The organism is Paenibacillus lutrae, assembly GCF_009757775.1.
Lineage (GTDB): Bacteria > Bacillota > Bacilli > Paenibacillales > NBRC-103111 > Paenibacillus_F > Paenibacillus_F lutrae.
The window spans coordinates 690,555-748,225 of sequence record NZ_RHLK01000002.1; the positions used below are offsets into that span (position 1 = coordinate 690,555).

Annotated in this window: 51 protein-coding genes and 1 riboswitch (2 of these 52 cut by a window edge); of the genes, 44 read left to right on the plus strand and 7 right to left on the minus strand. The window is 52.2% G+C overall.

Translation table 11 applies throughout. From position 1 onward, the window contains the following. The 23 genes from EDM21_RS05365 to EDM21_RS05475 all read left to right on the plus strand — a co-directional run. Nucleotides 1-341 carry the end of a FecCD family ABC transporter permease gene (locus EDM21_RS05365; protein WP_157333540.1) on the plus strand. Its footprint begins 697 nt before the window's first position, so the window shows 341 of its 1,038 coding nt (coding positions 698-1,038); the start codon falls outside the window, past its left edge; the stop codon is at nt 339-341. After that, nucleotides 341-1,126: an ABC transporter ATP-binding protein gene (locus EDM21_RS05370; RefSeq protein WP_157333542.1), complete on the plus strand. Its 786-nt coding sequence runs from the start codon at nt 341-343 to the stop codon at nt 1,124-1,126. The genes EDM21_RS05365 and EDM21_RS05370 overlap by 1 nt, the downstream gene beginning before the upstream one ends. 183 nt (nt 1,127-1,309) lie before the next feature. Beyond that, nucleotides 1,310-2,368: a nicotinate-nucleotide--dimethylbenzimidazole phosphoribosyltransferase gene (gene cobT, locus EDM21_RS05375; RefSeq protein ID WP_157333544.1), complete on the plus strand. Its 1,059-nt coding sequence runs from the start codon at nt 1,310-1,312 to the stop codon at nt 2,366-2,368. A 27-nt stretch (nt 2,369-2,395) separates the two neighbouring features. Beyond that, complete coding sequence (gene cobU / locus EDM21_RS05380; protein WP_157333546.1) at nt 2,396-2,980, plus strand: bifunctional adenosylcobinamide kinase/adenosylcobinamide-phosphate guanylyltransferase; 585 nt, start codon at nt 2,396-2,398, stop codon at nt 2,978-2,980. A 10-nt stretch (nt 2,981-2,990) separates the two neighbouring features. Further along, nucleotides 2,991-3,968: an adenosylcobinamide-phosphate synthase CbiB gene (gene cbiB / locus EDM21_RS05385; RefSeq protein ID WP_157333547.1), complete on the plus strand. Its 978-nt coding sequence runs from the start codon at nt 2,991-2,993 to the stop codon at nt 3,966-3,968. After that, on the plus strand, nt 3,944-4,810 hold the full coding sequence (gene cobS, locus EDM21_RS05390; protein ID WP_157333549.1) for an adenosylcobinamide-GDP ribazoletransferase: 867 nt from the start codon (nt 3,944-3,946) through the stop codon (nt 4,808-4,810). The genes cbiB and cobS overlap by 25 nt, the downstream gene beginning before the upstream one ends. 106 nt (nt 4,811-4,916) lie before the next feature. Further along, the gene (cobD, locus tag EDM21_RS05395; protein ID WP_235918037.1) at nt 4,917-6,029 is read left to right on the plus strand and encodes a threonine-phosphate decarboxylase CobD; all 1,113 of its coding nucleotides are present in this window, start codon (nt 4,917-4,919) and stop codon (nt 6,027-6,029) included. Between the two features lie 233 nt (nt 6,030-6,262). Beyond that, on the plus strand, nt 6,263-7,942 hold the full coding sequence (locus tag EDM21_RS05400; protein ID WP_157333551.1) for a cobyric acid synthase: 1,680 nt from the start codon (nt 6,263-6,265) through the stop codon (nt 7,940-7,942). Nucleotides 7,943-8,238: 296 nt separating this feature from the next. Next, complete coding sequence (locus EDM21_RS05405; RefSeq protein WP_157333553.1) at nt 8,239-8,808, plus strand: cob(I)yrinic acid a,c-diamide adenosyltransferase; 570 nt, start codon at nt 8,239-8,241, stop codon at nt 8,806-8,808. Beyond that, nucleotides 8,805-9,791, plus strand: coding sequence for an RluA family pseudouridine synthase (locus EDM21_RS05410; RefSeq protein WP_157333555.1), 987 nt, complete (start codon nt 8,805-8,807; stop codon nt 9,789-9,791). Before EDM21_RS05405 ends, EDM21_RS05410 begins: the two co-directional genes overlap by 4 nt. A gap of 254 nt (nt 9,792-10,045) precedes the next feature. Continuing rightward, a complete protein-coding gene (locus tag EDM21_RS05415; RefSeq protein WP_201280757.1) occupies nt 10,046-10,405 on the plus strand; it encodes an arsenate reductase family protein in 360 nt (119 codons plus the stop codon). A gap of 48 nt (nt 10,406-10,453) precedes the next feature. Beyond that, the gene (locus tag EDM21_RS05420; protein WP_420850639.1) at nt 10,454-11,542 is read left to right on the plus strand and encodes a site-2 protease family protein; all 1,089 of its coding nucleotides are present in this window, start codon (nt 10,454-10,456) and stop codon (nt 11,540-11,542) included. 192 nt (nt 11,543-11,734) lie between these two features. Continuing rightward, on the plus strand, nt 11,735-12,928 hold the full coding sequence (locus EDM21_RS05425) for an aminotransferase class I/II-fold pyridoxal phosphate-dependent enzyme (protein WP_157333561.1): 1,194 nt from the start codon (nt 11,735-11,737) through the stop codon (nt 12,926-12,928). A 220-nt stretch (nt 12,929-13,148) separates the two neighbouring features. After that, nucleotides 13,149-14,285, plus strand: a complete 1,137-nt coding sequence (locus EDM21_RS05430) for a DNA sulfur modification protein DndB (protein WP_157333563.1) — start codon at nt 13,149-13,151, stop codon at nt 14,283-14,285. After that, nucleotides 14,285-15,460: a DNA sulfur modification protein DndB gene (locus tag EDM21_RS05435; protein ID WP_157333565.1), complete on the plus strand. Its 1,176-nt coding sequence runs from the start codon at nt 14,285-14,287 to the stop codon at nt 15,458-15,460. Before EDM21_RS05430 ends, EDM21_RS05435 begins: the two co-directional genes overlap by 1 nt. A 335-nt stretch (nt 15,461-15,795) precedes the next feature. After that, entirely contained in the window at nt 15,796-19,125 is a 3,330-nt protein-coding gene (locus EDM21_RS05440) for a phospholipid carrier-dependent glycosyltransferase (RefSeq protein ID WP_157333573.1), read from the plus strand. A gap of 232 nt (nt 19,126-19,357) precedes the next feature. After that, the gene (locus EDM21_RS05445; protein ID WP_235918075.1) at nt 19,358-20,224 is read left to right on the plus strand and encodes a 5'-3' exonuclease; all 867 of its coding nucleotides are present in this window, start codon (nt 19,358-19,360) and stop codon (nt 20,222-20,224) included. Between the two features lie 212 nt (nt 20,225-20,436). Further along, nucleotides 20,437-21,318 (plus strand): alpha/beta fold hydrolase, encoded by an 882-nt coding sequence (locus tag EDM21_RS05450; protein WP_157333578.1) that lies wholly within the window; start codon nt 20,437-20,439, stop codon nt 21,316-21,318. A 349-nt stretch (nt 21,319-21,667) separates the two neighbouring features. Continuing rightward, nucleotides 21,668-21,883: a hypothetical protein gene (locus tag EDM21_RS05455; RefSeq protein ID WP_157333580.1), complete on the plus strand. Its 216-nt coding sequence runs from the start codon at nt 21,668-21,670 to the stop codon at nt 21,881-21,883. A gap of 38 nt (nt 21,884-21,921) precedes the next feature. Next, nucleotides 21,922-22,902, plus strand: a complete 981-nt coding sequence (locus EDM21_RS05460; RefSeq protein WP_235918038.1) for a hypothetical protein — start codon at nt 21,922-21,924, stop codon at nt 22,900-22,902. Then, nucleotides 22,902-24,110 (plus strand): glutathionylspermidine synthase family protein, encoded by a 1,209-nt coding sequence (locus EDM21_RS05465; RefSeq protein ID WP_157333582.1) that lies wholly within the window; start codon nt 22,902-22,904, stop codon nt 24,108-24,110. Before EDM21_RS05460 ends, EDM21_RS05465 begins: the two co-directional genes overlap by 1 nt. Continuing rightward, nucleotides 24,103-24,771 (plus strand): signal peptide protein, encoded by a 669-nt coding sequence (locus EDM21_RS05470; RefSeq protein ID WP_338043932.1) that lies wholly within the window; start codon nt 24,103-24,105, stop codon nt 24,769-24,771. Before EDM21_RS05465 ends, EDM21_RS05470 begins: the two co-directional genes overlap by 8 nt. Then, on the plus strand, nt 24,768-25,157 hold the full coding sequence (locus tag EDM21_RS05475) for a DUF350 domain-containing protein (protein WP_157333584.1): 390 nt from the start codon (nt 24,768-24,770) through the stop codon (nt 25,155-25,157). The genes EDM21_RS05470 and EDM21_RS05475 overlap by 4 nt, the downstream gene beginning before the upstream one ends. 158 nt (nt 25,158-25,315) lie before the next feature. Here EDM21_RS05475 and EDM21_RS05480 read toward each other — a convergent pair whose 3' ends face one another. Continuing rightward, nucleotides 25,316-25,570 (minus strand): hypothetical protein, encoded by a 255-nt coding sequence (locus tag EDM21_RS05480; RefSeq protein WP_157333586.1) that lies wholly within the window; start codon nt 25,568-25,570, stop codon nt 25,316-25,318. 72 nt (nt 25,571-25,642) lie between these two features. Then, nucleotides 25,643-25,936 (minus strand): DUF3055 domain-containing protein, encoded by a 294-nt coding sequence (locus EDM21_RS05485; RefSeq protein ID WP_157333872.1) that lies wholly within the window; start codon nt 25,934-25,936, stop codon nt 25,643-25,645. A 299-nt stretch (nt 25,937-26,235) separates the two neighbouring features. On the opposite strand from EDM21_RS05485, the gene nagA reads away from it, so the two are divergent. From nagA to EDM21_RS05505, 4 genes are all read left to right on the plus strand, one after another. Continuing rightward, on the plus strand, nt 26,236-27,399 hold the full coding sequence (gene nagA / locus EDM21_RS05490; RefSeq protein WP_157333874.1) for an N-acetylglucosamine-6-phosphate deacetylase: 1,164 nt from the start codon (nt 26,236-26,238) through the stop codon (nt 27,397-27,399). 130 nt (nt 27,400-27,529) lie between these two features. After that, nucleotides 27,530-28,378, plus strand: a complete 849-nt coding sequence (locus EDM21_RS05495) for a protein phosphatase 2C domain-containing protein (RefSeq protein WP_338043933.1) — start codon at nt 27,530-27,532, stop codon at nt 28,376-28,378. A 238-nt stretch (nt 28,379-28,616) separates the two neighbouring features. Further along, nucleotides 28,617-29,630: an HRDC domain-containing protein gene (locus EDM21_RS05500; RefSeq protein ID WP_157333589.1), complete on the plus strand. Its 1,014-nt coding sequence runs from the start codon at nt 28,617-28,619 to the stop codon at nt 29,628-29,630. Between the two features lie 323 nt (nt 29,631-29,953). Continuing rightward, nucleotides 29,954-31,969: a peptidoglycan D,D-transpeptidase FtsI family protein gene (locus EDM21_RS05505; protein WP_157333591.1), complete on the plus strand. Its 2,016-nt coding sequence runs from the start codon at nt 29,954-29,956 to the stop codon at nt 31,967-31,969. A 157-nt stretch (nt 31,970-32,126) separates the two neighbouring features. Here EDM21_RS05505 and corA read toward each other — a convergent pair whose 3' ends face one another. After that, the gene (gene corA, locus EDM21_RS05510; protein WP_157333593.1) at nt 32,127-33,065 is read right to left on the minus strand and encodes a magnesium/cobalt transporter CorA; all 939 of its coding nucleotides are present in this window, start codon (nt 33,063-33,065) and stop codon (nt 32,127-32,129) included. 439 nt (nt 33,066-33,504) lie between these two features. Next, nucleotides 33,505-33,630, plus strand: a riboswitch (SAM riboswitch). A gap of 85 nt (nt 33,631-33,715) precedes the next feature. Between corA and metA the strand changes: the two genes are divergently transcribed. Genes metA through EDM21_RS05525 form a run of 3 tightly spaced genes read left to right on the plus strand, consistent with a single transcriptional unit; the run spans nt 33,716 to nt 37,007 of the window. Next, nucleotides 33,716-34,660, plus strand: coding sequence for a homoserine O-acetyltransferase MetA (metA, locus tag EDM21_RS05515; protein ID WP_157333595.1), 945 nt, complete (start codon nt 33,716-33,718; stop codon nt 34,658-34,660). A 29-nt stretch (nt 34,661-34,689) separates the two neighbouring features. After that, complete coding sequence (locus tag EDM21_RS05520; RefSeq protein WP_166541837.1) at nt 34,690-35,859, plus strand: aminotransferase class I/II-fold pyridoxal phosphate-dependent enzyme; 1,170 nt, start codon at nt 34,690-34,692, stop codon at nt 35,857-35,859. Beyond that, nucleotides 35,856-37,007: a trans-sulfuration enzyme family protein gene (locus EDM21_RS05525; protein WP_157333597.1), complete on the plus strand. Its 1,152-nt coding sequence runs from the start codon at nt 35,856-35,858 to the stop codon at nt 37,005-37,007. Before EDM21_RS05520 ends, EDM21_RS05525 begins: the two co-directional genes overlap by 4 nt. Nucleotides 37,008-37,100: 93 nt before the next feature. Here the strand turns inward: EDM21_RS05525 and EDM21_RS05530 are convergent, their stop codons facing one another. Then, nucleotides 37,101-38,117, minus strand: coding sequence for a hypothetical protein (locus tag EDM21_RS05530; protein WP_157333599.1), 1,017 nt, complete (start codon nt 38,115-38,117; stop codon nt 37,101-37,103). A gap of 387 nt (nt 38,118-38,504) precedes the next feature. Between EDM21_RS05530 and mqnC the strand changes: the two genes are divergently transcribed. Continuing rightward, on the plus strand, nt 38,505-39,641 hold the full coding sequence (mqnC, locus tag EDM21_RS05535) for a cyclic dehypoxanthinyl futalosine synthase (protein ID WP_157333601.1): 1,137 nt from the start codon (nt 38,505-38,507) through the stop codon (nt 39,639-39,641). 121 nt (nt 39,642-39,762) lie between these two features. On the opposite strand, the gene EDM21_RS05540 is transcribed toward mqnC, so the two are convergent. Then, entirely contained in the window at nt 39,763-41,346 is a 1,584-nt protein-coding gene (locus EDM21_RS05540; protein ID WP_235918039.1) for a sensor histidine kinase, read from the minus strand. Beyond that, nucleotides 41,336-42,037: a response regulator transcription factor gene (locus EDM21_RS05545; RefSeq protein ID WP_068773337.1), complete on the minus strand. Its 702-nt coding sequence runs from the start codon at nt 42,035-42,037 to the stop codon at nt 41,336-41,338. Before EDM21_RS05545 ends, EDM21_RS05540 begins: the two co-directional genes overlap by 11 nt. A gap of 336 nt (nt 42,038-42,373) precedes the next feature. On the opposite strand from EDM21_RS05545, the gene ytxC reads away from it, so the two are divergent. From ytxC to EDM21_RS05560, 3 genes are all read left to right on the plus strand, one after another. Beyond that, on the plus strand, nt 42,374-43,345 hold the full coding sequence (ytxC, locus tag EDM21_RS05550) for a putative sporulation protein YtxC (protein ID WP_157333603.1): 972 nt from the start codon (nt 42,374-42,376) through the stop codon (nt 43,343-43,345). 403 nt (nt 43,346-43,748) lie between these two features. After that, nucleotides 43,749-45,701, plus strand: a complete 1,953-nt coding sequence (gene thrS, locus EDM21_RS05555; RefSeq protein ID WP_157333605.1) for a threonine--tRNA ligase — start codon at nt 43,749-43,751, stop codon at nt 45,699-45,701. Between the two features lie 185 nt (nt 45,702-45,886). Further along, complete coding sequence (locus tag EDM21_RS05560; protein ID WP_157333607.1) at nt 45,887-46,738, plus strand: VOC family protein; 852 nt, start codon at nt 45,887-45,889, stop codon at nt 46,736-46,738. Between the two features lie 135 nt (nt 46,739-46,873). Here the strand turns inward: EDM21_RS05560 and EDM21_RS05565 are convergent, their stop codons facing one another. Continuing rightward, on the minus strand, nt 46,874-48,364 hold the full coding sequence (locus EDM21_RS05565) for a mechanosensitive ion channel (RefSeq protein ID WP_157333609.1): 1,491 nt from the start codon (nt 48,362-48,364) through the stop codon (nt 46,874-46,876). Nucleotides 48,365-48,589: 225 nt separating this feature from the next. Between EDM21_RS05565 and EDM21_RS05570 the strand changes: the two genes are divergently transcribed. The 10 genes from EDM21_RS05570 to EDM21_RS05610 form a co-directional block, all read left to right on the plus strand. After that, nucleotides 48,590-49,306 (plus strand): 3D domain-containing protein, encoded by a 717-nt coding sequence (locus EDM21_RS05570; RefSeq protein ID WP_157333611.1) that lies wholly within the window; start codon nt 48,590-48,592, stop codon nt 49,304-49,306. A 260-nt stretch (nt 49,307-49,566) separates the two neighbouring features. After that, the gene (locus EDM21_RS25195) at nt 49,567-49,692 is read left to right on the plus strand and encodes a hypothetical protein (RefSeq protein WP_268893053.1); all 126 of its coding nucleotides are present in this window, start codon (nt 49,567-49,569) and stop codon (nt 49,690-49,692) included. Between the two features lie 197 nt (nt 49,693-49,889). Further along, the gene (gene liaF, locus EDM21_RS05575; RefSeq protein ID WP_157333613.1) at nt 49,890-50,915 is read left to right on the plus strand and encodes a cell wall-active antibiotics response protein LiaF; all 1,026 of its coding nucleotides are present in this window, start codon (nt 49,890-49,892) and stop codon (nt 50,913-50,915) included. 16 nt (nt 50,916-50,931) lie between these two features. Next, the gene (locus EDM21_RS05580) at nt 50,932-51,969 is read left to right on the plus strand and encodes a HAMP domain-containing sensor histidine kinase (RefSeq protein ID WP_157333615.1); all 1,038 of its coding nucleotides are present in this window, start codon (nt 50,932-50,934) and stop codon (nt 51,967-51,969) included. Then, entirely contained in the window at nt 51,966-52,628 is a 663-nt protein-coding gene (locus tag EDM21_RS05585) for a response regulator (protein ID WP_166541838.1), read from the plus strand. The genes EDM21_RS05580 and EDM21_RS05585 overlap by 4 nt, the downstream gene beginning before the upstream one ends. Before the next feature lie 157 nt (nt 52,629-52,785). Continuing rightward, nucleotides 52,786-53,199 (plus strand): YugN family protein, encoded by a 414-nt coding sequence (locus tag EDM21_RS05590; protein ID WP_157333617.1) that lies wholly within the window; start codon nt 52,786-52,788, stop codon nt 53,197-53,199. A gap of 236 nt (nt 53,200-53,435) precedes the next feature. Then, nucleotides 53,436-55,028 (plus strand): S1C family serine protease, encoded by a 1,593-nt coding sequence (locus EDM21_RS05595; protein ID WP_157333619.1) that lies wholly within the window; start codon nt 53,436-53,438, stop codon nt 55,026-55,028. A 204-nt stretch (nt 55,029-55,232) separates the two neighbouring features. Continuing rightward, nucleotides 55,233-55,922 (plus strand): response regulator transcription factor, encoded by a 690-nt coding sequence (locus EDM21_RS05600; protein ID WP_157333621.1) that lies wholly within the window; start codon nt 55,233-55,235, stop codon nt 55,920-55,922. Further along, nucleotides 55,923-57,437: a sensor histidine kinase gene (locus EDM21_RS05605; RefSeq protein WP_157333623.1), complete on the plus strand. Its 1,515-nt coding sequence runs from the start codon at nt 55,923-55,925 to the stop codon at nt 57,435-57,437. It begins immediately after the preceding gene. Nucleotides 57,438-57,480: 43 nt separating this feature from the next. Beyond that, nucleotides 57,481-57,671 carry the 5' end (the start) of a 4-hydroxy-3-methylbut-2-enyl diphosphate reductase gene (locus EDM21_RS05610; RefSeq protein WP_157333625.1) on the plus strand. The gene runs 772 nt beyond the window's last position, so 191 of the gene's 963 nt are visible here — the first part of the coding sequence; its start codon is at nt 57,481-57,483; the stop codon falls past the right edge of the window.

Consider the following 57,671-nt stretch of genomic DNA (forward strand, 5'->3'; position numbering starts at 1 on the left):
AGCGTCAGGCAGCGCATCTGGGCATCCATGTTGAACGAACCAAGCTGGTCGTGCTCATTACGGCCACGCTTGTAACGGCCGCAGCCGTTTCCGTATCGGGCGTAATCGGCTTCGTCGGCCTGATCGTTCCCCATCTGGTCCGTCTGCTGGCAGGGCCGGATTATAGGCTGATCGTACCCTTATCTGCGCTCGGCGGCGCGATTTATGTGCTGTGGGCGGATACGCTGGCCCGTACGGTGCTCAGTCCGACCGAAATTCCGCTCGGCGTGATTACCGCATTCCTGGGTGCGCCTTTTTTTGCCTATTTGCTGCGCAAACAGAAGAAATGGGGAAGAGGCTGATGGAACCGATCATTCAGGTAAAACATGCCGCCAAGGCATTTGACGGCACAAAGGTGCTGAGGGACATTAATATAGAGGTGGCTGCCGGTGAATTCTTCGGAATCATCGGCCCCAATGGCAGCGGGAAATCCACGCTGCTGCGCCTCATCTCCGGTGTGGAGCCGGCGACAGAGGGTCAGATCCTGCTGAAAGGCAAAGATGCAAGGGGCTACCCGCGCAGGGAGCTGGCGAGGTGGCTGGCCGTTCTCCAGCAGGATGCTCTGCCGCCACTGGGCTACACGGTACGGGAAGTCGTGGAGATGGGGAGATTCCCTTTCCAGAGCTGGCTGGGTACAGACCGGCCGGATGCGGGAAAGCTGATTGATTCGATCATGCTGCGGCTCGATCTCGAATCGCTGGCGGATCGTACCGTCGAGAACTTAAGCGGCGGACAGCGCCAGCGGGTCGCGCTGGCCAAGGTGATGGCTCAGGAGCCTCGTCTGCTGCTTCTAGACGAGCCCACAACCTTCCTCGACATCGGCTATCAGGTACAGCTTATGGACTATGTGAGCGCTTGGCAGCGTGAGGAAGGGCTGACAGTTGTGGCCGTCCTTCACGACCTGAATCTGGCGTCGCAGTATTGTGACCGGCTGCTTGTCGTCAGTGAAGGACAGGAGGTATCGACCGGGACTCCGGATCGAGTCATGAACATCGAGATGATCCGGAGTGTATATGGAACGGAACCGGTCGTTCTTAAGCATCCAGCCAACGGAAAGCCGCAAATCCTGCTGAAGCGGGGAGAATAGCTATTAGAATCATAAGGCTGGAACATGTATGCTAGTATGTAGATGTTCCGGCTTTTTTTATGGCACAATGGAGTTTCATGTTAAGAATAGAGACCGGATACCGTGAAAGACCGGATACAGTGAAATACAGTAAATACAGGCAGCAAGAGCATTAACGAAGTTCCAACACTAGGAGAGATTACAATGAGTGAGTTAAAAAGAATCGAAGATTTGATCGGGGATATTCATTCCCTGAATCAAGATGCGATAGATGCGGCATCCGCCCACTTGGACAGTCTGACTAAACCGCCCGGGAGCCTGGGGAAACTTGAGGACATTTCGAAGCAGCTGGCCGGTATTATGGGAGAGGTTATTCCGGATGTATCGCATAAAGCGATCGTTGTCATGGCTGCCGACCACGGGGTATGCGAAGAAGGAGTCAGTGCGTTTCCGCAGGAAGTGACGCCTCAGATGGTGCTGAATTTCCTGGAAGGCGGAGCAGCGGTAAATGTTCTGGCCCGCCATGCAGGCGCAGAGGTCGTCTGTGTGGATATCGGCGTGAATGCAGATCTGGAGCATGAGGCTCTTGTAGCCCGCAAAGTGCGGTACGGCACGGCCAATATGGCGCAAGGCCCTGCTATGACCAGAGAGGAGGCAATCCGCGCGATTCTTGTCGGCACAGAGGTCGTGGATGAGCTCGTCGCACGCGGTGTGCGAATTCTGGCAACCGGCGAGATGGGAATCGGCAACACCACCGCCAGTTCTGCTCTGCTCCATGTTCTGGGCGGTGTGGATCTTGAAGCCGGTGTCGGAAGAGGAACCGGCATTGACGATGCAAGGTGGCGCCACAAGCAGGAAGTCATCCGCAGGTCGATTCAAATGAACCGGCCGGATGATCAGGACCCGATTGATGTGCTTGCCAAGGTCGGAGGACTTGAGATTGCAGGCTTGACCGGCGTAATACTGGGAGCGGCCAAGCACTCTTGCGCCGTCGTGATTGACGGCTTCATCTCCTCGGCAGCGGCTCTGATCGCCGCAAGGCTGGCTCCGGTGTCGGTCCAGTATATGATCGGCTCCCATCAGTCCCATGAACAGGGACACGCCAGGATGCTGGAAGCCGTCGGCTTGAAGCCGATGCTGCATATGGACATGAGGCTGGGCGAAGGAACGGGAGCCGCACTCTGCTTTACGCTTATCGATGCGGCCGGTAAAATCATGCGGGAAATGGCTTCGTTCGAAAGTGCCGGTGTCTCACGCGGTTAGATGAAGCCAAGAAGGAGAACAACTCTAATGACCGATCCTATCGTACAAAGCCCCATTCTGGTGACAGGGGGAGCCCGCAGCGGCAAAAGTTCATTCGCGGAACAGCTGTCCGCCAGACTGGCGGATGGGGGCACGTACATCGCGACCGCCCAGATCTGGGACGAGGAGATGAGGGAGCGCGTCGGTCTGCACCGGCGGCAGCGTGAGGTGTCCGGGTTCGCCTGGACGACTCTCGAAGAGCCGCTGGAGCTGCCCGCACTGCTGCGGACCTGCAGCGCCAAAGAAGCGCACTCAGGCGTCGTACTTGTCGACTGCCTGACGCTGTGGCTCTCCAACTGCCTTCTGCGGGTGGAGGGGCAGGCGGATGCTGCGTCTTTGACCAGCGCAGCAGTAGATGAGCTTGTGCGGGCGGTACAAGCTCATGAGGGTCCCCTCGTTCTCGTGACGAACGAGGTCGGCAGCGGTATTGTGCCGGAGTATCCTCTCGGGCGGCTGTACCGGGATCTCGCCGGACGGATGAACCAGCGTCTGGCCTCCGTCTGCGGGCAGGTCTTCCTCGTAACGGCCGGCATTCCGGTTGAATTGAAGAGCCGGGCATTCCGGTTCGAATAGGAGCGGCTTAATGCTTATATACACATGGAATGAAATCATATGCATGGTGCTTGCGGCTATTGCCATTGATCTTGTGATCGGCGATCCCAAATGGCCGACGCATCCTGTTATTCGGATCGGTCGCTGGATCAGTTGGATGGAAAAGCGGCTCCGCCGCCGCACATCCATCACGCCGCACGCCCTCAAATGGAGGGGCGTGGTGCTGGCCTTGTCCACGATGCTGGCCGCCTGCGGCATCATGCTTGCCCTGACATGGGCAGCGGGCGAGATTCACCCCTGGCTCGGCTATGCCGTCACCACGTGGTTCATCTCGACCACGATTGCGGTCAAAGGGCTAAAGGATGCGGCGATGCTGGTAGCGGTGCCGCTGGCTGCCGGGAATCTGGCGGATGCCCGCAAGTACACCGGCTACATTGTAGGCCGGGATACGGCGCAGCTGGACGAAGGGGAGCTGACCCGGGCCGTCGTGGAGACTGTAGCCGAAAATACGGTCGACGGGGTCATCTCGCCGTTAATCTTCGCTCTGATCGGCGGGGCTCCTCTGGCGATGCTGTATCGCGCGGCGAACACCCTGGATTCCATGGTGGGCTATAAGAACGAGCGATACCTGCACTTCGGCTGGGCTTCTGCCCGCTGGGACGATGTGATGAACTGGATTCCGGCCAGGCTGACGGGTCTGCTGCTTGTGCTGTCTGCCGCTGTGCAGCCTCGTATGGACGCGCTCCGGGCCGCACGGTCCATCAGCCGGTTCGCCAGGCTGCATCCGAGCCCTAACAGCGGCATTCCCGAGTCCGCCGTAGCGGGTGCGCTGGGCATTGAGCTGGGCGGCCGCAATGTTTACGGCACGGTCATAAGCGAGCGTGCCCGCATGGGCTGGCCGCTGCGTCCGCTTAGCCGCAAAGATATTAACGCAGCGGTGCGCCTCTTGTACGGGGCTACCGGCTGGATGGCGGGAGGGCTTCTATGCGCACTCTGGGTACTGAATTAAAAAGCTGGCTGCTGGGCTTAACCGCCGCGCTGCAGTTTCTCACTCGTCTGCCGGTTCCCGTGCAGATTGAGTGGACGCCGGCTGTCCTGCGCAGAAGTCTGGCCTTCTACCCGCTCGTCGGCGCTCTGCTGGGCTATGTGCTGCTGGGTTCTGCCTGGCTGCTGGGCATCGTCCTGCCGGAGCTGCCTGCCTCGGTCCTGCTTCTGTGCATCTGGATCGGCCTTACGGGGGCTCTGCATCTGGACGGCCTGATGGATACGGCCGATGGAGTCTTGAGCCACCGCCCGCGGGAGCGTATGCTGGAGATCATGAAAGACAGCCGGGTCGGAGCCATGGGCGTCATTGTATGTGTGCTCGTCATTCTGCTGAAATGGAGCGCACTGTACACGATTCTTCACTCATCCGGGAAGGCCGCTTGCGCCTTACTCGTTCTGGTACCCGTCTGGAGCCGGGCGTTTATGACGGCCGCCGTCGCTTTCTGGCCGTATGCAAGGCGTGAGGGGGGCATGGGCGGCTTCTTTTCAGGAGGGAAAAAGCCGTTTGCTGCCGCTGCCGCGGCTTTCGCATTCGGAATCAGTCTGGCAGTTCTAGGCATCTTTCAACTGCTGGGCCGCCAGATACCGTACGATGTGCTATGGGGAACCTCGCTCGGAATCGTATGGCAGGTTATCCTGACTGCGGTGGTTTTGTTGTCCCTCACATTTGCTGCGGGGTGGGTACTGGCTTCGATGATCGCACGCAAACTTGGCGGTTTGACCGGCGACACGTACGGGGCTTTGAATGAACTGCTGGAGACCGTGCTGCTCCTTGCCATAGCGGCCCTGGTTCAATTTGGCTTCTAGCTTGGCAGCAGTCAGGTGAAGCTGCATTGCTTAGTTTTCGGTGAGGCGGGTTGAGTCCGAATGGAGGACTCCCAGCCTTTTTTCCTATAAATGGGATCGGTATCTATTGAAAAAATGGACAAGGGAAGAGGGATGGACGTTGCTTGAGCGTTACGGACACGGTGGAGATTTGCTGACAGCGGAGGAGAAATTCGGGAGAAGCAGGGGAGAGTTTCTGGATTTCTCATCGAATATGAATCCGCTGGGACCGCCGGAAGCGGTGGAGAATATTCTGCACAATCAGTGGCGGGATATTGTGAAATATCCGGACCCGGCTGTCAGAGAGCTGCGCGGGAAAATCGCAGTCAAGTACGGCGTGCCTATGGAATCCATTCTGGTGGGGAACGGAGCTGCTGAGCTGATCGATCTGATCGTTCGCGTGCTTAAACCAGGCGTAACGGCGCTGGCGAGGCCGTCTTTTAGCGAATATGAGGATGCGGTACATAAAGCTGGCGGACGTGTTCACAATATTCCGCTTCATGCACGCCATAATTTTGTGCTTCAAAGGGAAGATGTGCAGGAAGCGTTCAAGCAATCGGACGCGCTGTTCCTGGGTCAGCCGAACAATCCGACGGGCCGTATTCTGCCCCGTGCACTGCTGCATGAAATAGCGGACACTGGGCATCCGCTCATTCTGGATGAGGCCTTCCTTGATTTTGTGCCTCAAGAGTCGGAGTTGACCATGCTGCGGAGGGCGGCAGCCAGCCCGCATCTGTATGTGATTCGCTCCATGACCAAGTTCTATGCCGTCCCGGGTATCCGCCTCGGTTTTGTCGTGGCGCATCCGGATGTTATCCGCCAGATGGGTCAGCTGCAGGTACCGTGGAGCGTGAATTTCCTGGCGCAATTGATCGGGAGTGCCGTTCTGAATGATGAGGTTTTCGCAGAGCGGACGATTGCGTGGCTCCGGGAGGAGAATCCCTGGCTTCGCGGGAAGCTTGCCTCTCTGGGGCTCACCGTTACGCCCAGTGACATCAATTATGTTCTCTGCAGTCTTCCGCAGGAATCTGCCCTTACGGCACGGGACCTTCAGCAAAAAATGGGCGAGCACGGCATTCTGATCCGCGACGCTTCGCTTTTCGAAGGATTAACCGATTCTTACTTCCGTGTTGCCGTGAAGCTCCGCGAAGATAATGAGCGCCTGATTTCAGTGCTGGCAGAAGTATTGGCGCCGAAATAACGGGGAGATGGCTGCATGATAGGAAAGCAGCTTGACGGCTGTGTGAAAGGCGTATGAAAGCCCCATGAAGGCCCCATGAAGGCTGCGTGAAAGCCGTATGAAAGTCGCATGAAAGTTGCATGGAAGCTGCATGAAAGCCGCATGAAAGCTGCATGGATGCCCCATGAAAACCGCATGGCAGTTTTTAATGAGGCTGTGAGGATGGTTCGGACACCGGAGGGAGGGAAGAGCAGATGAGTAATAACGAAGCGGCAGAAAGCAGGATGGGTTCGGTCAATTCTTCTATGTCGGAGGGCGGTCTGAATTCAACGGAAGGCGGATCTTCAACGGCCCTTCGTCTGGCGAGGACGCTTATGATACAAGGAACTGCATCCGATGTCGGGAAAAGTATTGTTACGGCAGCCTTATGCCGTATTTTCGTCCAGGACGGTAAGCGTGTGGCGCCGTTCAAGTCGCAGAACATGTCACTTAACTCTTATGTCACTCCAGACGGCCGTGAGATTGGGCGTGCGCAGGGTGTGCAGGCGGATGCCTGCCGGATTGCGGCTACGACTGATATGAATCCGATTCTGCTAAAACCGACTGGTGATATGCGCTCACAGGTTGTCGTCCATGGCAAGCCTCTGATGGATATGGATGCGGGTGAGTATCGGGAATCCTATCTGCCTGTTGCGGAGGGAATTGTCCGGGGAGCTCTGGATAGACTGCGCCAAAGCAGCGAACTCGTCATTCTTGAAGGGGCTGGCAGCCCGGCCGAGATTAATCTGAAGGATCGCGATATTGTTAATATGCGGATGGCGGGATGGGCGGATGCGCCTGTTGTTCTCGTAGCGGATATTGACCGCGGCGGGGTTTTTGCGGCGATTGTCGGTACGCTGGAGCTGCTGGAACCTGATGAAAGAGACCGGGTGAAGGGCTTTATTATTAACAAATTCCGCGGTGACATCGGACTGCTGCGGCCTGGGCTGGACTGGCTGGAGCGGCGGACAGGAAAACCTGTGCTCGGCGTGATTCCGTACTATCCGAAGCTGGGAATCGAGGATGAAGATTCGGCTTCGCTGGATTCCAAAAAACGACTGGAGACGCAGACGCTGCATTCCTCCAGCCGGGATCGGACAGATGTACTGGAAATCGGTATCCTTCGTCTGCCGCGAATCTCTAATTTTACCGATATCGATCCGCTGCATGAGGAGCCTGATGTCCATGTCCGCTATATTACCGGACCGGACGACTGGGGAAGTCCCGATATTCTGATTATCCCCGGAAGCAAAAACACGATAGGGGACCTGCTTTTTCTGCGTGAAAGCGGACTGGCTGCCCGGATCGGCACGTATGCCCGGAAGAACGGATATATAGCCGGGATATGCGGCGGTTACCAGATACTCGGGGAAAGTCTCTCCGATTGTTCCGGAGCCGAATCCGGTTTCACCGGAGAGCTGGAAGGACTGGGACTGCTTCCTGTAAGAACGGAATTCACGGCTGTGAAGAAAACGGTCCGGGCCGAGGGAATCTGCCGCTTGTTCGCCAGTAATTGCGGGCTGCCGGTAGAGGGCTACGAAATCCATATGGGGGAAACGCATGTGACCAAAGCGGATGTGGAGCGTCCTTTCCGGCTTCGTGTGTGTGTTCAGTCTCCGGGCGGCACCCGGCAAGCAGCTGCCGAATATCACCCCGACGGAGCTTCCGCCGATGGTGGACGCATATGGGGAACATATTTGCATGGGGTGCTGCACAACGATGATTTCCGCCGGGCCTGGTTAAATGAGGTCAGACTCGGCAAAGGCTGGGAGCCGCTGCAGGCGGAGCTTCGTTACCGGGAGAAAAGAGAAGAGGCCTTCGACCGGCTTGCAGTGCATGTCCGTGCCCATCTCGATATGGCGAAGCTGTATGAGATTGCAGGACTCTCCGACTAGCAAGTAGAACTCTATTAGACTTACAATTAAGGACGGCCGGTATGTACGGTCAGGGCGAATGAGTGAATCAAGGAGTTACCCATGTATAGGGACGCGAAGAAGGCGCAATTGCTTGTTACAAGAAAAGCATGTTTGCGCTGTTAGTTCGTGGGCGCTATGATGAAGAGAAGGTTTGAAACGGGTTTAATGGCCTATGGAGAGTCTCCTTGCAGCTAAGCGGAAATGAAGCGTGAAGCCGGATGCGTAATTCGGGGCTCATGAATAAGAATCAATGATAAAGACTGGGGGAATTTTCCTTGAAAATTTATACAAGAACCGGTGATGCGGGAAAAACAGGCGTCATCGGAGGACGGGTCGATAAAGATGACGATCGCGTAGAAGCATACGGTACCGTGGATGAGCTGAACAGCTTTGTGGGTCAGGCGATGGGCTTCCTTGATCCGGCCAAATTCGCCGATATGCTCGATGATCTGCTTACGATTCAGCATGAGTTGTTTGACTGCGGCTCCGACCTTGCACTGCTTAAGCAGGATAAGAGGCCGTATAAGGTTAATTCGGACATGGTCGAGAACCTCGAAACATGGATCGATAAGTATGATGCCGAAACGCCGGATATTACCCGCTTTATTCTGCCGGGCGGGAGCCAATCCTCTCCGGCTATGCACGTGTGCCGGACGGTATGCCGCCGTGCGGAAAGACGCGTTGTAACACTGGCCCGTACGCAAGAGATTAATTCCGATGTCCGTCACTATCTGAATCGCTTATCGGATCTGTTCTTTACTCTGGCAAGAACGGCTAATTTCCGCGAAGGGCAGTCTGATGTGGAATACCTGCGCAGTGCTGAAGTGTTCCGCAGGAAATCATGAACTACTACGCACCTATAATCTATCAGGTCCCTCCCGAAGAGGAGGGTTTTTATCTGAAGACGATTCTGCACAACAAGCTGGGTTTATCACGCAAGCTGGTTTCCCGTCTGAAACAGACGGAGCAAGGGATTACGGTCAATGGACGAAGAGAATACATCTCGATCAAAGTACAGAGCGGAGACCGGATCGAATTGCGGATGGAAGAAGAAGAGTCCGAAGATATTCTGCCGCAGGATATTCCTCTGGAGATTCTGTATGAGGATGAGCATTTGCTTATCGTAAACAAAGAACCCGGCATGATTGTCCATCCGACGCACGGCCATTACGTCAATACAATCGCTAACGGGGTTGTTCATCACTGGAAACAGCGCGGTGAGAATGTCCGGTTCCGGCCGATTCACCGGCTCGATCAGGAAACGTCCGGGGTACTGGCGATTGCCAAAAATCCGTATGTGCACCAGCAAATTTCGGAGCAGATGATCGCCCGCACGATCCATAAGGAGTACCTTGCGCTTGTGCACGGAAGCGTAGCGGAAGATAAAGGGACGATTGATGCGCCTATCGACCGGGATCCCGAAGAGCCGCATGTCCGCATTGTAACGCCGGATGGCTACCGCGCGGTCACGCACTACGAAGTCGTGCAGCGCTATGCCGGCCTTACTCTGGTGCGGCTCATGCTCGAAACCGGCAGGACGCATCAGATTCGCGTCCATATGAAACACCTCGGACATCCGCTTCTTGGTGACAAGATGTACGGGGCGGGCAGCGGCGAAGCGGCGGAGGCCTGTGACCGCTTGCGCACGGAGGCGGAAGGAGACCCTTCCGCCCACCTCCCGGCGGCCGCCGCCGCCGGATGCGAACTCTCACGCCAGGCGCTGCATGCGTACCGCCTGGCGTTCGACCACCCGGGCACAAGGAACCGGGTGGAGTTCACCGCTCCGCTGCCGGCGGATATGCAGGCAGTTATCGACGCCTGCGGCTGATCATGCGGAGCGGCATAATCTTGACCGGCCGCGTACAAGAGCGGCCCGCTGCCCTTATTTGCCTTCTGGCGGAGTGGAACTTTTCGCGCTGGGTTGCGTATAAAGACGTGCTGCTGGAAAGCTGAGGTTCCACCGTTTGTTGTTCTGACCTCCCGCCGGCTCGGCAGCGGAGGTTTTTGAATATATAGAGTGCTCGCCGCATCAGGGAAGCCGCATAGTGCGGCGCGCAATTATTTATGGAAAGGGTGTTTCTTCTGATGAAAGTAACCGTGTATGAATACAGCAAGTGCAGTACTTGCCGCAATGCTGTGAAATGGCTGAGAAATAAAGGATTGGAGCCGAGCACCGTTCCTCTGTTCGAACAGCCGCCGACTGCAGATGAACTTCGGGAATTAGTCCGTAACAGCGGGCTCGACATTAAGAAATTCTTCAATACTTCCGGTGAAGTGTACAGAGAGATGGCGCTGAAAGATAAGCTGGATTCCATGTCAGAAGATGAGAAGCTGGCTTTGCTGGCATCCAATGGCAGATTGATTAAGCGTCCGATCGTAACGGATGGCCGCCAAGTAACGGTCGGATTCAAAGAAACTGATTTTGAGCAGGTTTGGGGCTGACAATCCTCGGCTGTATCAGGCCAATCATCTGGAAAGGAGTGAATGCAGTTGTCTCAGAACCCTTCTTCTAAAACGAAAAAGAAAAACCCGCTGTGGGTTTTTGGAGCTATCCTCGCCTTCCTGCTGACGCAGCTCAAAGTGCTGATTCCTCTTCTGAAACTGAGCAAGTTCGGAGCGACCTTCATCTCGATTGCGATTACGATTGCCGGCTATGCGCTTATAGCACCGCTACCGTTCGCGATCGGACTTGTGACGATGATTTTCATCCATGAGTTAGGCCATGTTTTTGCCGCTAAGCGCAAAGGATTGCCTGTGTCCGCGCCCTTATTCATCCCGTTTCTCGGCGCGCTGATTACGATGAAGCGCAACCCCAGAGACGCGGTAACCGAAGCTTACATCGCGTATGGAGGACCTTTGCTGGGAACGATAGGAGCTACAGCGGCCTTCGGATTAGGTATGTATCTGGATTCCGGTATTCTGATCTCCATCGCTTATACGGGACTTTTTCTGAATCTGATTAATTTACTGCCGATTCATCCGCTGGATGGAGGACGGATTTCCACAGCTGTGACCCGGTGGCTATGGCTGGTGGGATTAATTGGAGGTCTTGCGGTTATTATCTATTTGCGCAGCTTCCTGTTCCTGATCATCTGGATTATGTTCGCTTGGGATTTATACAAAAAGTTCGTCAAATACCGCAACAAACCGCAGCTGTTCCATTTTCATCCGCGCTTTGATATGACGGCGCAGCATTTGCTGGAGCAAGGATATATGATTCCGGGGGAAGACCATAAGCGGAATCTGGATTTTACGACTTATTCGGATACCAGCGAAGAAAACGCAGGCGCGCAGATGCTCCAGGTTTCATGGGACGCGATTGATTTTGAAACCAAGTTCCTTCTGCCTCGTCAATCCATTGTCCACCGTGTCCAGGTTACCAAAATCGAAAGGGCTAACCGTGAGGATGGCCTCCATCTTATCCTTCATTGCGATGTGGAACTGGAGCCATACGACAACGATGCTTATTATGAGGTTCCGACCGCTTCCCGCTGGAAGTTCGGCATCGCGTATGCAGGGCTTGCCATTTACCTGCTCGCGATGATGAACTGGATTCATGGCGTGCTGCCTCCTAGCTAACCCGGGCGAATAAACCCGCGGTGAGTGTACTATTCATCATGAGAACTCATGGAAAACAGAACTCATAAGTCGACACGGGCTTATGAGTTCTTTTATTTACAGGCAGGAAAGGAAGAGAAGAAGGGGGAATGATGAAGTAGAGTAAGAAACATCCGTGAGTAATAGATTCTAAGAACAGGGGAGAAGCGTGCTATGACAATTACAGGATCCAAAAGAATTGGAAGTCTGGGTTCAGCCATCTTTGCGGAGGTGGCCCGGTGGAGACGGGAGGCGGAGGAGAAAGGGATGGAGGTTATCGATCTTGGAATCGGCAGTCCGGATCTCCCGCCCTCTCCCAAAGTGATGAAGGCGCTGTCCGAAGCGGTCCTCAGCCCCCACGCGTACGGCTATCCGGGGTCGGAAGGAACTCCGGAATTCCGCAGGGCAGCTGCCGGCTGGATGCAGCGCCGCTTCGGCGTGGAGGTAGACCCGGACCGCGAAGTGCTGGCTCTGCTCGGCTCGCAGGATGGCCTGGCCCATCTGGCTATGTCGCTGTGCGACCCGGGCGACACTGCACTGGTACCGGACCCCGGTTATCCGATCTACGCGGCGAGTCTGGTACTTGCTGGTGTGGAGCCCATCCTGCTCCCGCTCAAGGAAGCGGAAGGCTTCCTTCCGCAGCTGGACCAGATTCCGCCGTATGTAGCGGATCAAGCCTCGTTCCTGCTGCTCAGTTATCCGGGCAATCCCATTCCCGAGGCGGCTGACCGTGCTTTCTATGAGAAAGCACTGGCTTTCGCGGAGCGTCATGATCTGCTTATCGTGCATGATCTGGCTTATTCGGAGCTTGCGTTCGACGGCTACAAGCCGATGAGTATTCTGGAGCTGCCGGGCGCCAAGTCCCGCGCAGTCGAATTTCATTCGTTATCCAAAAGCTTCAATATGGCCGGATGCCGGATTGCCTTTCTTGCCGGCAATGCGGAGGCGATAGCAGCACTGCGGACTTTGAAGTCAAACATCGACTATGGCATTTTTCTTCCTATTCAGCAGGCTGGGGTACTCGCTCTGGAAGAGGAAGCTGATTTCCCGGCAGCTATCTCTGCCGTCTATGAACGCAGACGCAATGTGCTGGTGAACGGACTACGGGCAATGGGCTGGAACGTGCCTTTGCCTAAGGCGACGATGTTCGTCTGGGCCCCTATTCCTGAGGGCTGGACGTCCCGGCATTTTGCCCGCAGCCTGCTGGAGCGTGCTGGAGTTGCTGTAATTCCGGGAGATGCTTTTGGAGCGGAGGGAGAGGGGTACGTCCGTATGGCCCTTGTTCAGCCGGAGGAAAGACTGGGCGAAGCCGTGTCAAGAATCGGGGAAATATGGAAGTCTATTGGCGAAATTGAAAGAAATACATAAAATTTTCCAATATACCCGTTTCAAAGAAGGAAAAAGTGCTAACAATGAGTAAAGTAGTAGAGATTGAAATTGATAGGAAACCGATAGGATCCTGTCCTACCCAAGCCGTACCCGCATTGCTTAATTTCATGCAGGTTTGACGGGAACCGTGCAGGTCTATCCTTCTACTGCCGGACAAGCAGTCCGGCATCCTTTAAAACAGGTTTGAAAGGAGTTAATTATGGATTCTATCTTTTCGCTATCCGAGCTGTTGTCGCAGCAGAAGCCTTCTTCCCTGGTGGAAATTCCGGGTGCGCTCGGGCAGACCTTCGGACAAGCGACGCTCTCAACAACTTTACCCATTTCTAAGCTTTTTTCTATCTATGAGGTTGACCTGGAAGTTCAGCGTTCCATCATTCCCCGCAATCTGTCCAAGCTGATGGATTATGTATCCCTCTATCTGGATAACCATCAGCCGATTTATTTCCCGGGCGTTATTTTCTCTGCAAGGGGAGCGGGAAGCTACGATTCGGAGCAGCATGTTTTTCAGCTTCAGCCCATTGAGAAATTGTATGTGGTCGACGGTCAGCACCGTCTGGCTGCTTTTCAGCGTTTAATGGAAACCCTGCAAAGTCAGATGGCCAGAGCAAAAGACCGCAGGGAGTATGACCGCATGGAAGAAATAACGGAGAAATTAAGCAGACTGTACGCGTTCCCTGTATCGACGATGATTTATCTCGATATCGATGCCAAACAGGAAAGGCAGCTATTCTCCGATATTAATAAGCTGCCCCGCAAAATCGGCGGTAACTTGGCCGTGCTTCGCGATCAGCGCCGGTTCTACCATGTGACGGCTTCCCAGCTTGTGGAGAAGGCTCCGGTCATGCAGCATATTCCGGTGGACATGTTCTCGGAACGCGGGAAAGGGCCGGAATTTCTGTTTACATACCACCTGCTCATCGAGATTCTGGTAGCGCTCTTCGAAGGACGGATGAAGTCGGGTGCACGCAATAACGGGTATCATTATGATGAGGAAGCGGTAGCGGAGCATTTGTCCCACAGCTCCTTCTATTTTCAGCAGCTGCTGAAATATTTGCCGGCGCCCGTCAAAGGGGAAGCGGCCTGGTCGGAGAATATCCAGATCGCGCTGGCCTTGTTCTTCCACGAGGAAGCGACCAAGAGTGCGAAGTTCAACCGTTACGGCTTGGAGTATGCGACTAAAATACTGCCTCATATCGATTGGTCCGCGATCTTCAGCGGAGATGAGAAGGATCGCCTGCCGCGCCGCTCGCGAATTATGAAAGCGTATCAATATATCCGCTCTTTCTACCAGGAGCAGCATTTGTTCCTGATCAGCGATAAGGAGGATGTCGGCTAATGGACGGTTTATGCCTGCGGATGACGATTCATCCTTTCTGTGAGCGTTTTGGCCTTGCGACCGTGGCTCTTAAGGCGCAGGATCTGCTCAATTACACAACCATTGATACCATCGTACAGCGGAAGCTGAGTAAAATGCAGCGCCGCAAAATTTCGACTTATCTCCAGGAGCGGGAGCTCGATCAGGTATTCTTCGGACCGGTCACCCTGTCGCTGCGCGATGTAAGCCAGCTGTCGCGTGTGAAGGAGGATCTGTTCCTGCGCCACGGCTCTAAGCTGAGTATCCTCGATGGTCAGCACCGCATTCTGGCGCTCGGGTTCGTCAATGAACAGATGCAGAAGGAAGTGAAGCGCATCGAGCGCAAGCTGGCTTCTCTGCGAGTGCGCCACCGCAAGGAAGCGGACAATCCGGAATTGGCTGACGAGATTACGCAGGTGAACGGGCTTTTGGAACAGATGGAGGCTAGACGTCTGGGTCTGATGGAAAGCGAGCTGGCTGTGCAGATTTATATCGGACTCGGTGAGGTGGAGGAGCAGCAGCTGTTCGGGGACATCAATTCCAAAGTGCAGCTTGTAAGCAAGGAGCTGGGTCATTCTTTCGATTCGGTCGATCCGCTTAATCTGGTCATCCAGCAGGTGGTCGATCATAATATGCTGCTGAAGAATGCAGGTGTGGAGAGACGCAGCAACTTGACGGCTTTTAACCGCAACTTCACTTGCTTGTCCTGGATGTACTCGACGGCCGTCATGCTGTTCTCCGGTAAAATGCAGTCGTCCTACGAGCTGCAGCGTAAAATCCGCAAAGACATGTCGACGTATGTGGAAATTCTGCACCAGTTCTTCAACACGATTCTGCCGATGATGCCGGAGCAGCCCGGACTTGTGCAGGTCACGTCCGCGAACCGGGTTATGCAGGAAAGCATTGCGCTGTATGCGAATTCGTTCCTGTTCCAGAATGGGGAATACAATCCGGAGTGGACCGAGTGTCTGCGGATGTTTGAAGGGTTCGACTGGTCCCATGATAACGAGGAGCTGATCTACATTTTTGGCTCGCTGGATAACGGGAAGCTGAATCTGATTCACGAGAAGTCTCTGCGTAAGCACGGGAAACTGGTGAGCTTCTTCATGGAGGGCATCGAGCCGGAAGAGGGAATGAAATCCGCTTCACCGGCTTAATGCAGTAACGGGCAGCGCTGCTGTCCGCCTGAAGGCTGGTTATAACCGGACAAGCTAAAGGGATTCTGCTGGACATTCCGCTTTTGGGAGGGTCCGGCGGAGTCCTTTTTTTGTATGCCGGACAGAGCCTCCGGAGACATCATGCAGGATAAGCTCAAGCGATACACCGTAAGCGGCCTGTTGAAGCATAAACAGGCTGTTTATGCTGTATAGATTAGTTACAGTCTTTATCTAGTTAAAGGCGACAGTTGGAAATGTGTTTGCCAATCGTGCAAGCCTTCCCCCATAATAAGAACTGACAAGAAAAGCATAGAAAGCTGCAAAGGAGTGGACGCATGCAAATCGGTGAAACGATGCCGGGAACGGCCCGTAACCGGCACACTTTATTCGCGCTCGTGCTGGCAGCAGCCGTCGTGATCCGTTTACTCGTAGCGCCGAATGTATTTGGCTATGAAGCGGATGTGCGTACGTTTATGGCCTGGGCGGACCGGGCATACACAGTAGGGTTCGGCGAGCTGTATTCCGATCCTGATTATTTTCTGGATTACCCGCCGGGGTATATGTATGTGCTGTATATCATTGGTGCTTTATGCGGCGGTCTTCAAATCGGCTGGGAGTCAGGCTGGTCTCTGCTGATACTCAAAACGGTACCGATGGCAGCGGATCTGCTGTCTTCTGTTCTCCTATATAAGCTGGCAGCCCGGACATTCCCGTCGTCCAGGGCGGCCCTGCTGTCTTCCCTTTATATGCTGAATCCCGCTATCTGGATCAATTCGGCCGGGTGGGGGCAGGTGGATTCCGTATTCATGCTGTTTGTGCTGATTTTCCTGCTGCAGCTGGAGAAGAAGCGCTTTGTTTCGGCGGCGGTTATTCTTGCCGTTGCCGTGCTGCTGAAGCCGCAGGGACTGTTGTTCGGTCCGTTCTTCCTGGTTGCCTTGTTCCAGCAAGCGAGGGAAAAGGGCTGGTGGCGGACACTCTCCGCGAGTTTTGCTGCGGGTGCGGCGGCTTTCCTGCTTCCGGCTCTGCCTTTTGCATGGAAGCTGGAGCCGCTCTGGCTCTTTAAGCTGTACTTCGGTACGCTGGCCTCGTACCCGTACGCCTCGCTTAACGCGTTCAATCTCATGGCGCTGCTCGGAGGTAACTTCCAGACGGCTGACGGACAATTGTTTTCGATGAATTATACGGGGTGGGGCACGATCTTTTTTGTGCTGGCCCTGCTGTTCTCCTTGGTCCTTTATGCAAGAACCTCTCACAAAAAAGGCGCAGGCTTCTATATGGGCTTTCTGTTCGCCACGTCCGCTTTTATGCTGATGACCAAAATGCACGAACGTTACCTGTTCTACGGGCTGCTTTTGCTGCTTGCTGCTTATTTGTATTTGAAGGATAAGCGTCTGCTTCTGCTGTTCGGAGGTTTCAGCCTGACCAGCTTCCTCAACGTAGGGTATGTCCTCTGGCAGAGCTCGAACGATATTTACCATATTGCTGTAAAAGATCCTGTTCTGGTCGCAGTGTCGGCCGTGAACCTGATATTGTTCGTATTCGCGTGGAGGTATGCTTTTCTGCTGGCGTCCGGCACAGACAACGAGCGGAATACGGAAGGAAGCGTTCACACGCAAAGGGGCCTGCTTGCCGGTCTGACGACCAGAGGCTCTGTGGTCCGGGACCGGGACGGCGCACTGGCTGCCCGCGAACCGTTGTGGACGAGGAAGGATGTAGGGCTTGCGGGTCTTATCACCGCTGTCTATACGGTTATCGCGCTGATTAATCTGGGGTCTTCCCAGGCGCCGGAGACCTTCTGGAAACCGGCAACGGCCACATCCGATGAGATCGTAGCGGATTTCGGTGAATCCAGGCACATCGCCCGGATTCATAATTATGCGGGCGCCGGAGACGGTTCGTTCCGGTTCGAATTCTCCGACGATGGAGTGGTGTGGGACCGGCCGGTGGATGTGAAATCGGACTACGTCAAAGTGTTTACATGGAACGTCGTTAAGACCGAAGTGAATACCCGGTATGTCAAAATCATTCCGATGGACACCGGGTTTCGTCTGCACGAGGTGGCATTCTTCGATGGCGTGTCGGATATACCGCTCCCGGTTAAGGTGCTTCCAGCCGGCGAGCAGGACTCGGCATCGGGTGAATCTGGAGCAGCCGCCAGTTCGGCCGAGCATGCTAACTTGTTTGACGAGCAGGCGATCGTGCCTGCTGCTCCAACTTATCTGGATGGCACTTATTTTGATGAAATTTATCATGCGCGAACAGCCTATGAGCATTTATATCGGATCGAACCTTATGAGAGCACCCATCCTCCGCTGGGCAAAGTCCTCATTTCGGCGGGGATCGCTCTCTTCGGAATGAATCCTTTCGGCTGGCGCATTGTAGGCACGCTGTTCGGGGCAGCCATGCTTCCGCTCATGTATATGATGGCGAAGCGGCTGCTGGGCCGTACGGAATATGCGGCAATTGCGACTTTCCTGTTCGCTTTTGATTTTATGCACTTTGCGCAGACGAGAATCTCTACGATTGATGTGTATGGCGTGTTTTTCATCATGCTGATGTTCGCGCTGATGTACCGGTATACGACGATGAACTTCTACGAGGTTTCATGGCGCCGGACGCTGGTGCCGTTAGGCCTTGCGGGAGTAGTCTTCGGGATTGGAGCCGCCTCCAAATGGATTGTGCTCTACGGAGGCGCAGGCCTTGCCGTACTGCTTGCCCTGAGCTTGTGGGAGCGCTATGGGGAGTATAGGGAAGCTAAGCGTAAACTAAAAGAATGGGCAAGAGAGCAGGCTCAGAGCGAAGCATCTGAAAGCGGAGATCCGAAGCTGACATGGGAGGAGCATAACGGGGGGGAGAGCGACCGCTCGTCCGGCGGATCTGCCTCGAATATGCTCATCCAGCAAGAAGCGGCAGCCCGCGACAGTCTGGGGGCCATTGTAAGCATGAGCACGGCTGAGAGCAGGCAGGAGGAAGTGCAGCGATGGACCGCAAAGGTACGTAAGTTCCCGCGCTATACGATCTACACGCTGCTGTTCTGCGTCGTCTTCTACGTGCTGATTCCGGCGGGCATTTACGTGGCCTCTTACATTCCGTTCATGATGGTGCCGGGACCGGGGCATGGTCTGGCTGATGTCATTACCTACCAGAAGCATATGTACAGCTACCACAGTGAGCTCGTTGCGACGCATCCATTCTCTTCAAGCTGGTGGGAATGGCCGCTGATGCTCAGGCCGATCTGGTACTACAAAGGGGAATTCGTTCCCCTGGATAGTGTATCGAGTATTGTATCGTTCGGCAATCCGCTCATCTGGTGGCCGGGGTTGATCTGTGTTCTGCTTGCCGTCTGGCTGGCTTTCAGGACACGCAACAAGCCGCTGCGGTTCCTGCTTATCGCTTACGCGTCCCAGTACTTGCCTTGGATGCTCGTGCCGAGACTGACATTTATATACCACTACTTTGCGATGGTTCCCTTCATGATTCTGATCATCACGTTCTTTATCCGGCATCTTTTCGAAACCAAACCGCACTGGAGACGCTGGGGGTACGTGTATCTGGCGGCAGTCGCACTGCTGTTCGTCATTTTCTATCCTCTGCTTTCTGGCTTGGTGGTCGATAAATCTTATACCGAATGGCTGCGCTGGCTGCCGGGATGGAATTATTTCTAGGGCGGCTGGCGATATGTACCCGGTAATTGTGTGAAATTCGATAGGACTGTCTCTTGGCGTAACAGGGGACAGTCTTTTTTAACTCCGTATTTCAATAAATAGTTACGCTTCTATGCAATCCGTGAAGACTGGAACCCTTTGTCTGCCATGGAGTCCTATTCGTAAAAGTGTTAAAATAAATAGATCATGTTTTGGATTGGGGAGAAGTGTAGTGTTAAATCAAAATAAGGTTATGATTGTAGACGGGATGGCCATTCTTTTTAGAGCTTTCTATGCAACTTCCTATAGCGGATATATAAGAAAAACCAGCTCAGGTTTGCCTACAAATGCTGTATATGGCTTTATTCAATATTTTTTTGATGCAATAAATACGTTCAAACCTTCCCATGTCATTTGCTGTTGGGATATGGGAAGCACAACATTCCGGACCGAACAGTACAGCGATTATAAGGGGAATCGTCCTAAACCCCCTGTTGAGCTAATTCCGCAATTCGATCTGATTAAGGAAGTCGTGGCGGAAATGGGGATTCCCAATATCGGACTGGTAGGTTATGAGGCGGATGACTGCATGGGGACGTTGGCCAATCAACTGAGCATCGACTCCGAAGTCTATATTTTGACCGGGGACCATGATATGCTCCAATTGGTAAGTGAGCGTGTGAAAGTGGTCATCATGAAAAAAGGAAAATTAAATTATGCGGTCTACGACTCGGATTTATTAATGGCGGAGAAGCAGCTTAAACCTTTGCAAGTGATTGACTTGAAAGGGTTCATGGGAGATACCAGTGACAATTATCCGGGAGTAAGGGGGATTGGTGAGAAGATTGCCCTGAAATTACTTCTCGAATATCAATCCGTTGAGGGTGTTCTTGAAAACCTGGATAAGCTGCCGAAGGGTGTCCGGACAAAAATCGAAGAGAATTTGGAAATGCTGCACTTATCCAGAAATTTAGCAACGATTAAAGTGGATGTACCGATTAAATGTGACTTGAATGAATGTATGTGGAGCTTACGCAAAGAAGCAGCCATCCGCAAGTTCGAGGAATTAGAATTTGGCGGTCTTGTTAAAGTGCTGGAGAGTGCCCATTGTATAGCTTGATAAACAGACATGACAGGAGAACATCTTTACACGGCGACCGACTCGGGGTTTATTTCACCGGGACGGTCGCTTTTTTGTATTTTTATAAGCCATTAATATTTCAAAAAAAGCGGATTTTTTTCAAAATAACCCGATATCCTTTACAAATAAAAGAGGTCAGATTAAAATTCGTGGTAAATATAGGGATGAAAACTAAATTGAGGATGATGCATATGGTCATAAATAGATTCAAAAAACCAGAGGGTAAACAACTTATCTTTGAATCCTATGAGAGACTTGTGAGCCTGTGGGGAGTCGAAGTGGAAGAAAGCGATATTCCTACAACCTATGGTCATACACATATCCTTACTGCCGGTAACCGGAACAATCCTCCATTGATGTTATTTCACGGGGTGGGTGACAATTCCGCTTTGATGTGGCTATTTAATATGTCCGAGCTGAGCCAACATTTTTTTGTAATCGCTGTGGATACATTAGGGGGACCCGGGAAAAGCGAACCCAATGCCAATTATATGAAAACCTTCGATCAGTCGCTGTGGATTGACGAGATCCTGCGGTGGTTCGACTTGGAAACGGTTAATCTTGCAGGTGTCTCCAACGGTTCTTACATAGCCAGCTACTATACGATTACGAATCCTGACAGGGTGAATAAAGTAATCTCATTAGCGGGCAGTACCAAAGTCAATATGCTTCGAATGGCCATGCTGTTCCTGCCGGAAGCTCTGCTGCCTGCCTCCGAGAAGAATACAAAGAAGCTGCTGAGAAAGTTATGTGCCCCAACCTCTACCGTTTTTGAGAGTAACCAAGAGCTTATGACCCACTGGACGTATTTGCGCAAATACTTTAATAACAAGTCGATGATGTACCACAAATATAAGAAATTTACGAACGAAGACATTTCCGTTTTGAAAGGGAAAGCGCTGTTCCTAATCGGGCAATATGATCGGTTATCCAATTATCCTGCTGCGATTAAGGATTTAGAGATGAACAAGGTTCCTTATAAAATTATTCCAGATGCAGGGCATGGCATTAATCATGAACAAGCATATCATATTAACCGTGAAATGATCCGATTTTTAACAGTGGATGCCTAGTTAAACGTGCTGGATCAGTATCGTCCATGCGTATGGAAGATTTACCCTACTGTATCGGCATGTCTGGGCGGAGCCATGCTTTTCCATGCGAAAGTCGGGTAGATGGGATGTCCTTCTGTCTTTTTAAGGACACGACTGAAATACAGCGGATCGTCAGCTTAAGCTGCGGTCCGCTTTTTGTCTTTTTAGGACAAAAGTCATAAAAAGGGTTCCCTCTATTTCTTGAATTTGGTATGGTAGGGGATGAAACATTCCTGGGTATTCACAAAAAAATGAAACAAAATCCCTGCTCAAACGTTAGAAAGAGCATGAATATTTTCCAATACGAAGTTTGAAAGGATGATACCCCATGGAAGCAAGTGTGCGTATTATTGAAAAATTAGAGAACGGTGATTTGAAAACAATCGACGAGAGAGCCTGGAGCCAGGCTATGTTCACGATGATGGAGCAAGCTAACTTCCTGCTGGTCGGCGGGAAAGAATACGAGATGATCGAAGGCAGACTCGATGTAGAGAACGAGAAGCTGGAAGTACTGGTTATCCCGGTCAAGAAAGACAGTGAATAAATTCAAGCTTAGAAAGTCAGACAATGGAGGGATTCGCAATGAAGGTGAGGAGTAAACATAGCGGACAGAAGCCACCGGAACTTCAGGCCATCGAATGGAACACCGCTGAATTTCAGGCAGACGCGCTGCAGCAAGTCAAGCTGCCTGCTGTGACGGAAGTTATTTCGGCTTCCATAGAAGCCGGGGCAGCACAGGCGGCGCATGAAGTCCACCCTGCTGCTGATCAAGCAGAGAGCAGCCAAGCCGATGGAGCCGGATCGGTGCCTGCCGAAGCGGCAGTGGATGACGCCAGACGCAGGACAACTGCGGGCCCGGCCCGTTCTTCCCGGACAGCGAAGCCGCTCCGCGTACTGAGCACCTCGCTGGGTATGGTGCTGGCGGCTAATCTGCTGCTCGTCCCGGCCGCATTCTCGGAGAGCAAGCCGGAGCCGAAGCTGATTGAATGGTCGAACGAAGATGTGAAGACCTATTTTGATCCGAATATGGACTGGAACATTCCGCTCCCGGATCAGGCAGGCCAAGCGAGCCCGACTCCAACCCCAACCAATGGCGGATCTGCAGGTACGGGCTCCAGTGCTCCGATCGTATATAACAACGGACTCGACTGGACAGATTTAATGCTGTACCATCTTATTTTCAACAGCGGCGGATCCTATTCATCACGAGGATGGAGCAGTTCGCGGCCGGCTTATGATTACAAGACTAAGAAACCATATTCGGTTCCGACCTATGATTCGACCAAATTCCAGAACAAACAAACTTCGAATTCGACGGTCAAACCCAAGACTTCGAATACAACGGGCGCGTTTAATAGTAAGTCTACGATTAATTCCCGGAATAATAGCTCATCGAATTCTTCAGGCAGTACCAAATCGGGGTCAACGAGCACCAAATCCGGAAGTGTTTCCGGTTCATCCGGCTCCAGCTCATCAAGCAAATCCAGTTCATCATCGTCCGGCAGCATCGGCGGTAAATCGAGCGGCTTCAGCTCGTCCGGCAGTTCTTCCAGCGGCAGCTAATGAATAATCGAGCGTTTCGTGTGGTCGGACAGCCGCTTGAAGACCGCAAAGCCCGTGTGGCTGAACTGGCCGGGATGGGATTTACATGGGCCGATATCGGGGCCGAAGAGTACTGGATCGATCAGCTCGTCGTTATGAATGGAGAAGTCTACGAAGACGTAAAGCAGGCTTCCAGGATGCTCTGGTCCGTCTTCGATAAAGGAGCGCGTTTTGTATTCGGCAGGCGTGATCTGTATGAGATGCTGAGCATTCCCGAGGTACTCTGGGATGGGCTCGATCAGCTCGAACCGGGGCCGCCCGGCCTTATCAGCCGGTACGCCCGGTTTGACTTCAGCGTGTCCGAGGACGGCAGGGTGAAGCTGCTTGAATTGAATGCGGATACACCGACCGGGTACGTGGAATCTTCTATCGTGACGCCATGGATGTCCCGTCAATACGGGTACTGCAGTCCGAACGCCGTCATGGGGGAGTTGGTGCGCCAGGCCTGGTCGGTAGAGCAGCCGGAAGCAGCCGCTTGCATCGATTACGGCAAGCATCTGGAGGATTCCGGAACCATCGATGCGCTGGTGAAGCATAGCGGGCGACAGATGCGCTGTGTGGATTGCCTCGATTTGTGGGTAGACGAAGGGATTCTCAAAGATTCGGATAACCGGGCGATCTCCGGCATGTTTGCTCTGTACCCCAAAGAATGGATGGGCGTGGATGACGGCGGGGAAGCTCTCGCGTATGCGATTGAAACAGGCCGCCTGAATTTGTTCAATCCTATTCATGCCATTATTTTGCAGTCCAAAGGGCTGCAGGCTGTGATCTGGGGGCTGCATGAAATGGGTGTGCAGCTGTTCACCCGTGAAGAACACGAAGCGATAGAACGCTATATGCTTCCGACCTATAACCAGCCGGTTTTTGAGGGCAGTTACGTGTCCAAATCGATGTTTGGTCGTGAAGGCGGTTCCGTGCGCATGTATGCCTCTTCCGGGGATATGGATATCCAGGACGAAGAAGGCTTTGATACAAGCACGCTGTTCGAGAATGTGTACCAGGAGCGGGCCGATTTGCCGAGGGTTCAGCTTGCCCAAGGCGAATACCGGCTGCTCACCGGCATGTTCGTGATTAACGGCGAGCCTTGCGGACTTCTGGGCCGCGCGGGCGGCTTGATTACGGGCAATGCGAGTCATTTTGTGGCGATTGGAGTTGACCAAATTGAATAAGAATTCTATGACCGGCAGGTCCCAGCAGCGCAAAATGCGCAACCGGATCGTCATCGGCATCATTGTAGCCTTTGTGCTGCTTGGTTTGATTGCTTCATGCGCCGGGGATAAAACGAATGTGCTAGATCCGTCCAAGAACTCTTCAAGTTCAGCGGAATCTTCTGTAGTTCCATGGGACTATAAAATCGAGCAGTCCAAAGTAGGGGATCTGATCGGGGGAGATATGACCCTGCAGCCTAACAATCAGATGCTGCCTAACGATAACAACTACGCGACAGGCGATAATGTCTGGGTGCTCAGCTTTATGACGGCCGAGATGAAGACCGCTTCAGACGGGAAGAACGATGTGACGCTCTCCGCCTGGACGCCTCTCAAGACCTTCAAAACCGAAAAAGAAGCAAAGACCGATATGGATCAGTTAAAGCTTCAAATCGAGACAGAGGTTGATCTGATCGGCGTGTACAAGACCCAGTATGAAAGCAAAGAGCGCGATTTCGCAGTCGTGAAGCTCCCTTCGGGACATAACATCAAGCAGCCGATTTCCAAAGAACGGTATGCGGAATTAAAAGATAAAAAGCGGGTTAAAGTGGTGCTCGAAGAAGTACATGATTTCTCCGATTATGATTTAGCGATGTCGAAGTTCAGGGGGTGGGCCAATTGATCGGTTTTGATTTATTAATCAGTTTTATCGTAATTCTTGTTCTGCAGTTTGCCGGTATGGTGATATTCAGCTTCATAACGCCGTTCAACGATCTGGAAGAGCTCAGCAAAGGAAATAACGCGGTGGGCCTGGCTTTTGGCGGTAAATTTATGGGGACGGCCATTATTCTGGGAGTCGCGGCGTATACCAATTCCTCTATCCTGCATATGGCGCTTTGGTTTGGAATCGGCTATCTCTGCCTGCTGCTTACCTATGTCATTTTCGACTGGCTGACGCCGGGCGTCAAGCTGTCCGAACATCTTAAGAACGGCAATACAGCCGTCGGTATTCTACTGCTTACGGTTTATGTAGGCGTTGCTTTTGCGATGAGCAGTCTGATTATTTAAAAAAAGATGGCTGCATCTGCAGCGGATGATCTTTGCAGAAGAACCCCCTGGAAGACGACCCGAATAGGGACGCCGCAGGGGGTTCTTCTTGTAGGGACTGAAGGCAGGGACTTGTTCAGGAAACCGGGTGGAGCCGCTGTAAATCAAACGGCAAGTTCCTACAACTCCTCGGTCTGATCATCCCCGGGATAGTCACGTTCGATCCCTTCGTGCAGATCTCGGTTTTCATAGCGGAAGCGGTTCGTTGGACGCTGGTCTTCACGCCAAGGAGTGCTTTTGCCCAGTGCTACAGATGCCACCGGCGATCCGTAAGGTCCTTCGGGAAATTCCTCCGGTATGGTATCGTTTCGCTGGGATTCGACCGTGGACAGATCGGTGCCCCGGTGCTCTTCTTCGATAAACCCTTCAGTCATGACAGTCCCTCCTGGGAAAAGCGGCGCAGTGCCGCGGTAATTGTTCTTTTCCCAGTTTTCCCGCAGGCTGGTTCAAATATCCGTAAAATTCACGGTGCCGACGATTTGGTACAAGAATGAACGGAGTTCTTCGGCTTCTTCTTCCCCCAGCTTAAACACATGCTCCAGATAGCCTTCCTCATCGAGATCATCGGGGCCGATAACGGCCGATTTGCCGGATTGCAGATCGATAATAAGCTTTTTGCCATAAAAACGGTTCGTGTTCAGGATGGCCAGATCAAAACGGCACATGGACGGGCTGATAAAGCAGACAAAGCGGGTCGAGGTGTCCTCGGTATGATCATATAAGAAATCGAAATCAGACATGTCCGTCACTCCATTTTCCATTTGATACTCCCGATTATAGCCGAAGGAAGGGCTGCCGTCCAAGAGAGGAGCCGTACAGATTCAAGTCGGGCCCCGGGGCTGTTGTTAGCAAACGTAAACAAATACCCATGAAAGTTTTGCCAATGCATCGGAATACGCGATAAGATGAAGCCAGGAGCAGGGAAGGATGAATCGTGTCCCCAAACTTGCATCTTGAAAGCTCTATAGCTGTGAAGGATGTCTTGCCGGAGTTGTGATTGGATTTGAAAGTGAAGAAAATGATAGGGGGAGAAGCCGTGATGACTAATAAAGTGGTGCAGAATGTACAAGTCGCCCTGCCGACCGGAATACTCTGTTCAGCTGCTGTCTGGATAAAAAATGGTAAAATCGAACGAATTGAGGAAGGGAATTCCTCCGCTCCGGTTCACATTCAGAATGAAGGTTACGAGCCGATCGACGGCGGGGGCCGGCTGCTTATCCCGGGAATGATCGATGTACATATTCATGGCGCGAGCGGCTTGGATATGATGGATGGAACTCAAGAAAGCATTCAAGCCGTATCGCTTGCCTGCGCAGCTACAGGCTGCACCCGATTTCTGGCGACTTCTGTAACTTCCGATATGGACGATCTTCTGCGCATGATCCGCAGTGTGAAAGGGGCTGCCGGACAGGAGAGAGGGGCCAGAATTGCAGGCATCCATCTGGAAGGGCCTTATTTGAATCCGAAGCGCAAAGGCATGCAGAATGAAAAGCATTTACGTCATCCGGACCTTGAGGAAATGACCCTGATTCTTAACGAAGCCGGATCGCTTGTCAAAATGGTCACGATAGCTCCAGAGCTGCCAGGGGGAATGGAGCTTATCGCCCTGCTCAAAGAACGGAATATCGTGATCGCGCTCGCGCACTCGGATGCGACTTATGAGGAGGCCAAACTGGCTTTTGCAGCCGGAGCGAGTCATGTCACTCACTGTTTCAACGGCATGCGGCCGATTCATCATCGCGATCCCGGGCTGGTTGCCGCAGCTTTTGAAGAAGAGCAGGTGAGTCTCCAGGCGATTGTGGACGGCGTACATCTTCATCCTGCGATCGTCCGGCTTATGCACAGGATCAAAGGACCGGAGGGTATGGTACTCATTACGGACGCTCTCCAGGCGATGGGGCTTGGGGACGGAACGTATGAATTCGGCGGGCATCAGGTTGCGGTTAAAGATGGCGTGGCCCGGCTGAAGGACGGGACGCTTGCTTCAAGCACGGTGACTATGAACGAAGCGCTGCGGCTGACAAATGAACTCGGAATTTCACTGGAGGACGCGGTCCGGATGGCAGCGACGACTCCCGCCGATATTCTGGGGCTATTTGAGGCGGGCAGGATCGAAGCCGGCTGTGAGGCGGATTTAGTGCTTCTTGATGAGCGGTTTCAAGTGGTCTGGACGATGATTGAAGGTGAAATGATCCACGGGTAAGCTCAGACGGGATCGGGTCCTGCTGAAATGGCTGGAGAGATGCTGCATCCGTTAACAGAAGAGCTGCATGATGGCTGGTTGGGATAGAGTTTCCTGCCGGCTTCAATATAGAATGTTTGGGGGAATGCTCGTGCAGAGAGGAATTACAGCCGAGACGCTGCTGCGTCAAGGCCAGGGCGTCTGCAACGAGGACGCCCTTATCACGCTGCCGGAGCGCAGCATGTACGGCGTCGCCGACGGCGTCTCCGGCCTGACGCCGTTCCGGGACGCGAGCGGCCGCACAGCCGGCTGCATCGCGTCAGGGCTCGTGGCGGCATGCTTCGCTGATGCCGCCGGGGATGACCTCGAGCGCATCACACTCGAGGCGAATATGCGGCTGCACGGGGTGATGGAGCGCCACGGAGTAGGCTCCGGAGATACCGGCAGCCTGTGGGGTGCCGTCCACGGCGTAGTGCGCGTGGACGAAGACCGTATCGCCTGGGTGCAGACAGGCGACTGCATGCTCTACGCCGTCTACACGGACGGCGGGGTGCGCACGCTGACACGGGACTCGGTAGAGTCCCATGATGCGCGTGCGATCGCGCTCTGGCGCCGGGATTACCCCGGCGACTGGGAGCGCGGACACCGGCCGCCGGAGGTGGACGAGGCGCTGCGGGCTAACCGTAGGCGCGCCAACCGCTCCGGCGGCTACAGCGTCGTTAACGGGGACGCTGAGCTGGCGCGGCACCTGGAGAGCGGGACGATGGCCCGCTCCGGCCTCGCGCACCTGCTGCTCGTTACCGACGGCATATACCCGTGGCGGGAGGAACATAGAGCGGACCTGGCTGAGTGGGTCCGGGGGATTGCCGCCACGGGACTCGCCTCCGCTGTAGAGGAGCTGGAGGCGTTCGAGCGGCAGGATGCGGCCTGCCGCCAAGTTGCAAGGTTCAAGCAGTCGGACGATAAAGCAGGGGTCTTGTTAACCTTTGCGCCAGAGTAAACGTCTGGGTGAAGCCGGCAAGGTTTTAATTTATGGCTGCTGCTGTTTTCCATAGGAGAAAGTTCTTATTTCAAGGCGCGTAACAATAACCCGGATTTGCTGCTTGTAACTTTAAGCTAATAATGGTACAATTTGGGTAAGTCCAGTACAGAGGAAGCACCTCTCCGCATGCTATTTCAGCATGGAGGAGAGGTGCTTTTTGCGTATCCGGGCCTATTAGATAGAGGAGGTCGCGTGGATGAATGTTATTTATTTAACGACGTTAGAGAAGCCCCTTGGAGAAGGACGCGTGAGGCAGGCCCAGTTTTTTGCAGGGGAGAAGGTTGGCATTTGGCAGGCCCTGTGGAACGAGATCCAGGCGGATGGCAAACAGGTACAAGATATCTGGTATGAGGGAGAAGTATGGAGCGAGCTGCTTGAAGCCATCAGACTGGGGCTCCAGAACAAGCTGGCGGAAGGCTACAAGCCCCTCTTGAAAGGGATCGGGGAAGAGGCCGCCGTATTATCGGCAAAGGCAGAATCGACCCAAATGCTGCATTTTTACGGAGAATGTAATGCGGATGAAGGGATTTATGAGCAGCTTCGGAGCTGGAGGCGGGAACAGTCGTTCAAAGAAGGCCGTTCCCCGTTTATTCTCGCTTCGAACCGCATGCTGCAAATGATTGCCGCTTTTTGCCCGAAATCCGTCGAAGAGCTGCTTCATATTCCCGGTTTCGGTCAGAACCGCGCCACCAAATACGGCGGCGATGTTCTTCGCATTACCAAAGATGTGCAGCGCAGCACTGATTTCCCCCTCGATTGGGTAGCGGAGCGGACAGACCGGCCGGCGTTTGATGTCTGGTTGAACCGTCAGAAAGAACGCCGTGTCCAGAAGGAGGCGGCCCGTCAGAGCGGCAAGCGCAAGCTGCTTGAAGCGATGGCGGAGGGCAGCGGGCTGGGGAAGCTTCGTGCAGAGCTTGCATTCAGTTCCCGTGAGCTGGTGGACTTGCTGGAAGAACTCGAAAGAGAGGGCTATGATGTACTCGCTTCGGTGGAGAAAGAGCTCATGAATGTTCCTGCGGATCAGCTGGCCGAAGCGGAGAAATTATTTGCCGATCTGGGAGACCGATATTTGAAACCGGTCCTGCAAGGACTCTATGGTGAGAACCTGCCGGATGCACCGACTGCGGATCAGGTTTATGAATGGCTGCGTCTGCTGCGTTTTAAAGTCCGGAAGGAGCAGGCTAATGTTCGGCAGGAACAAGCCGGGTGACGATTAACGTCTGATACAAAACGTACGTACCTCTCAGGATGCAGCACTCCTCACAAGAGGCTATCCATCTGCTTCCCTCTCCATTCCGCCCTAAGAACCCCATTAACCTGAATGGTATCATCCGCTAGTTCTTTCACAACGACAATCCCTGTCTGCGCGGTCTCTGTTATCTGGCGTCACTTCCGTCATTCTGCCTATTTTTTGTTTCTAGATACCCTCACTGTCCGGAAGATCAAAAAGAGTAAAGAACGATTGGTATGAATTGTAAATAAGAAGCCCGTTTGCTAAACTGAAGCTATAGATTTTCTAAGAGAGGGCTGTTTATGAGACAGACATTTTCAGGGGATGACCCGCAGAAGAAGGAGACCGACAGAAGACTGCATTTTACCCTTCGGATTAACTTTTTTTTCTTTGCCACCTTTCTTTTGTTTTGTGTTCTGATTGCCCGTTTATCGTATCTTCAATTTGTTGAAAGCGCTGCTTATCAGAAAGATAAAATGGATGTTATGCATGATTCAACCGTGCTTCCGCCAATCCGGGGGAATATTCTCAGCCGGGACGGCGTTGTGCTTGCGAATTCCCAGTCGATCCAGTCGCTTTATTTTCGCGTGGAGGGCGGAGTTAAGAAGGATACGCTGATTAAACAGAGTATCGAGAAGGCCCGCAGGCTTGAAAGTATCTTTGCTGAATATGGCAACCCTAACCTGCCGAAGATGACGGCAGAGGCGATTGTGAAGGCAATGGATCTGGAATATGATATCACCATGTCCAAAGAGCTTAATCCCAAGCTGCCGTATTCGGAGCCAAGACGGATTAAAGCCAATCTCACTAAAGAAGAAATAGCCTTTTTGCTCTCCAACCGGGATGAATTCCCGGGACTTGAAGTTGTGGAGGAAAGTATCCGGCAATATGATCCCCGCACCATAGCCGCCCAGCTTGTCGGATATATGAGGAAATATGATACGGCCCACAGCTTGAACTTCTATAAAAAACGGGAGGATCAGGAATATCTGCTCCGTGAAATGGTCGGTTATGACGGTCTTGAAATGATGTATCAGGATGAGCTGAGGGGTCTGCCCGGACGCAAAGTGTATCCGGTTAACGCTCAGGGCAAAATTGTAGGTAACCCTGCGATCGAGAAACCGGAGAAGGGCAAGAATCTGCGTCTGACGATTGATTCCAAGATCCAGCTGGATGCGGAGCAGGCTATTGTGGATCAGCTCAAATGGCTTCACAATCCTCCGGCCGGCTATGGCAAATTTGCCGCTCCCTATGCCCGTTCCGGTTACGCGGTAGCGATGGAGGTCGATACGGGCAAGGTGGTAGCGATGGCTTCGATGCCGGATTACGACACGAATATCTGGTCTGACGGAGTATACTCACCAGAGGAGCAGGCGGCAACGGAGAATTTCGTCAATAATGGAGCCATTCGCAATGCTCCGGCGAATTTTCCGAAAGATCAGCAGAAGAAGCATCCGTCCTCACTCGTTTACCTCGGCTCCACTATTAAACCGCTGACCGTTTTGGTCGGTTTGAAGGAAAGATTATTGTCGACGGGCAGCACTTTTTACGATGGCGGTTCCTTCTCGTTCGGTAAAGATAACAGTACGATCAGCAACTCGGATGGGGCAAGTTACGGCTCCCTATCGCCGACAAGAGCGATTCAAGTATCTTCGAACACGTTTATGTCAGCCAAGATCGGAATTCCTTTCTATAACAAATACCAGAAAAAATCCGGCGAAGCCTGGGAGAAGCATCTGGCAGAATTCGGACTTGGCGTGGTGACGGGCAGCGGTTTGCCATGGGAATACGACGGGATGTCCGAGATTGATGCGGCTGCCAAAACAAGCAGTTATCAATCTGCCATGGTCTATGCTTCCTGGGGGCAGAACGGGAAGTACACCACCCTCCAGCTTACGCAATACGCAGCTACTCTGGCAAGCCGCGGCAAACGCATGAAGCCTCAGTTTGTGGAGCAGATGCTAAGCGATAAAGGCGAAGTGGTTCAGGATTACAAGCCTGAAGTCCTTAACGAGATAGATCTGCCGGATTCGTATTGGAACACGGTCATTAACGGAATGAAGAGCGGGGCGGAGGGCATTGACAAACTGCCTTATGCCGTCGCACGCAAGACAGGGACATCCACGCAGCAAGTTTCGGGCGGTCATATCGACAACGCCGTCTTTATTGCCTTCGCCCCGGAGAAAGATCCCAAGCTTGCTGTCGCAGTCATTGTTCCGGAGGGAGGATTCGGTAAGTATGGGGCTGCCCCGATCGCATCCAAAATCTTCGAATCCTACGACCAGCATATCGGCGGTCTCAGCGGACCCAGGAAATAAGAAGCTTACACGGACTGACTTAGACCAACCGGCATCTTCTGCTGCCTAAGCGTTGTGGTGCGCTCCTGCATAAATCCAAACAGCCGCGCTGTTAGTGCTCCCACCGGGAACAATAACAGCGCGGCTGTTTAGGCGTATATCGGTATCTGGTCCATGGTCAGATCCAGCCTTTTTTACGGAATAGAATAAACATGCATAAGCCGAGAATGCCCATTAAGCCGAAAATATAAATGTCTGCGTGCGGAATCTCCAGGATGCCGAGAACATTCGTAAAATTCATCCCGAACAGGCCGGTAACGAAGGTGAGCGGCATAAAGATGGTGGTCAATGCGGTAAAGATTCTCATAATTTCGTTGGCCCGGTTGGCTACGCTGGCCTGATAGGCTTCCCGCAAGTTGCCCATCAGATCGCGCAGGGTATCGAAGGTATCGACGATTTTAACCGCATTATCATGAATATCATCAAAATACTTCTGCAGCTGGTTATCGATCAGCCGAAGCTCCTTGCGGTTCAAGGTGGCGACGACATCACGCTGGGGAACCAGCATTTTCTTGAGCCACAGAATTTCCCCGCGGAGTCCGATAATCTCATTCAGATGAGTTTTCTTTGTATTCATCAGAATATCTTCTTCGAGCTTCTCGATTTTATCTTCGATCCGGTCACCTACGCTGACATAATTATCAATCACCAGGTCGACCAGATGGTATAGAAAACGGTCCGGACTGTTCACTTCTTCGTTCCACAGCTGAGGTTTGATAGCGCGAAGCTCCTGGATTTTCTGTCTGGTTACGGTGATGATGTAATGCTTGCCTAAAAATATATTGAGGGCGCGCAAGAAAATTTCTTCGTCATCGAACCGGATACTGTTCAAAACGATAAAATAGTGCGTATCGTAAATTTCAAGCGCAGGCCGCTGTTCTTCTTCACTTAAACAGTCTTCGACAGCCAGATCATGCAGGTGGAAAAGGGGCTGGAGCAGCACCAGATCATCCACGTCCGCATCGATCCAATAAAAGCCGGACTCGGGTGGTGTCAGCGTCTCATGAATATCTTCCACCATTGTAAAATCGCCTTTCTGTACCAGGCGTGTTTTCATCCGTTTCACCTCTTGGAGCGAAACAGCTCAGAGCACACCTGTCCACAGGAGTCCTAAGGAAACCTACGGATGCTGGAGTGCCGGCTGCGCTTCGCTGTATTTGATTTTGTAAGGCTTTGCCTCATTCCGTTGCCACTTCCGAAGCTGCACCTTCTCGGTCGGTCCCCGTCCATCCGTATGTTTCCCCCCTTTATTATTCCGTGTCGAACACTTGTCTAGTATATACCTACAAATTCCCCGATTCAAGCAGGAACTCCCGGGAATTTATCGCTTTAAAAGTGTTCATTTATCGTATGCGTCAAGCTTTTTATGGTGAAAGGCGCAAAGCTGGATTTCCCCTTTATTTTTACAGGGCTTGTTAGATTATGGAGAAAATTTATTCGTAAAAGCCTTGACTTTTACCCGGCAGCCTTTAAGATAGAAGATAACTGAATAAACTTTCTTATCAAGAGTAGGTGGAGGGACTGGCCCGATGATACCCGGCAACCGACATTGTATCCCCGAGGAACAATGCACGGTGCTAATTCTTGCGGGAGCTGCTTGTGCAGCTTCTGGGAGATGAGAGAGAGCATGTTTGCATAAGGATGAACAGGCCTTTCTCAACTTTTTTGAGAAGGCCTTTTTATTTTCTTTCCAAGGAGGAACGACAGATGCCTATTAAAATTCCCGATAATCTTCCAGCAAAAGAAGTGTTGACCCATGAGAATATTTTTGCCATGGATGAGACCGTCGCTTACCACCAGGACATCCGCCCGCTGCGGATTGTCATTCTCAATCTCATGCCGACTAAGGAAACCACGGAGACGCAGCTGCTTCGTCTGCTCTCCAATACGGCACTGCAAGTCGAATTCGTTCTGCTCCATCCCAAGACCCATACTTCCAAAAACACTTCTCCGGAGCACTTGGAGATGTTCTATAAAACATTCGAAGATATTCGTGACGAGAAATTCGACGGGATGATCATTACGGGGGCCCCGGTCGAACAGATGGAATTCGAAGATGTCCACTATTGGGAGGAACTCAAGGAAATTATGGATTGGTCCTCCGATAACGTGACTTCGACGCTTCATATCTGCTGGGCTTCCCAGGCCGGTCTTTACCACCATTTCGATATTCCTAAATATTCGGTGGACAAAAAGCTGTTCGGCGTCTTCCCTCATACAATCAGCGAGGAGAACGTGGAGCTGCTCAGAGGGTTCGACGAAGTCTTCTTCGTCCCGCAATCCCGGCATACCGAAGTACGCCGCGAAGATATTGAAAAAGACGACCGGCTGATTATTTTGTCCGAGTCGGATGAAGCGGGAATTTACATTGTGTCAACGAAAGACGGCAAGCAAATTTTCGTGACGGGGCACTCCGAATATGATCCGCTGACTCTGAAATGGGAATATGAGCGGGATGTAAACAAAGGGATGGACGTTGAAATTCCCCGAAATTATTACCCGGGCAACGATCCAAGCAAAAAGCCGCGCATCACGTGGCGGGCCCATGCCAACCTGCTGTTTTCCAACTGGCTGAACTATTATGTCTACCAGGAAACGCCATATGATCTGAATGCGGGAAGAGAGCTCAGCGCACTTAGTGCCTGTCTATAGATACCTTATATATTGGAGGAGAGAAGCCTGTGAATATCGAGAGTCGTTTGGCGCAAATCGGTTCAGTATCTGAACCCGTTACAGGGGCGGTAAGTTTCCCGGTATATCAAGCAACTGCATTTCGTCACCCTAAACTAGGAGAAAGTACGGGATTTGATTATGCGCGAACCAAGAGCCCCACGCGTAAAGTGCTGGAGGACGCAATAGCGGATCTGGAATCGGGCGATGCCGGATTTGCCTGTTCGTCCGGAATGGCTGCGCTGCAGACGATTTTTACCCTATTCAGCCAAGGAGATCATCTAATCGTTTCTCTTGATCTATACGGGGGCACTTACCGGCTGCTTGAGCAAATTATGTCCCGCTTTGGCGTAAGCGCTTCTTACGTGGATACCAATGATGTGGAAGCGCTGGAAGAGGCCTATCTGCCGAATACGAAGGCTGTGCTGATCGAAACTCCTACGAATCCCCTTATGATGGTGACCGACCTGGAACTGGTCTGCAGCTGGGCGAAGAGTAAGAACGTGCTGACTATTGTGGACAACACGCTGCTTACACCTTATCTGCAGCGCCCTATCGAGCTGGGTGCCGACATCGTTATCCACAGTGCAAGCAAATACCTGGGCGGCCATAACGATGTTCTCGCAGGGCTGATCGTAACCAAAGGACAGGAATTGTCCGAACAAATGGCCTTCCTGCATAATTCCATCGGAGCGGTGCTCGGGCCGCAGGACAGCTGGCTGCTTATGCGCGGCATGAAGACGCTGGCGCTGCGCATGGAGCGTCATGAGCAGAATGCGACGGCGATCGCGCTATACCTCGATGAGCATCCGCTCGTTGCGGAAGTTTTCTATCCGGGACTGGAATCCCACCCGGGTCATGCCGTGCAGAAGAAGCAATCATCCGGCAACACGGGGATCTTCTCCTTTAAAATGAAAGATGCCCGCCTGATCGAGCCGATTCTGCGTCATGTCAAGCTGATCGCTTTCGCGGAAAGCCTCGGCGGTGTCGAGTCTCTCATGACGTATCCCGCGGTTCAGACGCATGCGGACATTCCGCTTGAAATCCGGGAGAAGGTCGGCGTGGATGACCGGCTGCTCCGCTTCTCTGTAGGCATCGAGCATGTGGATGATCTGATAACCGATCTGGCTCAAGCGATAGAGAAAGCGCAGGCGGAGCTGGACGGAGGTGCCGGGGCATGACGGACGAACGCGGATTCGGCACCAAGCTTCTTCACTTCGGCGGAGAAATCGATAAGACTACTGGGGCTTCCAGCACGCCGATCTACCAGGCCTCTACGTTCCATCACTTCTCGCTGGATAACCCGCCGCAGTTTGACTATTCCCGCTCCGGCAATCCGACGCGTCAAGCGCTGGAAAATTACATAAACGTGCTGGAAGGAGGCGCGCGCGGATTTGCTTTTGCATCGGGCATGGCGGCGATTTCGTCCGCGTTCTTCCTCTTGTCGAGCGGAGATCACGTCATCTGTACGGAAGACGTATATGGAGGTACCTACCGGCTGTTGACCGCTATTCTCACAAGGATGAATATAGAGACGACATTCGTGGATATGACCGATCCGGAGAAGGTGAAGGCGGCACTGAAGCCGAATACGGCAGCGGTCTTCCTGGAGACGCCTTCGAACCCTACGCTCAAAATTACCGATATCGCGGTTATTTGCAGCTGGGCGAAGGAGAACGGGCTGCTCACGATGCTCGACAACACGTTCATGACGCCGTACTATCAGCGTCCGATTGAACTCGGTGTCGATATCGTGCTGCACAGTGCGACCAAGTTCCTCGGCGGGCACAGCGATGTGCTCGCAGGGCTCGCCGTTGTCGCAAGCGACACTCTCGGAGACCGGATGAAGCAGATCCAGAACGGTCTCGGCAATGTACTCGGGCCGCAGGACAGCTGGCTGCTCATGCGCGGCATGAAGACGCTGAAGACGCGGATGGAAGCGCACGAGCTGAATGCCCGGCGCCTGGCCGAGTGGCTGAGCAGCCATCCGGCGGTCGAGCGGGTCTATTACCCCGGGCTGCCGGGTCATCCGGGCCGTGAGATTCACGAGAAGCAGTCGCGCGGCTACGGCGCGGTCGTATCGTTCGACGTAGGTGGCGGCGATCGTGCGAAGAAGCTGCTCGGAGCCGTGAGCATTCCGCTGGTAGCGGTGAGCCTCGGCGCGGTGGAGAGCATTCTGTCCTATCCTGCGATGATGTCCCATGCGGCCATGCCTCTGGAGGTCCGGCTGGAACGCGGCATCACCGATGGGCTGGTCCGATACTCGGTCGGCCTGGAAGATATCGACGACATTTTGGGAGATCTGGATACGGCTTTGCGGCAGTTGTAAAGATCCTCAAGGGGAGAAGCCACAGGGCTGCTCTATAAAATAAAGGAAAAAGTCTCCGGGCTGGTTGCCGGAGACTTTTTTGTGCTGTATATCTTATTTCTTGGAAGAGCTGGATTTGGAGGAAGAAGAGGAACCGCTGCTCGATGAACTGGAAGAGCTGCCGGAGGAACTGCTCTTGCTTGAACTTCCGGAGGAGCTGTAGCTTCCGGAGGAGCCGGAACCGCTGCTCTTGCTGGAGCTTCCTGAAGAACTGGAACCACTGCTCTTGCTTGAGCTTGAGCTGCCTGTTGAGCTCGAACCGCTGCTCTTGGAAGAGCCGCTTCCGGAAGAAGCGGAACTGCTGCCGGAGCTGCTTTTGGACGGAGCTGCCGTAGGGCTCGACTTGGTTGTGAATGAACCGGAACCGCTTGAAGTCGTCGGCGGTTTGGCGGTTGCTCCGGTCGCCGGGCTCTTCTCTTTGGCGGAGCCGGAAGCTTTGCCGGAAGGGCTGGAAGCAGGTTTTGAGCTTGGAGAACTGTTCGGAGCCGAATCCTTCTTGGACTTAAATGCGCCGGTGCCGCTTGAAGTGGTGGGCGCCTTTGCCCCGGGTGCCGGTGAAGATGAAGCAGCCGGCTTAGTTGCCGTCTTGGCTGCAGACGTATTAGTTGTATTATTTTTGTAGGAGTTATATTTTTTCTTCTTTGCCGTGTCCTCCATGATATCATCCAGAAGATCGGCGGCAATAAATCCCGCGAGCAAGGCACCTGCTTCATCGAAGTTATCATGAACATACTCGTAAGTATCTACCTCGACATCCGATCCGTCTTCCCCTTGTGTGATCGTGATGATCTCATCTTGATACACCAGCACCATTTTCTCTTCGGATACAGGGCTGATCTCTTTAGGGGCTTTTTCGGACTGGAGTGCGCCGGCAACTTCGGATACTTTTAATTGTGGGGCGTGGTAGGTGGTGGAAAGACTATTGTCCGCACCTTCTGTTTTTACCAGCTCATACTGATTTTGTACATACTTGGCAGGATCGGGAAGAATAGAGATAATGCCGTACAGAATCCACACTAGAAAACCAAGAGTGACTAGGGTCGCTATAGAACTTTTTGCATATTTAGACATACAGTCCGGACCTCACGGATGCGTATCCATCCCATGTCTGACGAGTGCAATCATAACCCATTTTATTCATTTTATTCTGACCACCTTATTAAAAAATAGCTTCAAAATAGTTCTTAATTTACACTATATTTGAATAATAAGGTAATGCGCAAGAACTTTAATAATTTTATTCATCAAGGCTTATTGATAGCGGGCCCATGGTGGCAGGATCAGGTGCAGCATGGCCGACGCACGCAATTTCCGTAGCAGGATCATCTGGCGTATGTTACAATGGGATAAAGTTTATTTTTTTATGTAATTTTTTTCACATAGTATAGGAATGCCGCGGGCGGATATGCGCTGACAGGCTAGTTTTCGCACACGGAAAGACAGAGAGGAGTGAATGCGATGAACCCGATTGACCGCATTCTGGACAAATCGCTAGCCGGTGAACGCATAGATCTAGAGGATTGTGTGACGCTGCTTGAATCAAATGAAATTGAAAAGATGGGGCATACCGCTAATAAAATTATGCTGAAGCACCATCCTGAGCCTATTACGACCTTTGTAATCGGAAGAAACATTAATTATACGAACGTCTGTGACGTGTATTGCAGATTCTGTGCTTTCTATAGAAGACCCGGCTCCACGGAAGGATATGTGCTTACCAATGAGGATATCTTCCGCAAAATCCAGGAGACACTGGACGTAGGCGGTACGGAAATTCTGATGCAGGGCGGTACGAACCCTGACCTGCCATTCAGCTATTACACGAATTTGCTGCGCGAAATCAAGCAGCGTTTTGATATTACCATGCATTCTTTCTCCCCGGCCGAGATTTGGAAAATGAAGGATGTATCGGAAGGCCTCTCTCTGGAAGAGGTTATCCGCGATCTGCGTGATGCCGGGCTGGATTCTCTTCCGGGAGGAGGAGCTGAAATTCTGGATGACCGCATCCGTATGAAAATCAGCAAGAAGAAAGGTTCCTGGCGCGATTGGATGGATGCTATGGAAACCGCTCATCGCCTCGGTATGAGCACGTCCGCTACCATGGTGTACGGTTTTGGTGAAACGATGGAAGAGCGTGCCCTTCACTTACAGCGTATCCGGGACGCCCAGGACAAATGCATTCAGAACGGATATGATTCCAAAGGCTTCCTGGCGATGATTCTGTGGCCGGTACAGCCGGACAATACGAACCTGAATGTCGAGAAAAGCAAGCCGGAAGAATATTTGAAAATGCTTGCCATCAGCCGCATCATGCTGGACAATATTCCGAACTTCCAGTCTTCTTGGGTAACCATGGGACCTGAGATCGGCCGCCAGTCGCTGCATTATGGCTGCAATGACTTCGGCAGCACGATGATCGAGGAGAACGTAGTGTCGGCAGCGGGTACGACGCACAAAGTTAACATCGGCTCGACCCTCGATATGATCCGCCAAGCCGGTAAAATCCCGGCTCAGCGCAATACACGCTATGATATTCTGCGCGTGTTCGATAATGAGAACGAGAAGATCGAGAAAGACTTCGTTATGCAGAACTAACCAATCTGGCAGATGCAGCGAATCATATAGGAACAACAAAAAAACCGGAATCCGCCTCAGGCGATTCCGGTTTTTCTGCTGCATCCGGGGCTAAGCCGGCAAGCGCCTCCGCCCGATCAATTCAGGGACGGAGCAGCCGCACATGGAAGGACAGCTTGCTGCCGCTGCTCTCCGCCCATATCCGGCCGCCGTGAGCCTCCGCAATGCTGCGGGCGATAGACAGGCCCAGACCAGAGCCTCCGGTCTCTGAGGAGCGCGCGGTATCCATCCGGTAGAAGCGCTCGAACATCTGGTCAAGCCGGGATGAATCCGGCACTTCTGTGAGGTTGGTGACCGTAACCCGGATGGGACGGCCTTCCGTTTGTTCCTCCCGGAAGGTGATTTCAATAGTGCTAGGACTCCGGCTGTACTTGACGGCATTAGTCAGCAGGTTCTCGAATACCCGGATCATCTGGTCCGCATCAATGGAGACGAAGTATTTCTCCGCCGGGATAGACAGTTGGATCGTTAAATGGTTCTGCTCGGCCAGACCGACATACTCCTCGGTTAGTTGGTGGAGTAGATCATTCAGGCAGACGGTCGTTTTGACTAAAGGCACTCCCTTGCTGGACATCCGCGTAAATTCAAACAGCTCTTCAATGAGCAGTTTTAACTTCTCCGCACGCCCGTAGGCAAGCTGGGTATAGTGTTCGGCCTGCTGGGGATTCTGATAATCGCGGTCTTTCAGCAGCCTGAGATAGCCGATGATGATAGTCAGCGGAGTCCGCAGGTCATGAGAGACGTTGGTGATCAGCTCCGTCTTCAGCCGCTGTGCTTTGCGCTCTTCCTCAATCGATAGCTGCAGCTCGTTCGCCATCGTGTTCATATGGCCTGCAAGCGCTCCAAGCTCATCCCGGCTCCGCTCCTTAACCCGGTAGTCGAGGTTGCCGCGCGACATCTGAACCAGTCCGTGCGCCAATTCTTCCAGATAGCGGATTTTACGCCGGGTAACCCAATAGAACAGCAGAATGAATATAATGACGGCGGCAAAAATAGAGACGGTTCCTGATTTTTTGGCAAGGGGGACAGATGGGCCTGCCGGATAGACCGTATGAGTCTTCATTACCACAAAAGCTTCTGTCCCGTTAAGTTCAAACGGGTACATGGCCGTGAGGCCCTGCAGGGTCAGATTGACGTTACGGGACTGCGATTCTACAGAGCCTGCGATCAGCTGCGCCAAATTAAACCGGGTCTCAGGGCTGGACAAAGACCGGTGCAGAACTTCTCCGTCGTGATCGATAATATAGAAATTACTTTTCATTCTTTGCGCGTGATCGTTCAGAATCTGTTCAATTTCCTCGTTCTTCAGCGGGTGGATTAAATCGCCGGGAGGTTTAGCCCCGGTACCCGGCTTGCCCTGCCCCGCTCCGCTCTCCGGCCGGGCAGCAGGGTTGTTCTGCAGCAGCTCCAGGACATACGCGATGTTGTAGACCTCGTACTTGGCATCCTTTACATCCATCGAATAGTTGGTTTCCGCGTCACGCAGCGGCTTGGTCAGATCGTGGATGTAGCGGCCGGCAAAGATAGAGGCTGTCATGCACAAAATAAAAGCCAGGATCAACTGAAGCTGCAGGCTCCGGGTCAGGCTGTTCCTGAACAGAACAGCGGCATGGACAGATCCTTTGAGAAGCAGGCTTCCTATGCGGTTCAAACCATTACGATTCAATTTTGTATCCTACTCCCCAGACCGTCTTAATAAATTTCGGCTGACGCGGATTACTCTCGATTTTCTCACGGATTTTACGGATATGAACCATAACAGTATTGTCCGATTCAAAATAAGGATTGTTCCAGACCGATTCGTAGATGCGCTCGGTACTAAAGACGATTCCGCGGTTACGGGCCAGCATTTCCAGAATAGAGAACTCGCGAGGCGTTAATTTGACCTCCCGTCCTTCCGCATAAACCTCGTGAGTAGCAGTGTCGATGATCAGGTCATCGAGCTCGATTCGGCTCGGGGGCGTTTCGCCGGGTATGGGAGCGTTTAATCTTTTATAGCGGCGAAGTTGAGATTTGACTCTTGCCAGCAGTTCAAGCGGATTGAACGGCTTCGTCAAATAATCGTCCGCACCTGTGGTCAATCCGAGAATTTTATCCATATCCTCGCTTTTGGCGGATAACATAATGATGGGCATGTTCTTTGCTTTGCGGATTTCCAGGCAGGCCTCCAGGCCGTTCATATTCGGCATCATAATATCCAGCAGGATCAGATCAATTTCCGTGGTTTTCAGCACTTCAAGAGCTTCCAGGCCGTCACCGGCCGAAACCGTCAAATAGCCCTCGTTCGTCAAATAAATTCCGATGAGCTCCACAATTTCTTTCTCATTATCTACAATGAGGATCGTTTCATTTCTCATTCCAGGTTCTCCTTTAAGCAGGCATGCTTTATGTAATCCGTTAATTAGGACAGTAACACGGTCTTAAGAGCCAGGCAACGGCTTATTCAGCCCAGGCCCCGCCCCGGTCAAAAGAATTGGAGCAGGACTGGCCATTATCCATCAGGTCCGCCTACAGCAGTATAGGAAAAGAATCTTAATACTAGCATGCACAATTTCTTAAGGAATGCTTAAGAATCCGCTGCCAGCAGCGGAAGGATGCCTGCGCCGGAAACCTGTCCAAGAGTTGGTTGTATATCCGCCATCTGCGGGCCATATACTTTTAGAAGGAATCCACCGTCAGGAAGGAGTGAGCCCATGTCATTCGTTACGTTTGTTTTCAGCAACTCCGCTGCTTTTGATATTATGGCGCTTCAGCACAGGCTGGACAGCAGGCTGACGCCTTTTCAAAGCAAGCATCTGCATATAAGCACGACCCTCGATCACTTGAAGGACAGCACGGAGCTTCACATACATGTCGAGCAGGCAGGCAAACAGCACGTGAAGAAGGATGTCCTTCTGGAAGCGGCAGCTGAAGCCTGTGCGGAGCAAATTGTGGAAGTTGAAGAAGAGAAACTGATCCGCAGGCTTCTCGTACATAGCTTTAACTATGAGGATGAGGCCGAAATTAAGCAAATCGGGCGTTATTGCAGCCAGTTCTTGAACGGGGAAGCGACGGCGGGGAGCGAAGGGGATCCGGAGACTTACGCAGACATGCTTACGTGGGAGCAGGGGGACGGGGTGCAACTGCGGAGAAGCAAAATAAGTGAGCCGCTGGCGGCCTATCTGAAGGAAACTCCCATAATTAATTTACCGGGATTTATTGCATTTCGTCTCCAGGCGTATACCGAGGAGATTAGAGAAGTGATTGAATACGCGATTGATGAATACGTCATGGACCGGCAGTATCAGGAATTCATATCGCTGCTTCAATATTTCGTCTATATTCAGGAAACGAAAACCGAAGCGGCGCATTTGATACATAAGGGCGGGGCGGAGTTTATCATTCTGGACGAACATATGAAGCCGATTGATACGGATAAGCTGGAATCTTCGTTCACGCTGGAAATGCTTGAGAAGGATATCAGCTTTGAAGATATGATTGTGAGTACGTTGATTTCGGTCTCTCCCGCAACTATTTATATCCATACCTCGGAGCCGGATTTGCCGGTCATTCGCACGATTACGCAAATTTTCGAGTCCCGGACTTCCATCTGCTCGTATTGCAGCGTATGCCGCGCCCTGCTTGCCGGCAATTCCCATTCGGGCCCGGTGATTCCCTTGACCTGAGCAGGTAATCGCCTTATAATTGTTATTCAAAGGCACTGACCGAAGATACGGACTGCCAGTAAAGCTGCTCTAGAGAATGGGGACCCGGCTGCAAGCCCCTGCAGATTTACGGCATGTTTACCCCTTCGAGAGCCGCGGAGCGGAACCTGTACGGTTGACAGTCCTGAGCGAATGCTCATGACCGGATGTACAGAAGTATGTTTACGCCGATTCATTCCCGTTACCGGATGCTGAATGAGGATTCAGTCCCGCTGCAACGAAGCAGCGGCGACGAATCGAATTAGGGTGGAACCACGAGCCAAGCGCACTCGTCCCTTCGGGATGTGTGTGCTTTTTTGCGCTTTTTTCTAATAGCTGCGACTTATTTATTCCAAACCATATCGCCCAAGGAGGCTGACTACACATGATGAAATTGACTTTTCCAGACGGTGCCGTCAAAGAATACGCGCCGGGCACTACAGTGGAGCAGATAGCGGAATCTATCTCCTCCGGTCTTAGAAAAAATGCCGTCATCGGCGTTGTGAACGGCCAGCAGGTTGATCTTAACCGTCCGATCGAAGGGGATGCCGATCTTAAGATCGTTACCCTGGATTCGGAAGAAGGCGTAGAAGTGCTGCGTCACAGTACCGCCCACTTGATGGCACAGGCGATCAAACGCCTCTATGGCGAGAAAGCCGTTAAACTCGGAATCGGACCGGTTATTGAGGACGGGTTCTACTACGACATTGACATTGAGAATCCGCTCACTCCAGAGGATCTGGGCAAGATCGAGAAGGAAATGTCCCGCATCGTGTCCGAGAATCTGCCTATTACACGTAGAGTGGTCAGCCGGGAGGAGGCTATTTCCATTTTCGAGAAAATGGAAGACCCGCTGAAGCTGGAGCTGATCCGGGACCTGCCGGAGGATTCCGTTCTGACGATCTATGATCAGGGCGAATTTTTTGACCTGTGCCGCGGTCCTCACCTGCCTTCTACCGGCAAGATCAAAGCGTTCAAACTGCTCAGCGTAGCTGGGGCATACTGGCGCGGGGATTCCAAGAATAAAATGCTGCAGCGCATCTACGGCACGGCTTTCCCTAAGAAAGCGGAGCTTGATGAGCATTTGCACCTGCTGGAAGAAGCGAAGAAGCGCGACCATCGTAAGCTGGGCAAGGAGCTCAAAATGTTCACCTTCTCCAAAGAAGTTGGACAAGGTCTGCCGATCTGGCTGCCTGCCGGTGCTAAAGTGCGCCGCATTATGGAGCGCTACATCGTCGATCTGGAAGAGCGTCTGGGCTACCAGCATGTGTATACCCCTGTGCTCGCTAACGTAGAGCTCTACAAAACCAGCGGACACTGGGAGCACTACCAGGAGGACATGTTCCCCAAAATGGTGCTAGATAACGAAGAACTCGTGCTTCGCCCGATGAACTGCCCGCACCATATGATGGTGTATAAAAGCGACATGCGCAGCTATCGCGAGCTGCCTGTACGGATCGCGGAGCTTGGCACGATGCACCGCTACGAAATGTCCGGCGCCCTGACAGGCCTTCACCGCGTACGCGCGATGACGCTGAACGATGCGCATATCTTCTGCCGTCCGGATCAGATCAAGGAAGAGTTTGCCCGCGTCATCAACTTGATTCGTCATGTGTATGAAGATTTCGGAATCAACGATTACCGGTTCCGTCTATCCTACCGCGATCCGAAGGATACCGAGAAGTATTTCCAGAACGATGAGATGTGGGAAATGTCGCAGCGTATGCTGCGTGAGGTTGTGGAAGAGATGAATCTTCCGTTCTACGAAGCGGAAGGGGAAGCCGCTTTCTACGGACCGAAGCTCGATGTCCAGATCCGTACCGCACTCAAGAAGGAAGAGACGCTGTCCACTGTACAGCTGGACTTCCTGCTGCCGGAACGCTTCGAGCTTGAGTATATCGGCGAAGATGGCCAGAAGCACCGTCCGGTCGTTATTCACCGCGGTATCATCTCGACAATGGAGCGTATGACCGCCTTCTTGCTTGAGAATTATGCTGGCGCTCTGCCGACTTGGCTGATGCCGGTTCAGGCCAAAGTAATTCCGGTTTCGCCTTCTTATGAGGCTTACGCGAATGACGTGACGGAGAAGCTCCTGCTTGCCGGAATACGTGCTGAAGCCGATAACCGTAATGAGAAGCTCGGCTACAAGATCCGTGAAGCTCAGCTGGAGAAAATGCCTTACATGCTCGTCGTGGGAGAGAATGAGATGAACTCCGGCTCACTGTCTGTCCGCAAACGCGGTGAAGGTGATCTGGGTGTGCACAGTCTGGCTCATGTTGTCGGCCTCATTCAGCAGGATATCGCCAATAAATCCAAAGTGGCATCTACGGAAGAGTAAGGCTTTTATAAGAATCGAATAAAAGAACGTCAAAAAGGAGAACCTGAGGGTTCTCCTTTTTATATGGGAGGAGAGAGAATAGACGGTTCTAGACAAGATCCTATACAAAGGTTATAATCAACTTACTAAAAGTAATTAAATAAATTTTATATAACAATATAGCCAAAAGGAAGGACGGTACTAAAATGCCTGTTATACACCCTGAAACTCATATCGGGTACGTACAGATTAAAGTAAGCCATTTAGCTGAATCGGTTGCTTTTTACCGGGATGTAATCGGACTGAAAGTACTCGGACAGAACGCTTCAACAGCTGAAATGAGCGCGGACGGAAAGAGCCCTCTCGTTATTCTGGAGGAAGTGCCCGGTGCCGTCCGGATACCGGAAAGAAGCGCGGCAGGTCTGTATCATTTTGCTATTCTTTTGCCCAGCCGCAAAGAATTGGGTTTTGCACTCCGTCATCTGGCGGAGCACCGCGTCCCGATCGGGCAGGGGGATCATCTTGTCAGTGAAGCGCTTTACTTGAACGATCCGGACGGGAACGGAATTGAAATTTACGCAGACCGGCCGCGCGATACGTGGCAGAAGGATAAAAGTGGTCATTACATTATGGCGACAGATCCTGTAGACTGGGAGAGTCTCCTGGCACTGGCAGGAGATGAAGCATGGAGCGGAATGCCGGCTGGTGCCGTAATCGGCCATGTGCATTTTCATGTGGGGGATTTGAAAGAAGCGGAGCGTTTCTACTGTGAGCTGCTCGGCTTTGAAATCACACTGCGCTTCGGGCCATCGGCTCTGTTCATAGCGGCTGGCGGGTATCATCACCATATCGGCCTGAATACATGGGCGGGTTCCGGTGTCCGGCCTGCCCCTGCCAACGGGACCGGCTTGCGCTGGTTCACTCTGGTGCTGCCTGACGAAGGCGAACTAAAGCGGGTGATTGGCCTTCTGCAACAAAATGGGATTGTTGTAGAAGAGCGGCCTGACGGTTTCTTCGTACAGGACCCCTGGCAGATCGGTATTGTATTAACGGTCTAGGCTCTTAAGGAAAAGCTGGGACGGGGCTCAAGTGAGAGTACCACTCTGCCTGAGATCCCGCTTAATGGCTTTAGAATATGCGATCACACACAAAAAAATCGGCCGGGCATTCGCCACAGCCGATTTTTAATTTTTTTACATCGAGATGTCGTTCGATTTATCCTGCTTCTTATCCCAGTAGCGTTTGACGGCCGGGATGCTGCCGATACCTACAGAGATAATGAAGGCTGCGGCAAGGGCAATCATAACAACCAGGTAGCCGGATGTAATAATGATAGAGCCCAGACCGATTTCGGTTAGTCCGATTACAACGGCCAGAACGATAATGACCGGTTGAACGAAGCCTTTCAGCGGATTGCTCGGAGAAATCATACGCTCTGCGAAGCCGGCAAGTACAATGCCGATGCACACGATGATCACAACCAGGATCACTTTAGGAAGCATAACCATCAGAGCGGCAAAGGTTGTGGATATAAAGCCCAAGTCGAGTACATTGGTGGCCTCGACAAGGAAGAAACCGAAGACGAATACGGCAATCAGGGTCCCGATCCATTTGGTAAGCGGGAAAGCCGGTGTAGAAGCATTGGCAGAAACTGCGCCCTGCATACCCATCTCCGAACCGGTTGCCGCGGCTTTGCGGCGGAAAGCCGGCATAAGATCATTTACTTTACGGTCGAGGCCCATAGGAGACAGAACCGTAATGATCAGGTTGCGGACGATTTTGGCGAGAATGTAGCCCAAGTACAGCAGGAAGGCTGCAACGAGGATTTTCGGAATCCAAGCCATTACCAGGTTCAAGATATTCTGAGCCGGCATGCGGATCGATTCGATCTGCAGCAAGTTCAGCGCTTGGACCGCGATTGGGAACAAGATCAGGAAGTATACAACGCTGTATACAAACTGCGATGCATTCAAGCTGTCTCCGATCCAGCGCTGAAGATTAGCCGAAGCCGTCAGCGTGGAAGCCAGACGAGCGACGAATTTGGCGATCAGATGTCCGATAATAATCAGAATCGCAGCACCTGCAAGCAGAGGCAGATAGCTGATGATCAAATTAATAACGGAAGAGATCGGTTCCGAAATAGCCGGAATCTGCAGTGTCTTCAGAATCGTTGGCGCGAAGAGCAGAATGACGATGGCATAAGCAATCGTGCCGGCTACTTCACGGTAATGGACAAGCGCAGGCATTTTACTCTTAATCGTATGAGAACCGAAGAAGCCGGATACGATACTTTTGAGCATGGTGCCGAGAATATGAGCGACTGCTGCCAGCAGGGCCGCAGCCAGTAAATGCGGTATGTAAGACGTAATACTTCCAATGAATCCGACAAACGGGTTCAAGACATTGCTGAAATTCAGCATTTCAAGAACAATCAGCAGCGTAATGAGAATAAGGAAATATTTTAGTACCTGTGAAATAATACGGCTGATTGAACTGTCTGGAGGGAAGAACTTTCTGCCTCTCGCATCGACATTTGATTTAAGCAGACCTTTATATACAGCTTTAGAGACAGCGTTCGCTATCCAGAGACCAATGATCAGAACAAGGATGGCTCCAATAAGCCGCCAAATGGAGTCTCCATTAAGCATAAATAAGTTCCAATCGTCCCAATTTCTAACGTTCATTCGACCATCCGCCTTTCAATTTGAGTTCTGTGATGATTTTGCTCTCCAAGTATTTACCCCGCTACTTGCAAATTAAACAGCCTGATCTATCCCCCTGTTATTACCATTTATTAAGCCGAATAGATTCGTGAGCAGACGGATAACCTGACCTTGACAAGTTTTTCCAATGTTTAGACTTTCTCGAAATTGGACAAACTCATATATTAGGGGGAGGTATTTAAATCTATGTTGCCTGATTCAAGCAATCAATCCAAATGGTTCAGTATGGTTATGATGTTGAACATCGCTATCGTTTTAAGCGGCCAAGATCAAACAAGTCTGACGGGAATAAAAGATGTTGCGGCCATCAAGGAAACACTCGCTCCCGTAGTAACAGAATTAACACAACGCCCGCTTGAAGAAGCCAAGGCTGAACCTGATAAACCAGAAGCGGATAAGCCAGAACCTGAGACCAAAGAGGTTCGTGCTGCTTCCAGTGAAGCAAAAAAAGTAAGCTACAAGCTGTCGCCTGACGGCAGCCAGGATTTAGCCCAGTACAAGGCCGTCGAAGTTGTTGCGACCGGTTACTACTCCGGAATCGAGTCCACCGGTAAGAACCCGGGCCATCCCGGATACGGCATTACGAAGTCGGGTATGAAGGTTAAGCGTGATGAGCATTCCTTGTCTACGATCGCCGCCGATCCTAAAGTATTTCCGATTGGCACGGTTCTCTATATTCCGGGTTACGGATATGGGATTGTAGCGGATACCGGAAGTGCCATTAAGGGGAAGAAGATTGACCTCTACTACGAAACAAAAGACCAGATATACAAAGAATGGGGCAAGAAGAAAGTGAATGTCTTTGTGGTCAAACAAGGAAGCGGCAAAGTGACCCAAGTTATCTGGAATCAGCTTGTCCAAGAAATTTTCCGTCAGAATCCCGTCGATACACCTGAGGCTTAATCGCATCGCATATAGACAACAAGCGCCTGCAAATCTGCAGGCGCTTGTTTTTGCGAAGTGCAGCTTAAAGCTATCCATGATAAAACCCTTTTTTAGGAGAATGATCCTGAATATGTAGTTTTATCTATTCGCCATCCAGTCCATATTATATAGAAGAAAAAAATCAGAATGCGCTTAATTCCTAACGACAGGAAGCTATTTCCTTCATAGCCTGGCGCCTTCCGGCAAACCCTACTAATGAAATGCGGGAGGTGAACGACATGGCCAAGAACAAACAGAACAAGCCGAATAAGAAAGCGGCACAGCAAACCGAATTCTCAACCGAAGTAGCAGTGCCGAGCAGCCAGCAGGCAAAAGACGGGCAAAACCTGAATAACAACCAATAAGCACAGAACAACTGAATGGTCCAGTGACAAACAAGGGAGCCTCCCAAACCGGGGGCTCCTTTCTTTTGCCTAAAGATTCATCTGCTTTTCTCCGTCTTGAGACCGAGGAAACAATCAACCCTTCGTCTCTTTTCAGTCATGACGGCACGAAGTAAACTAAAGATAGAATGAAAGGACACGAAGGCGGGGAATGAACGATGAATAGTTCTAGGGTAGGACGGCTGACGGGTGGTCTGGTACTTATTGCAGTCGGTATTCTGTTTTTTCTGAACATGATGGGGTGGATCACAATCAGTATTCGCCAGTTATTTGCGACTTTTTGGCCGGTTCTGCTTATCTTTTCAGGTCTTATGAGTCTGATCTTCAGACATTCGAAGCAGCGGGGGGAAGAATTCGGAGGAATTATTCTGCTGTGCGTGGGCACGATCTTCCTGCTGCGCAACCTAGATATGACTCCGTTCTCTACCGGTCAAATGTTTCAATTTATGATCCCGGTTGTGCTGGTGTATGCCGGCATCCAAATGATTTTTAGCCGCAAAAGTAAAGATGCCGGATCGGACTTTGGCTCCCGTTACAACTCCCGGTATGGATCTGATTATGATTCAGACTACGGTTCTAAATACGAGTCTGATTACAGTGCTGGTGCTCCAAACTCTGACGATAATTGGCAAGAAGAAGGCAAGAGTTGGAGCGAGAAGAAAAGAGCTTTCGAACGCAAAATGAAAGAATGGGAGCAGCATTCTTCCGCATCGCCGCACTCCGAATCCAGTGCTCACGATCCTTATCATCAAGCTGCCGGAAGACCGGGAGACATGGAGTATCACTATGTGAACAATTACACGAAAACGCAGCACAAATCAGGCTTTATCGGGGATTTCTACATCGGGAAAGATTACTGGGAGCTGACTCCGATGAATATTTCCTCCTTTATCGGCGATACCTTCATAGATTTGACCAAAGCCAGTATTCCGGCGGGTGAAACTAAAATTACCGTGTCGGCTTTTATCGGAGATGTTAAAATTATTGTTCCGGCTGATCTGGACATTGAAATTAAAGTGACGGCGTCTTCCTTTATCGGCGACATGAAAGTGCTGGATCGCCATGAGGACGGAATGATGCGTTCGATGTCCATGCAGACTCCGTATTATCAGGAAGGCATCAAGAAAATTAAACTAAATGTATCCATGTTCATCGGAGATGTTGTGGTGAAGAAGATCGGGTAAGAGGAGACGGTGTTAAATGAGAAGATTATGGAGCATGAAGTGGCAGCTGATGCTGTATTTTCTCGCCTCTAGCCTGCTTACTCTGGGGGTTCTGGGATTCGCCCAGCTGTACATTCCATGGGAAACGGTGAATGATACCTGGAAGCTGATGTTCGGACTTCTTACAGTTCTGATCGGACAGGCGGTCGGCTTTATAGCCGCCCGCTCTTTTCAGCGCAAAGTGGATGTGCTGCACATGGCGATGCTCCAGCTGGCTCAGGGGAATCTGAAGGACCGGCTTCCTGTCGATCCCATGGATTCTTTCCGGCCTGTCTACGAGGCTTTCAATAAGATGGCAGGTTCCCTGGAAGAACGGACTCATCTTCTGCAGGAAATGGGAGAAGAGCGCGCTTATATGGAGCGCAGCTCTGTGGAGACGGCGGTTGTGGAAGAGCGCAGACGTCTGGCAAGGGACCTGCATGACACGGTCAGTCAGGAGCTCTTCGCTATCCATATGTCGGCTTCTTCCCTGCCGAAGGTCATCGGACACAACCCGGATGTAGCCGGGCAGCTGATGGAGCAGCTGATCCAGATGTCGCATCATGCCCAGAAGCAGATGCGCGGTCTGATCTCCCAGCTGCGGCCGATTGAGCTCGACGGCAGCACGCTGGAGGAAGCGCTGGAGAAATGGTTCCCCGAGTACTGCAGGGCCCACGAGCTGCGAGGCAGTCTGGATGTGGAGACGCAGCAGCCGATCTCGGAGACGATTGAGCATCAGCTGTTCCTGATCATCCAGGAGGGGATGGCGAACATCGTCAAGCATGCTTCCGCGAGCCGGATTGAGCTGAAGCTGCATGACTCCGGCCGTCAGTATGTACTTCAGCTCATTGATGACGGCAAAGGTTTCGAACGGAGCGCGATCTCCTCAGCGTCCCACGGCCTGTCTACGATGAGGGAGAGAGCGCAGAAGCTGGGGGGCGAAGCGGAAGTCATTAGTGGAGCGGGCACGGGGACGACCGTGCGGGTGAGAATACCCAAATTTACCAAAGTGGCGAAAGGGGACGCAGCTGAGTGAAACAGCAGGTAAAAGTAATGCTCGTGGACGATCACGATATGGTGCGGGTCGGATTGCGCACCTATATTATGCTGGAGGAAGAGCTGACCGTTGTGGCCGAAGCGGCAAACGGGCACGAAGCTTTACGGACGCTGGAAGGACTGGACGCAGAGAAGGTGCCGGATGTTATCCTGATGGACCTGACTATGCCCGTTATGGACGGAATCGAAGCGACCCGTCAAATTACACAGCAGCATGCCTCCATTAAAATTATCATGCTCACCAGTTTCCTGGAGGAAGATAAAGTCGTCCAGGCGATAGAGGCTGGCGCCGTCTCGTACGTGCTTAAGACGATTTCTTCCGACCAGCTTGCCCTGGCGATCAAAGGAGCGGCAGACGGAATGCCGGTCATGAATCCGGAAGTATCGCTAGCCTTGACCAGGGGACTCAGGCAGCGGTCGGCGCAGCCCGGCGATGAGCATCTGACTTCCCGCGAGCGGGAGGTTCTTGCTCTGATTTCGGACGGGAAGTCCAACAAGGACATCTCCGAGGAGCTTCACATCAGCATCAAGACGGTCAAGACGCATGTCAGCAATCTCTTGATGAAATGTGAGCTGGAAGACAGGACTCAGCTCGCTATCTATGCGCACCGCAAAGGGTGGGCGGGTACCAAGGCATAATAGATTTCATCAGAAGGAGAGCGGCCGCTGAGGCCGTTTTTTTCTCATTTGGAACGCTGTAACGTTTATAAGAGCGGCTGCTAATAAAAACAGGAAAATGGAGGCAACCTAACCGTAATTGATCTACATTTACAAGAAGACTGGGAGGCTGCCTCGGATGAAAGCATTACATTCTTCGCTCGATCAGACCGAAGAGGCATTTGACAATGTGCGGGATTATTTACACCAGTTCGAATTTACACTCGGAGGCAACTGGGATTATGACCATGGTTCATTTGACCGGTACCTGGATGAAGCGCACAAGGTATGGCTGCGGATTCCTTTTGAAGTGACGCTGGGCCAGCTTGGCGGAGATACAGACGAAACAGATGCGATGGTGAGGATCGGGACTCCTTATGTTCTGAAGCATGTCTATAATGAAGGGGTGGATCACTCGGCTCACTTGATGACCGCATCCGCACTGATCAATCAGTTCCAGGCCCCGCTGGACGAAGATGCCGAGATCGAGAGCGAATGGATAGGCAAAGCAGAGAAGCTCCTGCGTGAAGTGGAGCGGAAATGGTTAAATTAAGAGAAGAAGCCCGTCTGTGATTCAAGCAAAACTTGCGGTATTTCATCAAAAGCCGGTGCTAAAGCCGGCTTTTTTAGCTTCCTTTTATAGAATTTTAAGGTTTGTTTAAGGATGGAAGTCCATTATATACATACAGAGACGGTTAAACATCACCTACAAATATACATCATCGCAACCGTCCTTCATTTATCCTTTACCAGACCTTATATGACTATTAATTAATGGAGGAATGAGCCATGGATGATAAGAAAAAAGAGTTTGACCCGCAGTCTCCGCAGTCCGGTTACCGTGAGGACAACTATGATTCGGAACTAAAGCGCGAGGAGGCGGCTGCACAAGATAATCAGGATGCGGAGAACCAGGAAAAGCCTTCTTATTACTACTCTTATGGACCTTATAAAACAGGGATGAAGGGCGAAGAACAGACGGCCGAATCCGAAGTAGCGACCACGTATTCCCATGCGGATGAATCGGCTGCTCCGGTAGAGGTGACACCGCCTAGACCGGTCCGCTCCTTCTCCTTTAACAACCGCAGCGATAACAAATCATCATCCGGCGGAGGATGGGACGGCTCGGGCAAGAAACGCGGTTCTTCCATACGCAGCGGGTTCGTTGCATTCCTCGCCGGTGCTGTGGTCGTGGCGTCACTGATGTTTGCGGCCGATACAACCAACTTGTTCACGAACAAGCAGGCACTGTCCTTACCGGGTGCCCAGCCGAACAGCTCGAATACGGCAGCAGCGGGAACCGCGAACAAAGCTGCTTTGGATACGGCCCGCCCGGCTAATATCGCACAGATTTTCCAGCAGGCGAGTCCGGCTACCGTCAAAATCGAATCGTTCGTGAAGAAGAAAACAAGTCAGGGAAATTCCAGACAAAATGATCCGTTCTACCGTTTCTTCTTCGGTGACCAGGATTCCGCTACACCTGAATCGGGTACGGGTTCCGGAACCATGCAGAAGACCGGAAGCGGAACGGGCTTTATTTTCGAGAAAGACGGCTATATTCTGACGAATGAGCACGTAGTGGAAGGCGCCGATGAAATTCAGGTAACTGTCCAGGGATACGAGAAGCCGTTTACGGCCAAACTGCTGGGCAACAGCTACGATCTTGATCTGGCCGCACTGAAAATCGAAGGGGAGAAAGATTTCCCGACCCTGCCTATCGGAAGCGCGGATAGCTTGAACGTCGGCGACTGGGTTGTCGCAATCGGGAACCCGTATGGATTTGACCACACCGTAACAGTCGGGGTGCTCAGTGCCAAGGAGCGTCCGATCTCCATTCAGGATGAGCAGGGAACACGCAACTACAAGCACTTGCTGCAGACAGATGCTTCGATTAACCCGGGGAACTCCGGCGGCCCTCTGCTGAACATGAACGGTGAAGTGATCGGCATCAACACGGCCGTTAGTTCGCAGGCTCAAGGTATCGGTTTTGCGATTCCGGAGAGCACCTTCTCCCAAGTGCTGGACAATCTGAAGAACAACGTGAAGATTCCCAAAGAGCCAGCACCGTTTATCGGTGTCAGTCTTCAGGATGTCGATAAAGAGTTAGCTGCCGAACTGAAGCTTGGGAACACCGAAGGGGCTATGATTGCCGAAGTTACACGTAAAAGCCCTGCTTTCCAAGCCGGTATGCGTCCTTATGACGTCATCGTGGACATTAATGACCAGAAGGTTCAGAATGCCGCGGCCGTCACGGAGAGAATCAAGACACTCAAAGTAGGCGACAAAGCCAAGATCGGGGTCATGAGAGACGGGAAGCGCGTCGAGCTGGATCTGACTATCGGGGACCGTAATGAACTGGAAACCGAGCAGCAGAAGAAGTAACCCTATAGACCGATCCGTGAAGGAGCAGAGAAAAGGCAGAATTCATGCTGAATCTCTGCTTCTTTTTCTGGTAAAAAGATAAGGAACGGCTGGGAATATGCAGGAAAAATTTTATCCGCAAGATGGATTTGATACAATAGAGGGATAGAAGCCTCGGCTTGCAGGCGCTGGAAAGTTAATGGAGAAGGGTGCAGATGAAGAGCAATGAGAGAAACAATCCTGGTGATTGACGATGATGAGAAAATTACATCCATGCTTCGGCGCAGCCTTGCTTTTGAAGGCTATACCATCGTGACGGCGAATAACGGCAATGAAGGGCTTAAAAGAATGCTCGAACAGGAGCCCGGGCTCGTGGTGCTGGACATTATGATGCCGGTAATGGATGGATGGGAAGTGTGCCGGCGGATCCGCGAAAGCGGAAGCCTCGTGCCGATCTTGATGCTGACAGCCAAAGATGAAGTGACCGACCGTGTAAAAGGGCTGGATCTGGGAGCGGATGATTACCTCATCAAACCTTTTGCGCTCGAAGAACTGTTAGCCCGTGTCCGCGTGCTCCTAAGGCGGCGTGTAGAGCGGGCCGAGCAGCCGACGAACCGCCTTCATTACGATAACGTGACGCTGGATCTCGACACCCGTGAAGTTTTCCGGGAAGAGCAGCTCATTGAATTGACGACGAAGGAATTCGATTTGCTTCATTTGTTTATGCAGAACCCGAAGAGAGTGCTTTCACGCGACATTATTATGGAAAAAATCTGGGGTTACGATTACAGCGGGGAATCCAATGTACTAGAGGTCTATATCGCCCTGCTGCGGCAAAAGACAGAAGAGTACGGACACAAGCGTATCATACAGACGGTGCGTGGAGCGGGGTATGTCCTGAGAGGAGAGAGTTAGATGTCTATCCGCCTCCGGTTGACACTGTGGTACTCCGGTATTTTGGCGGTTACCCTGCTGTTGTTCGGCTTTGGCCTTTATCTTTTTCTCTCGTTCTATATATACAGTGATTTGGAGAAACAGCTTAATGACACATGGAAGCAGACCTACGAACGTAAAAAGACGGTAGGCATCCCGACGTTTCGCGGGGGTTACCAGCTCAAACTGGAACTGGATAATCTGGATACGTTCTCGGAAAATTATTTTTTCCAGTTATCCAGTTTGAATGAGGAAGAGGCACCGCTCATCCACGACCGCTCTTCTCTTCTGAAGGGTTACGGACTGTCGCTGCCGATCTCGGAATCCGCCAGGCAGAAGATCGTACAGACGGACCAGTTTATTGTCGAGCGTTTGAATTTAACGGTAAGCAACCGGTCAGTGCCGATCATACTGGTCAGCAAAGGGTTTAATATATCGGAGAACGGCCAGCTGATATCGCGGGGCGTGCTTCAAGTAGGGGCTCCCATTTATTATTATCAGAATTTCTTTAACCTTCTCCAGTATTCACTTGCCATCCTTGCGCTTGTTACCGTTCTCATCGCGGCAACGCTGGGCTGGTTCCTGGCACGCAAAGCGCTCCGGCCGATTGAGCAGGTGATCGTCGCCACGCAGAAGATCGAGAAGGGAGCGGATCTCGATAAGCGGATCATCTATGACGGGCCGGAGGATGAAATCGGCCGGCTGACGGTGACGATCAACAATATGCTCGGCCGCCTGCAGCTCGTCTACAGTGAGCTTGAGGAGGCTTACCGGGCGCAGCGCAGATTCGTCTCCGACGCCTCCCACGAGCTCCGGACGCCGCTTACGACGATCCGCGGCAACGTGGAGCTGCTGGAGAAGATGTGGAGCAAGTCGCTCACATCCGGACAGGGTGCTCCAGCCAATCCGGAGCATGTCGAGATGTCGATCGAGGCTATGCAGGATATTGCCGGTGAGGCACACCGGATGAGCCGGCTCGTCAACGATATGCTGTCGCTTGCCAGGGCGGACGCGGGCTTCGAGATGGAGCTGCGGCCTATCGAGCTGAAGCCGCTTGTCGAAGAAGTCGCCCGCAGGGCTCTGTTCCTGCCCCGCCAGGCGGAATGGATCGTTGGCGATCTGGATGTTCTGGATGGTCTGACGGTGCGCGGCAACAAGGATTATATGCAGCAGCTGCTTTTTATTTTCATCGAGAATGCGTTCAAGTTTACGTCCGAAGGAAGTGTCCGTCTGGATGCGCTCCGCTCCAGGGAGCAGATCGGTCTGCGGATTGCCGATACGGGTATGGGCATGGACAAGGAGGAAGTGCCGCACATCTTCGACCGCTTCTACAGGGCGGATGTTTCCAGGGGCAAAACGGCGGGAACCGGCCTGGGGCTGTCGATCGCCAAATGGATTATTGACGAGCACGGCGGGTCCATCGAAGTCATTACCCGGGAGGGTGAAGGCACTACCTTCGTCATCTGGCTGCCTGTCGTCTTTCTTCCCAGCGCGTGATGGGCTATAATAGAATCAACACGACGAAAAGTAGGTGCTTGTTATGAAAGTCGTTAAAATTTCCCCCAGGGGCTATTGTTACGGCGTAGTAGATGCGATGGCACTGGCCATGCAAACGGCCAAGAACCTCGATCTGCCCCGGCCGATTTATATACTCGGTATGATTGTGCACAACGCTCATGTAACTTCTTTCTTCGAGGAAGAAGGCGTAATTACGCTGGACGGACCTAACCG

Bases quoted from the DNA above. Each gene is read 5' to 3' on its own strand.
- EDM21_RS05500 (WP_157333589.1), top strand. From the start codon at position 28,617: ATGAATGTTATTTATTTAACGACGTTAGAGAAGCCCCTTGGAGAAGGA.
- EDM21_RS05410 (WP_157333555.1), top strand. From the start codon at position 8,805: ATGAACTACTACGCACCTATAATCTATCAGGTCCCTCCCGAAGAGGAG.
- liaF (WP_157333613.1), top strand. From the start codon at position 49,890: ATGAATAGTTCTAGGGTAGGACGGCTGACGGGTGGTCTGGTACTTATT.
- EDM21_RS25195 (WP_268893053.1), top strand. From the start codon at position 49,567: ATGGCCAAGAACAAACAGAACAAGCCGAATAAGAAAGCGGCACAGCAA.
- EDM21_RS05545 (WP_068773337.1), bottom strand. From the start codon at position 42,037: ATGAGAAATGAAACGATCCTCATTGTAGATAATGAGAAAGAAATTGTG.
- cobU (WP_157333546.1), top strand. From the start codon at position 2,396: ATGACCGATCCTATCGTACAAAGCCCCATTCTGGTGACAGGGGGAGCC.
- metA (WP_157333595.1), top strand. From the start codon at position 33,716: ATGCCTATTAAAATTCCCGATAATCTTCCAGCAAAAGAAGTGTTGACC.
- EDM21_RS05485 (WP_157333872.1), bottom strand. From the start codon at position 25,936: ATGTCTGATTTCGATTTCTTATATGATCATACCGAGGACACCTCGACC.
- EDM21_RS05425 (WP_157333561.1), top strand. From the start codon at position 11,735: ATGACAATTACAGGATCCAAAAGAATTGGAAGTCTGGGTTCAGCCATC.
- mqnC (WP_157333601.1), top strand. From the start codon at position 38,505: ATGAACCCGATTGACCGCATTCTGGACAAATCGCTAGCCGGTGAACGC.
- EDM21_RS05455 (WP_157333580.1), top strand. From the start codon at position 21,668: ATGGAAGCAAGTGTGCGTATTATTGAAAAATTAGAGAACGGTGATTTG.
- EDM21_RS05560 (WP_157333607.1), top strand. From the start codon at position 45,887: ATGCCTGTTATACACCCTGAAACTCATATCGGGTACGTACAGATTAAA.
- cobT (WP_157333544.1), top strand. From the start codon at position 1,310: ATGAGTGAGTTAAAAAGAATCGAAGATTTGATCGGGGATATTCATTCC.
- EDM21_RS05435 (WP_157333565.1), top strand. From the start codon at position 14,285: ATGGACGGTTTATGCCTGCGGATGACGATTCATCCTTTCTGTGAGCGT.
- EDM21_RS05440 (WP_157333573.1), top strand. From the start codon at position 15,796: ATGCAAATCGGTGAAACGATGCCGGGAACGGCCCGTAACCGGCACACT.
- thrS (WP_157333605.1), top strand. From the start codon at position 43,749: ATGATGAAATTGACTTTTCCAGACGGTGCCGTCAAAGAATACGCGCCG.
- corA (WP_157333593.1), bottom strand. From the start codon at position 33,065: ATGAAAACACGCCTGGTACAGAAAGGCGATTTTACAATGGTGGAAGAT.
- EDM21_RS05565 (WP_157333609.1), bottom strand. From the start codon at position 48,364: ATGAACGTTAGAAATTGGGACGATTGGAACTTATTTATGCTTAATGGA.
- cbiB (WP_157333547.1), top strand. From the start codon at position 2,991: ATGCTTATATACACATGGAATGAAATCATATGCATGGTGCTTGCGGCT.
- ytxC (WP_157333603.1), top strand. From the start codon at position 42,374: ATGTCATTCGTTACGTTTGTTTTCAGCAACTCCGCTGCTTTTGATATT.
- EDM21_RS05370 (WP_157333542.1), top strand. From the start codon at position 341: ATGGAACCGATCATTCAGGTAAAACATGCCGCCAAGGCATTTGACGGC.
- EDM21_RS05595 (WP_157333619.1), top strand. From the start codon at position 53,436: ATGGATGATAAGAAAAAAGAGTTTGACCCGCAGTCTCCGCAGTCCGGT.
- EDM21_RS05580 (WP_157333615.1), top strand. From the start codon at position 50,932: ATGAGAAGATTATGGAGCATGAAGTGGCAGCTGATGCTGTATTTTCTC.
- EDM21_RS05465 (WP_157333582.1), top strand. From the start codon at position 22,902: ATGAATAATCGAGCGTTTCGTGTGGTCGGACAGCCGCTTGAAGACCGC.
- EDM21_RS05570 (WP_157333611.1), top strand. From the start codon at position 48,590: ATGTTGCCTGATTCAAGCAATCAATCCAAATGGTTCAGTATGGTTATG.
- EDM21_RS05590 (WP_157333617.1), top strand. From the start codon at position 52,786: ATGAAAGCATTACATTCTTCGCTCGATCAGACCGAAGAGGCATTTGAC.
- EDM21_RS05460 (WP_235918038.1), top strand. From the start codon at position 21,922: ATGAAGGTGAGGAGTAAACATAGCGGACAGAAGCCACCGGAACTTCAG.
- EDM21_RS05605 (WP_157333623.1), top strand. From the start codon at position 55,923: ATGTCTATCCGCCTCCGGTTGACACTGTGGTACTCCGGTATTTTGGCG.
- EDM21_RS05505 (WP_157333591.1), top strand. From the start codon at position 29,954: ATGAGACAGACATTTTCAGGGGATGACCCGCAGAAGAAGGAGACCGAC.
- nagA (WP_157333874.1), top strand. From the start codon at position 26,236: ATGACTAATAAAGTGGTGCAGAATGTACAAGTCGCCCTGCCGACCGGA.
- EDM21_RS05480 (WP_157333586.1), bottom strand. From the start codon at position 25,570: ATGACTGAAGGGTTTATCGAAGAAGAGCACCGGGGCACCGATCTGTCC.
- EDM21_RS05445 (WP_235918075.1), top strand. From the start codon at position 19,358: ATGATTGTAGACGGGATGGCCATTCTTTTTAGAGCTTTCTATGCAACT.
- EDM21_RS05525 (WP_157333597.1), top strand. From the start codon at position 35,856: ATGACGGACGAACGCGGATTCGGCACCAAGCTTCTTCACTTCGGCGGA.
- EDM21_RS05400 (WP_157333551.1), top strand. From the start codon at position 6,263: ATGAGTAATAACGAAGCGGCAGAAAGCAGGATGGGTTCGGTCAATTCT.
- EDM21_RS05450 (WP_157333578.1), top strand. From the start codon at position 20,437: ATGGTCATAAATAGATTCAAAAAACCAGAGGGTAAACAACTTATCTTT.
- EDM21_RS05430 (WP_157333563.1), top strand. From the start codon at position 13,149: ATGGATTCTATCTTTTCGCTATCCGAGCTGTTGTCGCAGCAGAAGCCT.
- EDM21_RS05600 (WP_157333621.1), top strand. From the start codon at position 55,233: ATGAGAGAAACAATCCTGGTGATTGACGATGATGAGAAAATTACATCC.
- cobS (WP_157333549.1), top strand. From the start codon at position 3,944: ATGCGCACTCTGGGTACTGAATTAAAAAGCTGGCTGCTGGGCTTAACC.
- EDM21_RS05530 (WP_157333599.1), bottom strand. From the start codon at position 38,117: ATGTCTAAATATGCAAAAAGTTCTATAGCGACCCTAGTCACTCTTGGT.